Annotated in this window: 57 protein-coding genes (1 of these 57 cut by a window edge); 30 read left to right on the top strand and 27 right to left on the bottom strand. The window is 70.9% G+C overall.

The window, feature by feature from the left end; all coding sequences use genetic code 11:
- Positions 1-786 precede the first annotated feature (786 nt).
- Complete coding sequence (locus tag ORI60_RS03305; protein WP_266033945.1) at positions 787-1,782, top strand: chitinase; 996 nt, start codon at positions 787-789, stop codon at positions 1,780-1,782.
- Here the strand turns inward: ORI60_RS03305 and ORI60_RS03300 are convergent.
- The 6 genes from ORI60_RS03300 to adh all read right to left on the bottom strand — a co-directional run bounded on the left by ORI60_RS03300 (position 1,779) and on the right by adh (position 7,165).
- Positions 1,779-2,165, bottom strand: a complete 387-nt coding sequence (locus tag ORI60_RS03300) for an SgcJ/EcaC family oxidoreductase (RefSeq protein WP_266033886.1) — start codon at positions 2,163-2,165, stop codon at positions 1,779-1,781. The genes ORI60_RS03305 and ORI60_RS03300 overlap by 4 nt on opposite strands.
- A 39-nt stretch (positions 2,166-2,204) precedes the next feature.
- Entirely contained in the window at positions 2,205-3,476 is a 1,272-nt protein-coding gene (locus ORI60_RS03295) for a hypothetical protein (protein ID WP_266033884.1), read from the bottom strand.
- A 69-nt stretch (positions 3,477-3,545) separates the two neighbouring features.
- Entirely contained in the window at positions 3,546-4,388 is an 843-nt protein-coding gene (locus ORI60_RS03290; RefSeq protein ID WP_266033882.1) for a DUF2199 domain-containing protein, read from the bottom strand.
- Positions 4,385-5,239, bottom strand: coding sequence for a hypothetical protein (locus ORI60_RS03285; protein WP_266033880.1), 855 nt, complete (start codon positions 5,237-5,239; stop codon positions 4,385-4,387). Before ORI60_RS03285 ends, ORI60_RS03290 begins: the two co-directional genes overlap by 4 nt.
- Before the next feature lie 37 nt (positions 5,240-5,276).
- Positions 5,277-5,642, bottom strand: a complete 366-nt coding sequence (locus ORI60_RS03280; RefSeq protein WP_266033877.1) for a DUF779 domain-containing protein — start codon at positions 5,640-5,642, stop codon at positions 5,277-5,279.
- On the bottom strand, positions 5,642-7,165 hold the full coding sequence (gene adh, locus ORI60_RS03275) for an aldehyde dehydrogenase (protein ID WP_266033874.1): 1,524 nt from the start codon (positions 7,163-7,165) through the stop codon (positions 5,642-5,644). Before adh ends, ORI60_RS03280 begins: the two co-directional genes overlap by 1 nt.
- A 128-nt stretch (positions 7,166-7,293) precedes the next feature.
- Here adh and ORI60_RS03270 point away from each other — a divergent pair, with 128 nt between their 5' ends.
- The 5 genes from ORI60_RS03270 to ORI60_RS03250 are packed head-to-tail and all read left to right on the top strand — an operon-like array spanning position 7,294 to position 11,376.
- Complete coding sequence (locus tag ORI60_RS03270; RefSeq protein WP_266033871.1) at positions 7,294-8,418, top strand: GAF domain-containing protein; 1,125 nt, start codon at positions 7,294-7,296, stop codon at positions 8,416-8,418.
- 45 nt (positions 8,419-8,463) lie between these two features.
- On the top strand, positions 8,464-9,192 hold the full coding sequence (locus ORI60_RS03265; RefSeq protein ID WP_266033869.1) for a hypothetical protein: 729 nt from the start codon (positions 8,464-8,466) through the stop codon (positions 9,190-9,192).
- A 19-nt stretch (positions 9,193-9,211) separates the two neighbouring features.
- Complete coding sequence (locus tag ORI60_RS03260; RefSeq protein WP_266033867.1) at positions 9,212-10,069, top strand: PfkB family carbohydrate kinase; 858 nt, start codon at positions 9,212-9,214, stop codon at positions 10,067-10,069.
- Positions 10,070-10,114: 45 nt separating this feature from the next.
- Positions 10,115-10,852: a DUF4397 domain-containing protein gene (locus tag ORI60_RS03255; RefSeq protein ID WP_266033865.1), complete on the top strand. Its 738-nt coding sequence runs from the start codon at positions 10,115-10,117 to the stop codon at positions 10,850-10,852.
- A complete protein-coding gene (locus ORI60_RS03250) occupies positions 10,852-11,376 on the top strand; it encodes a class F sortase (RefSeq protein WP_266033862.1) in 525 nt (174 codons plus the stop codon). Before ORI60_RS03255 ends, ORI60_RS03250 begins: the two co-directional genes overlap by 1 nt.
- Here the strand turns inward: ORI60_RS03250 and ORI60_RS03245 are convergent.
- From ORI60_RS03245 to ORI60_RS03225, 5 genes are read right to left on the bottom strand one after another with little or no spacing between them, the layout of a single operon-like run.
- Entirely contained in the window at positions 11,348-11,980 is a 633-nt protein-coding gene (locus tag ORI60_RS03245) for an ABC transporter ATP-binding protein (protein ID WP_266033858.1), read from the bottom strand. The genes ORI60_RS03250 and ORI60_RS03245 overlap by 29 nt on opposite strands.
- Complete coding sequence (locus ORI60_RS03240) at positions 11,962-12,864, bottom strand: ABC transporter ATP-binding protein (protein WP_266033856.1); 903 nt, start codon at positions 12,862-12,864, stop codon at positions 11,962-11,964. The genes ORI60_RS03245 and ORI60_RS03240 overlap by 19 nt, the downstream gene beginning before the upstream one ends.
- On the bottom strand, positions 12,858-13,742 hold the full coding sequence (locus tag ORI60_RS03235) for an ABC transporter permease (RefSeq protein ID WP_266033853.1): 885 nt from the start codon (positions 13,740-13,742) through the stop codon (positions 12,858-12,860). The genes ORI60_RS03240 and ORI60_RS03235 overlap by 7 nt, the downstream gene beginning before the upstream one ends.
- Complete coding sequence (locus tag ORI60_RS03230; RefSeq protein ID WP_266033850.1) at positions 13,735-14,745, bottom strand: ABC transporter permease; 1,011 nt, start codon at positions 14,743-14,745, stop codon at positions 13,735-13,737. The genes ORI60_RS03235 and ORI60_RS03230 overlap by 8 nt, the downstream gene beginning before the upstream one ends.
- A complete protein-coding gene (locus tag ORI60_RS03225; protein WP_266033848.1) occupies positions 14,712-16,277 on the bottom strand; it encodes an ABC transporter substrate-binding protein in 1,566 nt (521 codons plus the stop codon). The genes ORI60_RS03230 and ORI60_RS03225 overlap by 34 nt, the downstream gene beginning before the upstream one ends.
- A gap of 111 nt (positions 16,278-16,388) precedes the next feature.
- Here ORI60_RS03225 and ORI60_RS03220 point away from each other — a divergent pair, with 111 nt between their 5' ends.
- Positions 16,389-16,571, top strand: a complete 183-nt coding sequence (locus ORI60_RS03220; RefSeq protein ID WP_266033843.1) for a zinc transporter Slc39a7 — start codon at positions 16,389-16,391, stop codon at positions 16,569-16,571.
- On the opposite strand, the gene ORI60_RS03215 is transcribed toward ORI60_RS03220, so the two are convergent.
- Both ORI60_RS03215 and ORI60_RS03210 read right to left on the bottom strand, forming a co-directional pair.
- On the bottom strand, positions 16,568-18,271 hold the full coding sequence (locus ORI60_RS03215) for a dihydroxy-acid dehydratase (protein WP_266033840.1): 1,704 nt from the start codon (positions 18,269-18,271) through the stop codon (positions 16,568-16,570). The two genes, ORI60_RS03220 and ORI60_RS03215, sit on opposite strands and share 4 nt — an antisense overlap.
- Positions 18,272-18,305: 34 nt before the next feature.
- Positions 18,306-18,701 (bottom strand): MerR family transcriptional regulator, encoded by a 396-nt coding sequence (locus ORI60_RS03210; RefSeq protein ID WP_266033836.1) that lies wholly within the window; start codon positions 18,699-18,701, stop codon positions 18,306-18,308.
- 108 nt (positions 18,702-18,809) lie between these two features.
- Here ORI60_RS03210 and ORI60_RS03205 point away from each other — a divergent pair, with 108 nt between their 5' ends.
- From ORI60_RS03205 to ORI60_RS03190, 4 genes are all read left to right on the top strand, one after another.
- A complete protein-coding gene (locus ORI60_RS03205; RefSeq protein WP_266033833.1) occupies positions 18,810-20,051 on the top strand; it encodes a hemolysin family protein in 1,242 nt (413 codons plus the stop codon).
- Positions 20,048-21,598 (top strand): hemolysin family protein, encoded by a 1,551-nt coding sequence (locus ORI60_RS03200; protein WP_266033831.1) that lies wholly within the window; start codon positions 20,048-20,050, stop codon positions 21,596-21,598. Before ORI60_RS03205 ends, ORI60_RS03200 begins: the two co-directional genes overlap by 4 nt.
- Positions 21,599-21,625: 27 nt before the next feature.
- Positions 21,626-22,570, top strand: a complete 945-nt coding sequence (locus ORI60_RS03195; protein ID WP_266033828.1) for a sporulation protein — start codon at positions 21,626-21,628, stop codon at positions 22,568-22,570.
- A gap of 95 nt (positions 22,571-22,665) precedes the next feature.
- Positions 22,666-23,001 carry a DUF6292 family protein gene (locus ORI60_RS03190; protein ID WP_266033826.1) on the top strand — a complete coding sequence of 112 codons (336 nt, stop codon included), beginning with the start codon at positions 22,666-22,668 and terminating at the stop codon, positions 22,999-23,001.
- A 61-nt stretch (positions 23,002-23,062) separates the two neighbouring features.
- On the opposite strand, the gene ORI60_RS03185 is transcribed toward ORI60_RS03190, so the two are convergent.
- Together ORI60_RS03185 and ORI60_RS03180 are read right to left on the bottom strand one after the other, a co-directional pair.
- A complete protein-coding gene (locus tag ORI60_RS03185; protein ID WP_266033824.1) occupies positions 23,063-25,219 on the bottom strand; it encodes an MMPL family transporter in 2,157 nt (718 codons plus the stop codon).
- Between the two features lie 5 nt (positions 25,220-25,224).
- The gene (locus ORI60_RS03180; RefSeq protein WP_266033821.1) at positions 25,225-25,776 is read right to left on the bottom strand and encodes a TetR/AcrR family transcriptional regulator; all 552 of its coding nucleotides are present in this window, start codon (positions 25,774-25,776) and stop codon (positions 25,225-25,227) included.
- An 85-nt stretch (positions 25,777-25,861) separates the two neighbouring features.
- Between ORI60_RS03180 and ORI60_RS03175 the strand changes: the two genes are divergently transcribed.
- On the top strand, positions 25,862-26,401 hold the full coding sequence (locus ORI60_RS03175) for a hypothetical protein (protein WP_416234349.1): 540 nt from the start codon (positions 25,862-25,864) through the stop codon (positions 26,399-26,401).
- 10 nt (positions 26,402-26,411) lie between these two features.
- Complete coding sequence (locus ORI60_RS03170; RefSeq protein ID WP_266033818.1) at positions 26,412-26,702, top strand: DUF1905 domain-containing protein; 291 nt, start codon at positions 26,412-26,414, stop codon at positions 26,700-26,702.
- Here the strand turns inward: ORI60_RS03170 and ORI60_RS03165 are convergent.
- Together ORI60_RS03165 and ORI60_RS03160 are read right to left on the bottom strand one after the other, a co-directional pair.
- Complete coding sequence (locus ORI60_RS03165) at positions 26,699-27,832, bottom strand: endonuclease/exonuclease/phosphatase family protein (RefSeq protein WP_266033817.1); 1,134 nt, start codon at positions 27,830-27,832, stop codon at positions 26,699-26,701. The genes ORI60_RS03170 and ORI60_RS03165 overlap by 4 nt on opposite strands.
- 138 nt (positions 27,833-27,970) lie before the next feature.
- A complete protein-coding gene (locus ORI60_RS03160; protein WP_266033816.1) occupies positions 27,971-28,342 on the bottom strand; it encodes a hypothetical protein in 372 nt (123 codons plus the stop codon).
- Positions 28,343-28,472: 130 nt separating this feature from the next.
- Here ORI60_RS03160 and ORI60_RS03155 point away from each other — a divergent pair, with 130 nt between their 5' ends.
- Positions 28,473-31,097 carry a BTAD domain-containing putative transcriptional regulator gene (locus tag ORI60_RS03155; RefSeq protein ID WP_416234348.1) on the top strand — a complete coding sequence of 875 codons (2,625 nt, stop codon included), beginning with the start codon at positions 28,473-28,475 and terminating at the stop codon, positions 31,095-31,097.
- A 101-nt stretch (positions 31,098-31,198) separates the two neighbouring features.
- On the opposite strand, the gene ORI60_RS03150 is transcribed toward ORI60_RS03155, so the two are convergent.
- Entirely contained in the window at positions 31,199-33,163 is a 1,965-nt protein-coding gene (locus ORI60_RS03150; protein WP_266033937.1) for an MDR family MFS transporter, read from the bottom strand.
- A gap of 95 nt (positions 33,164-33,258) precedes the next feature.
- On the opposite strand from ORI60_RS03150, the gene ORI60_RS03145 reads away from it, so the two are divergent.
- The 3 genes from ORI60_RS03145 to ORI60_RS03135 are packed head-to-tail and all read left to right on the top strand — an operon-like array spanning position 33,259 to position 35,562.
- Positions 33,259-33,591 carry a putative quinol monooxygenase gene (locus ORI60_RS03145; protein ID WP_266033814.1) on the top strand — a complete coding sequence of 111 codons (333 nt, stop codon included), beginning with the start codon at positions 33,259-33,261 and terminating at the stop codon, positions 33,589-33,591.
- A gap of 52 nt (positions 33,592-33,643) precedes the next feature.
- Complete coding sequence (locus tag ORI60_RS03140) at positions 33,644-33,922, top strand: hypothetical protein (RefSeq protein WP_266033812.1); 279 nt, start codon at positions 33,644-33,646, stop codon at positions 33,920-33,922.
- The gene (locus ORI60_RS03135) at positions 33,919-35,562 is read left to right on the top strand and encodes a GMC family oxidoreductase (protein WP_266033810.1); all 1,644 of its coding nucleotides are present in this window, start codon (positions 33,919-33,921) and stop codon (positions 35,560-35,562) included. The genes ORI60_RS03140 and ORI60_RS03135 overlap by 4 nt, the downstream gene beginning before the upstream one ends.
- A gap of 77 nt (positions 35,563-35,639) precedes the next feature.
- Here ORI60_RS03135 and ORI60_RS03130 read toward each other — a convergent pair whose 3' ends face one another.
- Positions 35,640-35,939: a hypothetical protein gene (locus ORI60_RS03130; protein WP_266033808.1), complete on the bottom strand. Its 300-nt coding sequence runs from the start codon at positions 35,937-35,939 to the stop codon at positions 35,640-35,642.
- Positions 35,940-36,031: 92 nt separating this feature from the next.
- Here ORI60_RS03130 and ORI60_RS03125 point away from each other — a divergent pair, with 92 nt between their 5' ends.
- Positions 36,032-36,406, top strand: coding sequence for a YciI family protein (locus tag ORI60_RS03125; protein ID WP_266033805.1), 375 nt, complete (start codon positions 36,032-36,034; stop codon positions 36,404-36,406).
- Here ORI60_RS03125 and ORI60_RS03120 read toward each other — a convergent pair.
- Positions 36,391-36,921: a hypothetical protein gene (locus ORI60_RS03120; RefSeq protein ID WP_266033802.1), complete on the bottom strand. Its 531-nt coding sequence runs from the start codon at positions 36,919-36,921 to the stop codon at positions 36,391-36,393. The two genes, ORI60_RS03125 and ORI60_RS03120, sit on opposite strands and share 16 nt — an antisense overlap.
- Complete coding sequence (locus ORI60_RS03115) at positions 36,911-38,434, bottom strand: FAD-dependent monooxygenase (RefSeq protein ID WP_266033800.1); 1,524 nt, start codon at positions 38,432-38,434, stop codon at positions 36,911-36,913. Before ORI60_RS03115 ends, ORI60_RS03120 begins: the two co-directional genes overlap by 11 nt.
- 54 nt (positions 38,435-38,488) lie before the next feature.
- Between ORI60_RS03115 and ORI60_RS03110 the strand changes: the two genes are divergently transcribed.
- From ORI60_RS03110 to ORI60_RS03100, 3 genes are read left to right on the top strand one after another with little or no spacing between them, the layout of a single operon-like run.
- On the top strand, positions 38,489-39,472 hold the full coding sequence (locus ORI60_RS03110) for an ABC transporter substrate-binding protein (RefSeq protein WP_266033798.1): 984 nt from the start codon (positions 38,489-38,491) through the stop codon (positions 39,470-39,472).
- Positions 39,469-40,191, top strand: a complete 723-nt coding sequence (locus ORI60_RS03105; protein ID WP_266033796.1) for an ABC transporter ATP-binding protein — start codon at positions 39,469-39,471, stop codon at positions 40,189-40,191. Before ORI60_RS03110 ends, ORI60_RS03105 begins: the two co-directional genes overlap by 4 nt.
- Positions 40,188-40,937 (top strand): ABC transporter permease, encoded by a 750-nt coding sequence (locus ORI60_RS03100; protein ID WP_266033795.1) that lies wholly within the window; start codon positions 40,188-40,190, stop codon positions 40,935-40,937. Before ORI60_RS03105 ends, ORI60_RS03100 begins: the two co-directional genes overlap by 4 nt.
- On the opposite strand, the gene ORI60_RS03095 is transcribed toward ORI60_RS03100, so the two are convergent.
- Entirely contained in the window at positions 40,934-41,203 is a 270-nt protein-coding gene (locus ORI60_RS03095) for a hypothetical protein (RefSeq protein WP_266033793.1), read from the bottom strand. The genes ORI60_RS03100 and ORI60_RS03095 overlap by 4 nt on opposite strands.
- 164 nt (positions 41,204-41,367) lie before the next feature.
- On the opposite strand from ORI60_RS03095, the gene ORI60_RS03090 reads away from it, so the two are divergent.
- A complete protein-coding gene (locus ORI60_RS03090) occupies positions 41,368-41,730 on the top strand; it encodes an SDR family NAD(P)-dependent oxidoreductase (RefSeq protein ID WP_266033791.1) in 363 nt (120 codons plus the stop codon).
- On the opposite strand, the gene ORI60_RS03085 is transcribed toward ORI60_RS03090, so the two are convergent.
- From ORI60_RS03085 to ORI60_RS03075, 3 genes are read right to left on the bottom strand one after another with little or no spacing between them, the layout of a single operon-like run.
- The gene (locus ORI60_RS03085; RefSeq protein ID WP_266033788.1) at positions 41,727-42,395 is read right to left on the bottom strand and encodes a CE1759 family FMN reductase; all 669 of its coding nucleotides are present in this window, start codon (positions 42,393-42,395) and stop codon (positions 41,727-41,729) included. The two genes, ORI60_RS03090 and ORI60_RS03085, sit on opposite strands and share 4 nt — an antisense overlap.
- Entirely contained in the window at positions 42,395-42,817 is a 423-nt protein-coding gene (locus ORI60_RS03080) for a MarR family winged helix-turn-helix transcriptional regulator (RefSeq protein WP_266033785.1), read from the bottom strand. Before ORI60_RS03080 ends, ORI60_RS03085 begins: the two co-directional genes overlap by 1 nt.
- Complete coding sequence (locus ORI60_RS03075; RefSeq protein WP_266033782.1) at positions 42,814-43,971, bottom strand: LLM class flavin-dependent oxidoreductase; 1,158 nt, start codon at positions 43,969-43,971, stop codon at positions 42,814-42,816. The genes ORI60_RS03080 and ORI60_RS03075 overlap by 4 nt, the downstream gene beginning before the upstream one ends.
- A gap of 89 nt (positions 43,972-44,060) precedes the next feature.
- Here ORI60_RS03075 and ORI60_RS03070 point away from each other — a divergent pair, with 89 nt between their 5' ends.
- Positions 44,061-44,666 (top strand): ABC transporter ATP-binding protein, encoded by a 606-nt coding sequence (locus tag ORI60_RS03070; protein ID WP_266033780.1) that lies wholly within the window; start codon positions 44,061-44,063, stop codon positions 44,664-44,666.
- Entirely contained in the window at positions 44,663-46,003 is a 1,341-nt protein-coding gene (locus tag ORI60_RS03065; protein WP_266033777.1) for a DUF6297 family protein, read from the top strand. Before ORI60_RS03070 ends, ORI60_RS03065 begins: the two co-directional genes overlap by 4 nt.
- Positions 46,004-46,047: 44 nt before the next feature.
- Here ORI60_RS03065 and ORI60_RS03060 read toward each other — a convergent pair whose 3' ends face one another.
- Positions 46,048-46,707 carry a type 1 glutamine amidotransferase domain-containing protein gene (locus ORI60_RS03060; protein ID WP_266033774.1) on the bottom strand — a complete coding sequence of 220 codons (660 nt, stop codon included), beginning with the start codon at positions 46,705-46,707 and terminating at the stop codon, positions 46,048-46,050.
- A 56-nt stretch (positions 46,708-46,763) separates the two neighbouring features.
- Here ORI60_RS03060 and ORI60_RS03055 point away from each other — a divergent pair, with 56 nt between their 5' ends.
- Positions 46,764-47,657: a LysR family transcriptional regulator gene (locus ORI60_RS03055; protein ID WP_266033772.1), complete on the top strand. Its 894-nt coding sequence runs from the start codon at positions 46,764-46,766 to the stop codon at positions 47,655-47,657.
- A gap of 25 nt (positions 47,658-47,682) precedes the next feature.
- Here ORI60_RS03055 and lexA read toward each other — a convergent pair whose 3' ends face one another.
- Positions 47,683-48,342 (bottom strand): transcriptional repressor LexA, encoded by a 660-nt coding sequence (gene lexA, locus ORI60_RS03050; RefSeq protein WP_266033769.1) that lies wholly within the window; start codon positions 48,340-48,342, stop codon positions 47,683-47,685.
- A 57-nt stretch (positions 48,343-48,399) separates the two neighbouring features.
- Here lexA and ORI60_RS03045 point away from each other — a divergent pair, with 57 nt between their 5' ends.
- The 5 genes from ORI60_RS03045 to ORI60_RS03025 all read left to right on the top strand — a co-directional run.
- Entirely contained in the window at positions 48,400-48,966 is a 567-nt protein-coding gene (locus ORI60_RS03045; RefSeq protein WP_266033767.1) for a GNAT family N-acetyltransferase, read from the top strand.
- A gap of 70 nt (positions 48,967-49,036) precedes the next feature.
- Positions 49,037-49,627 carry an RNA polymerase sigma factor gene (locus tag ORI60_RS03040; RefSeq protein WP_266033765.1) on the top strand — a complete coding sequence of 197 codons (591 nt, stop codon included), beginning with the start codon at positions 49,037-49,039 and terminating at the stop codon, positions 49,625-49,627.
- Positions 49,620-50,693: a CU044_5270 family protein gene (locus ORI60_RS03035; RefSeq protein WP_266033762.1), complete on the top strand. Its 1,074-nt coding sequence runs from the start codon at positions 49,620-49,622 to the stop codon at positions 50,691-50,693. The genes ORI60_RS03040 and ORI60_RS03035 overlap by 8 nt, the downstream gene beginning before the upstream one ends.
- A 110-nt stretch (positions 50,694-50,803) precedes the next feature.
- Positions 50,804-51,232: an SRPBCC domain-containing protein gene (locus ORI60_RS03030; protein WP_266033759.1), complete on the top strand. Its 429-nt coding sequence runs from the start codon at positions 50,804-50,806 to the stop codon at positions 51,230-51,232.
- Between the two features lie 9 nt (positions 51,233-51,241).
- Positions 51,242-51,274, top strand: the start of a protein-coding gene (locus ORI60_RS03025) for a TetR/AcrR family transcriptional regulator (RefSeq protein WP_266033756.1). The gene runs 525 nt beyond the window's last position; the window shows 33 of its 558 coding nt (coding positions 1-33); the start codon lies at positions 51,242-51,244; its stop codon lies off the right edge, out of view.

Below are 51,274 nucleotides of genomic sequence, written 5' to 3'. Positions count from 1 at the left end.
CGCGGGCGAGTGTTTCCGCCACCCTCAACGAGACGTAGTCGCGCTGTCCGGCGCCGCCTCGCCCTGGGCCGCCTTGCGCTGCGCTGCCCTGCCTGGCGCCGCCTCGCCCCTGTTCGGCCTCGCGGTCCCCAAGTTTCTGCTCGCCTAAGCCGCCTTCCCGCAGGATCCGGGCGCCGTGACCACTCGCGCCCCGACTCGCCTCGCCCCAGCTCGCGGGGTCCGAGACGCTGCAGCGCCATCCCCGCACCAACTCACGCTGCGCCGCACAGCCCGCGAGCTTCCGCTCACCTGGGCTCGCTTCGCCGCATGCTTCCGGGCGCCACGCACCCGCCCCAGCTCGCCCCAGTTCGCGGTCCGCAAGACGCAGCTGCGCCGCCCCGCGTCGTCTCGCCACCCGCCTGCTTCCGCTCACCTGGGCCCGTCTCCTCGCATGATCCAGGGCGACACGCCCGCTTGCGCCGTCACCGCTCGCGCCCCAGCTCGCCTCGCTTCGGCCGCAGCGCGTCACTTCTCGCCGCTTTCATCTCTCGCAGGCCGGGCTTCACCTCCCGCCCAGGCCTCCGTCCCCGCGCTCGTCCAGCGCGGCCACCGCACCACCACCCCTCACCGCCACCCGCTCAGACCCCGCCACCCGCTCAGACCCCGCCACCCGCCCAGACCCCGCCACCCATCCAGTAGAGGTCTGGACCATTTCGTGCTTCAATGACAGTGGGTCGCCGCCTGTAAGCGAAAGGTGAGCGAATGTCCCGCTTGTTGCCCAAAGCGCTGACAGCCCTGCTTCTGCTCATGAGCACCGTGCTCGTCCCGGTCACCGCCCAGGCGGCCGACACGTGTGCGCTCAAACCCCGCCCGGCGGGCAAGGTCCTGCACGGGTACTGGGAGAACTGGGACGGCGCGTCCAACGGGGTGCACCCGCCGTTCGGCTGGACCCCGATCACCGACAGCCGCATCAAGCAGCACGGCTACAACGTGATCAACGCGGCGTTCCCCGTGATCCGGTCCGACGGCACCGTGCTGTGGGAGGACGGCATGGACGCCGGGGTGAAGGTTGCGACTCCTGCCGAGATGTGCGCGGCGAAGGCGGCCGGGGCCACGATCCTGCTGTCGATCGGTGGCGCGACGGCGGGCATCGACCTGAGTTCGGCCGCTGTGGCCGACCGGTTCGTCGCTACCGTCGTGCCGATCCTGAAGAGGTACAACTTCGACGGGATCGACATCGACATCGAGACGGGTCTGGTCGGCAGCGGCAACATCAACCAGCTGTCGGCGTCGCAGGCGAACCTCGTGCGCATCATCGACGGGGTGCTGGCGGCCATGCCGGCCGGGTTCGGGCTCACCATGGCGCCGGAGACCGCGTACGTGACGGGCGGCAGCGTCGTGTACGGCTCGATCTGGGGTGCCTATCTGCCGATCATCAAGAAGTACGCGGACAACGGTCGTCTGTGGTGGCTGAACATGCAGTACTACAACGGTTCCATGTACGGCTGCTCCGGCGACAGCTACTCGGCCGGGACCGTGCAGGGGTTCGTGGCGCAGACGCAGTGCCTGAACAAGGGGCTGGTCGTGCAGGGCACCACGATCAAGGTGCCCTACGACAAGCAGGTTCCCGGGCTGCCCGCGCAGCCTGGTGCCGGTGGCGGCTACATGAGCCCTGCGCTGGTCGGGCAGGCGTGGAACAGCTTCGGTGGCCAGCTCAAGGGGCTCATGACCTGGTCGATCAACTGGGACGGCTCGAAGAACTGGACCTTCGGCGACAAGGTGAAGTCGTTGCAGGGGCGTTAGAGCACGATGGTGTTCTGCCCGGCGGCGATCCGCCACACTCCGTCCTCTTTGGACAGGATGTAGAGCGGTGAACCCTCGTTCTGGTCCGGGATCGGGGTGCCGTCGGGCCGGACCGGGCGCTGGCGGATCTTGACGGCCGCCACGTCGGGCCGGATGAACAGCACGTGCGCCACCTCGTACGTGGCGGTCGCCTCCTTCGCCGCGCCGGGCAGGACCTGGCGGGTGAAGGAGGCGATCTCGTCACGGCCGGTGAGCCGCTTGCCGTGCGCGGTCGTCCAGATCGCGTCGGAGCGGAAGAGGCCGATGAACTCCTCGGGGAGCTCGTTCTGCTGCGAGTGCTGGACGGTGGCGACGAGCTTCTCGATCTCTGCGATGTCGGTCATGGTCAAGATCGTCGTACCTCGACCATGCTGGAGGTCAAGTCACTCGCGAGGCGCTACCCGCGACTCGTAGGACTTCGGCTGGTACCAGGGGTTGTAGAAGCAGCCAGTGCCGTACTTCTGGTCGTGGCCGGGGCAGGCGTACGAGATCAGGAACGGGTTGGAGCGCACGCCGAACTTCTCCCAGGCCGACAGGGACTGCATGGCCGCGGCGTACTCGGAGTCGCTGAACGCGCTGTGCGTCGTCTCGGTCGTGAAGGTCTGCACGAGGTTGTACCAGCGCCCCGCCTTGGAAACGACGTCGCGGTAAGCCGACTCGTGCTCCACGAACGCGGTCGGGTCGCCGATCGCGTGCACCGACAGGACCGGGATGTCGATCTTGCCGGTGAGGTCGCTGTCGTGGGCCAGGTCGGCGCGGGCCGACGGGTCCGCGGCGAAGCGTTCGACGCCCGCGTTCAGCGCCGCGTCGTCGTGCGAGCCCTTGTACACCACACCCTTGTTGCTCCAGGGGTTCCGGTCGCCCAGGCGGTTGTGCACGATGTCGCGGAACGTGAACGTCGCGAAGTTCAGGTGCGAGTTCAGCGTCTCCTCGGGGATCTTCGTGACGGTGAGGATGTCCGTGAGCTTCTGCTGCTGCTCCGGCGTGCGGCTGCCTGCCACGCCGAGGCATTCCTCGATCCTGCCGCGCAGGCCGGCGGTCGTCATCGTCGAGCCGGGACGCAGGCCCTGCCACAGCGGATACTGCTCCTCGGACGGCCGCGGGTGGTTGCCGCAGTAGTACTGGTAGACCACGCGCAGGTCGACGCGGTAGTCGTACCCGCGCGAACCGCCGGCCAGGACGCCGCTCGTGAGCAGCGCCGCGTCATAACCCTTGTACAGCTCGATGGTCTTCGCCGCGACGTTGCCGCCCCACGACTGCCCGTGGAGGTACACCTTGTGCGGCTTGAGCATCCTGACGACCATCCTGCGCAGGTTGTCGGTGTCCTCGGCCGCCATCCGCGTGCCGTACCCACCGCGCCGGTACGAGGTCCCGGCCCACGCGTAGCCCTCCTCGACCATGACCGACCAGCGGTTCAGGTCGTCACGGGTGCGCTCCGGCGTGGGGTCGCCGAGGTCGGGGCCGCCGTGCGAGTGCACGACGAGCGTCTTGTTCCACTTCTTCGGCACGGCGATCGTGTAGTACGCGCCGTTCGGGTCCCGGCCCTCGTAACAGGTGGTGCCGGCGGGGACGTTCTCCGGGCACGGTGCTGTCGGGGGCAGGTGCACCGGCGACGTGAGACTCGCGGTGAGTGCGAATGCCAGCAGGACGTTCATGGCGGGAATCGTGAGTCGGGCTCGGCAAGTGGTCCAGTTCACTCGCGCAAACTTGGGATTTCCCTGACGTTACGATCGCGCTCCGCGGCGGAAGCGGACGCTGTTCAGCACGTGACGTGCCCAGGCGTGGTCGGCTGGGTCGTCGTGCACGCACGTCACGACGACCATCTCGCCGAACCGCGCGACGTGGCCGTGGAACTCGTGCCGGCCGGAGGCGCCGGTGAGCCACAGCGCGTGTCGCAGCTCGACGCCGTCGCGCTCCACGAACCTCTGCTCCTCCGGCACGTCCGGGGCGCCTTCCAGAGCCAGCTCCAGGAAGCGCTCGGCCGACGTGCCCTGGGCCCGGCGGACGTCGACGAACACCGCGCGGCCCGGTCCGGCGAACCGCAGGCCCTCCTCCAGCACGTGCGGGGTGAGGCCCGCGCTGCGCTCGACGCTCCACCTGCCGGGCAGCCTCTGCTGGATCGGCACCGGCAGTTCGACGAGGTAGCCGCTGAGCACCTCGTCGCGGTCCCAGGTGGTGCCGAGCAGCGGGTGCTGGACGTATTCGGGCAGGTCGCCGGGCTCGCGGACCTCGGCGGCCACCTCCGCGCCGCGCAGGCCGTCCCACGGCTTGATGTCGTGCGCGAACGTGCCGGTGAACTTCAGCGAGTCGTAGCCGGGGCCGTCCCACGAGTCGGCCGCGTGCCGCGCGTCCTGCTCGTCGACCCGCATCCAGGCGCCGAACCACAGTTCCAGGTCGCCGGTCAGGTCGACGAGCAGGACGCACCGCACGTACGCGGCGTCGCCGGTCAGGAGAACGTTGCCGCCGGCCAGGAGCGAGTGGGCGCGCACGCCCGGCGGCAGACCCAGGTCCAGGTCGATGGCGCCCGACTCGTCGAGCTCGGCGCCGCAGCAGTCGCAGGCCGTCACCCGATGTACCGGACGCTGTTGAGCACGTGCTGCGCCCACGCCTTGTCCGCGGGATAGCGGTACACGCAGCGCACGGAGATCATCGTGCCGGGACGGACGACGTGCGCGTGGAACACCTGTTCCTCGTGGCCGTCGATCACCTCGCTGAGCCAGAACGCGTGACGCAGTTCCGGGCCGTCGTGCTGCACGGAGTGCTCGGCGCTCGCGGGGTAGCCGTCGAGGACGGCACCGAGGAAGTCGCTCACGCTGCCGCCGGTGAGGTCGGCGTAGACGTCGAGCGCCACCCGGCGGTCCGGGCTCGTGAACCTGACCGTGCGGCCGTCGACGACGCAGCGCATGCCCTCGGTCCGTTCGATGGTCCAGACCTCGCCGAGCGTCTCGCGGACCGGCACGGGCAGCGGGTGCCGGATGCGGCACAGCACCTCGTCGCGGTCCCATTCGCGCTCCAGCAACGGGTGCGCGGTGAAGTACGGCAGCTCGTCGGTGTTGAGCACCGCGGCCTCGACCGGCACTCCGAGCACGTCCCAGGGCTTGATGACGTTCGCGAACCTGCCGGCGATCCGCAGGTTCGCGTACTGCTCGTCGTTGTCCCACACGGCGTGGGCGTACATCGCGTCGACCTTGCTGATCTGCGTCCACGCGCCGAACACGATCTCGGTTCCGCCGGTCAGCCGAACCGGGAGCAGGCAACGGATGTAGGAGTCGCCGTCCGGACCGACGAGCAGCCCGCCCGTGGGAGCACCGAGTTGCTCACCGGGCACGCCGAGCAGTTGCTCCGGACGGTTCAGCCGGTAGTCGATGCGGTCCGTAGAGGTGATCTCGGCTCCGCAGCATCCGCATTGGACGGTCATGCGCGCATGGTAGTGGGGCGAGTGCGATCGGCACCGGTCAGCGGTCGCCGCGCTGCAGCTCGTCGTCGGCCAGCAGGCGGGAACGCACCAGGAAGCGCACTCCAAGTGGTGCCTCCAGCGAGAAACCGCTCCCACGGCCGGGCACCACGTCGATCGTCAGGTGCGTGTGGCTCCAGTACTCGAACTGCGCCGCGGACATCCACACAGGAACGACGAACTCGTCCACCGCGAGGTCCCCGAGGTGGACGTCGGACGATCCGGTGCGGAACTCCCCGAGGGGGTAGCACATCGGGGCCGAGCCGTCGCAGCAGCCGCCGGACTGGTGGAACATCAGGTCGCCGTGGTCGGCCCTGAGGCCGCGGAGGACGTCCGCGGCCTCAGGGGTCAGTGCGACGCGGGGCATCAGAAGAAGCCCAGGGCGTTCGGGGAGTAGCTGACGAGCAGGTTCTTGGTCTGCTGGTAGTGGTCGAGCATCATGCGGTGGTTCTCGCGGCCGATGCCGGACTGCTTGTAGCCGCCGAACGCCGCGTGCGCCGGGTAGGCGTGGTAGTTGTTCACCCACACACGACCCGCCTGGATGTCGCGGCCGGCGCGGTAGGCGACGGACCCGTCGCGCGACCACACGCCGGCGCCCAGGCCGTACAGGGTGTCGTTGGCGGTCTTCATGGCGTCGTCGTAGTCGGCGAACCGGGTGACCGAGACGACCGGGCCGAAGATCTCCTCCTGGAAGATCCGCATCTTGTTGTCGCCCTCGAAGATCGTCGGCGTCACGTAGTAGCCGCCGGACAGCTCGCCGCCGAGGTCGGCGCGCTCGCCGCCGGTGAGCACGCGGGCGCCTTCCTGCTTGCCGATGTCGATGTAGGACAGGATCTTCTCGAGCTGGTCGTTGGACGCCTGCGCGCCCATCATCGTCTCGGTGTCGAGAGGGTGGCCCTGCTTGATCGCGCGAGTCCGCTCCACGGCATCGCCCATGAAACCGTCGTAGATGTCGCTCTGGATGAGCGCCCGCGACGGGCACGTGCAGACCTCGCCCTGGTTCAGGGCGAACATCGTGAAGCCTTCCAGTGCCTTGTCGTAGAAGGCGTCCCGCTGCGCGGCCACGTCGGAGAAGAACACGTTGGGCGACTTGCCGCCGAGCTCCAGCGTGACGGGGATGATGTTCTCGCTGGCGTACTGCATGATCAACCGGCCGGTCGTCGTCTCGCCGGTGAACGCCACCTTCGCGACGCGCCGCGAGGACGCGAGCGGCTTGCCCGCCTCGACGCCGAAGCCGTTGACGACGTTCAGCACGCCCGGCGGGATGAGGTCGGCGATCAGCTCCATCAGGACGTGGATCGACGCCGGCGTCTGCTCGGCCGGCTTGAGCACGACCGCGTTGCCCGCGGCCAGTGCGGGCGCGAGCTTCCAGACCGCCATCAGGATCGGGAAGTTCCACGGGATGATCTGCGCGACGACGCCGAGCGGTTCGTGGAGGTGGTAGGCGACCAGGTCCTCGTCGATCTGCGAGATGCCGCCCTCCTGGGCGCGCAGCGCGCCCGCGAAGTAGCGGAAGTGGTCCACCGCGAGCGGCAGGTCGGCGGCCAGCGTCTCGCGGACGGCCTTGCCGTTGTCCCACGTCTCCGAGACCGCGAGCATCTCCAGGTTGGCCTCGATGCGGTCGGCGATCTTGTTGAGCACGTTGGCGCGGTCCGCGACCGACGTCCTGCCCCACGCGCGGGCGGCGCCGTGGGCCGCATCCAGTGCGCGCTCGACGTCCTCGGCGGTGCCCCGCGCGATCTCGGTGAAGTCCTCCCCGGTGACCGGGGTGGGGTTGGCGAAGTACTGGCCCTTGGCGGGCGGCACGTACTCGCCTCCGATGAAGTGGTCGTACCGGTCGCGATACGTGACCACGCTGTCCGGTTGTCCTGGAGCCGCGTACTTCGCCATGGGGTCTGCCTCCCGCGTCGTTGCGAACAGGCGGCGAAGGTAAGACCGGCAACGTTTCACGCACGTTGCATCCGATCGGACCAACGACGGGCTTGCCGGTGTGGTGCCGCGGACTGCATCCTGGACCGATGGACCCAGTCGAGCTGGGTGCCGCGCGTCCGGTGATCTTCGAGTCGTGGCGGCGCTCCCTTGCCGCGCGCGTGGACCCGGACAGGCACGAGGCGCCGGTCGTCTACGAGCTCGACGAGGTCGCGGACATGAGGGGCGCGCACCCGCTCGCCGCGACCGTCCCGCTGCTCACGCACACGCTGTCGATGGACGACACGATCATGATCGTCACCGACACCCGCGGCCACGTCCTGTGGTGCGAGGGCGACAACCAGGTCCGGCACAGGGCCGAACGCGTCCACCTCACCGAGGGGGCGCGGTGGAGCGAGGACGTCATCGGCACGAACGCGATGGGCACCGCGCTGGCGACGGGCAGGCCCGTCACCGTCCACTCCAGAGAGCACCTCGTGCGCACCTACCACGGCTGGACCTGTGCGGCGAGCCCCGTCCACGACCCCCACACGGGGGTCCTGCTGGGCGTCGTCGACGTCAGCGGGCCGTTGAAGACGATGCACCCGGCGGTCGCGCAGCTCGTGTCCGCGGCCGCCCGGCTGGCCGAGCACCACCTGCAGCGGTTCGCGCCGCGGCAGCACGTGCTGACGCTGAACTTCCTCGGCGGGCTGCACGCCGACCTCGACGGGCGGTCGCTGGCGCTGACGTTGCGCAACGCGGAGGTCCTGACGGCGCTGGCGCTGCACCCCAAGGGCCTCACGGCGGAACAACTCGCGTTGCTGCTCTATGGTGAACGCGGGAACCCGACCACGGTCCGCGCGGAGCTGCACAGGCTGCGTGCGCAGCTCGGTGGTGTCCTGTTGACGAGGCCGTACCGGCTCGATGCCGTGGTGCGCGGCGACTTCCTGGACGTGCGGACCGCACTCAGGTCCGGTGACGCGGGCAGGGCGACCCGGCACTACGGCGGTGATCTGCTACCCCGTTCGGACGCGCCGGCGATCCGCGAGGAGCGGGCCGACCTCGCCGCCGCGGTGCGCAAGGGCGTGCTGGAGCGCGGAGATCTCGGCGCGCTGCTGTCGTTCGCGGACAACGGCGAGGACGCCGAGGTGCTCGAACGGCTGCACTCGCTGCTCCCGGTCACCGATCCTCGTCACGCTCTCGTCTCCTCGCGCCTGCGAAGGGCGCTGGAATAGGCTTTCCCGCCAGGGGAGGGCAATGTGAAGCAGTGCATCAACTGTATGACCCGGTTGCCGCGCAAGGAGGTCACCGAGGTCGCGTGGTGTGCCTTGTGCGCGCCGTGCCTGCAGGTCGTGTCCGACCAGATGAAGGTGCTGCACGACAGGCCCGGTGGCGCGCCCGTGCAGATCCAGCAGTGCGGCTGGTGCGGTGTCGCGCGCTCGTGCGGTGTCGGGTGGCGCACGAGGTGCCTGGTGTGCCTGGACGACAGGTCCGTGCCGGACCCGGCGGTGCAGAAGATCGCGCACCGGCTGGAGCTCGACGGCACCTGGCGGGAGAACTCCGAGTTCCTCGCCGCGACGACCGTGAAGGTCCGGCTCGCCAAGTACTTCCGGCCCGGCTGGACCGTGCTCGCGACGGACGTGCACGGGCTGCCGTGGACCGGGTACCGGTGGCTGACCAAGTCGCACGGCACGTGGGGCCGCGACGAGGAGACCGGCGAGGTGCGGCGGCTCAAGCGCGTGCGCGGCGAGGAGAACCTGCTCTACCTCGTGCGGTACGGGACGGTGCTCAAGTTCGGGCGCGGGACCGAGGACCGGGTGAGCGCGCACGTCGCCCAGGGCGCGGTGCCGGTCATCGTGCTCTCCGCCCCGAGCGAGCAGGTCGTCGTGGCGAGGGACCGGCTCAAGCGGCTGCACCGCGGCGAGATGGTGTCGCAGCGGACGCCGGTCGACCTGTTCGCGGTGCTGCCGGACGGGCTCGACGTCACCGACCGGTTCTCGCGGAGTTGATCCTGGGTAGTCCTCCACCATGGACGACGTCGTCGTGGTCGGGCAGGTGGGGCGGGACCTGGTCCTCGTCGTGGACGAGGTGCCGGAGGCCGGGGGCACGACACCCGTGCGGGAACGCCGGGAGATGCTGGGCGGCAAGGGCGCGAACATCGCGGTCGGGCTCGCGCAGCTGGGTGCGCCGGTCGCGCTCGTCGGTGTGGTCGGGGACGACGACGTGGGCGCCCGGCTGATCGCGCGGGCAGGTGCGGACGGGATCGCCACCGAGGGCGTGGTGCGACGGCCTGGGTGCGAGACCGCGCTGTTCGTGGACGTGGTCGCCGACGGGTGGCGGTACCTGGAGGACGTCCCGGACGGCGTGCTGCTGCGCGAGGAGGACCTGCCTGTCGACACCATCGCGGCCGCGGCCACCGTGGTCGTGCAGCTGCAGCAACCGCCCGAGGTGGCCCTCAAGGCGGCACGGGCGGCGACCGGGCGGGTGGTGCTCGACGGCGCACCCGAACGGCTGCGAGACGAACTGCTGGCGTGCGCCGACGTGGTGCGCGCGGACCACCGCGAGGCGGAGCAGCTGACCGGTCGCAGGATCGCGAGCGCGGAGGACGCGCTGGGCGCGGCCCGCGAGCTGATGCCGAAGGAACTCGTGGCGTTCGCCGTGGACGGTGTGGGCAACGTGTTCACGTGGGACGGGGGAGAGCTGGTGGTGCCGCTCGGCGACGTGCGGGTGGTGGACACGACCGGGGGCGGGGACGCGTTCGTGGCGGCCCTGGCGTTCGCTCTCACGCGTGGGGACGGCCCCGAGGAGGCCGCGAGGCTCGCCGTCGAGGCCTCGGGGGCCACGGTGACGCATCCCGGGGGCCGGCCGAACCTCACTGCAAGCTGATCAGGCGCGTTATCGTTGAGGCGTCCAATGAGGGGAGGGGTCCGCGTGCGAGTACTCGCCGTAGTGCTGTTGCTGCTGCTCTCCGCCATGCCCGCACACGCCGCGACAGGGACGTACGTGCGTCTCGGGCACTTCTCGATGGACCAGGCGCGTGTCGACGGCACGCTCGACGGGGTCAGGCTCGGCACGCTCGACTACGCCCAGCTCTACGACTACCGCCGCATCGAGCCCGGTGAGCACGTCGTCGAGTTCCGCATGGCCGAGCCGGGCAGCCCGCTGCTGCGGTCGGTGACGATGCGGGCGGAGAGCGGGAAGACCTACACCGTCATCGACATCGCCTCCTCGATCAGGGTGCTGGAGGACGACATCAGCCTGCCTCCGGACGGGCAGGCGCGGCTGCGCGTGATCAACGCTGGTGACGCGGCGATGGACCTGGTGCGCGGCGGCACGGCCGTGCACCGCGGAGTGCAGGCGAACTCCACGACCGGCTACGTCCTGCTGGCGCCCGGCTCGGACGCGCTGCAGGTGGTGCCGCGCGGCAAGGACTCCACGACACTGGAGGCCGCGATCGAACCCGGCGGGGTCTACACGTTGCTGGTCAACGCGCGGCGGATCGAGCTGCGGACCGACGCCAAGGGCGCCGAGGTCGTGCCCGGAGGCGGGCAGGAGACCGGGTTCGGCGGCATGGCGGGCGGCTGGGACTGGCTCACCGCCCTGGTGATCACGCTCATCGTGGGCGTGGCGATGTACTCGGTGCGCGGCCGGCTGTTCCGGTTCGGCTGATGGCCAGGGGCAAGTTCCTGATGGGCGCCGCGGTGCTGGTCACGCTCATCTACGTCGTCAAAGGGCCGGGTTCGGACGAGGTGCCGGAACCGGTGACGGTGCTGATCCCGTCGATCGGCGTCGAGACCACGCTCGAAGCGCTGGAGGTCGACTCGGCCGGGGTGCTGGAGCCGCCGACGCGCTCGGACAAGGCCGGGTGGTACGCCAAGGGGATCGCGCCGGGCGACGCCGGCCCGGCGGTGATCGCCGGGCACGTCGACTCGAAGACCGGGCCCGGTGTGTTCTACCGGCTGCCCGAGCTGCGACCCGGTGCCGAGGTGCTGGTGGAGCGCGAGGACGGCAGCAAGCTGACGTTCGTCGTGAACGGCACCCGGACGACGGAGAAGTCCGCGTTCCCGACCGCCCTGGTGTACGGGCCGACGCCGCTGTCGGAGCTGCGGCTCGTGACGTGCGGGGGCGACTTCGACCGGGTCGCGGGCAGCTACCGGAACAACGTCATCGTGGAAGCGGTGCTGAAAGTCTGACGGTCTCGTCCGCCCACCTCGTGAGCAGCGTGGTGTCGTGCGAGATCGCGAGCACGCCCGCACCGGACTCGCGCTGGTAGGCCTGGATCACGCCGACCAGCGCCGCCGTCGTGGAGGCGTCGAGCATCGTCGTCATCTCGTCGCAGATCAGGTACCGCGGCTTCAGCGCGAGCGCACGGGCGAGGCAGGCGCGCTGCAACTGCCCGTCGCTGACCTCGTGCGGACGGCGGCCCAGCAGGTCGTCGGTGAGCATCACCAGGTCGGCCAGCTCGCCGACGCGGTCCCCGCCCGGTTCCGCGATCGCCTGGCGCAGGGTGAACCGCGGGTCGACGGACAACCTCGGCTGCTGGAACAGCACGCCGATCCTGGTGCGTTGCCGGGCCTGGAACCGGAACCCGGTGACGGTCTCGCCGTCGATCTCCACCGTGCCCGCGAACGGCTTGTGCAGCAACGCGAGCACTCGCGCCAAAGTGGACTTGCCCGATCCGCTCGGCCCGGCGAGCCCCACGGTCTGTCCTGGCCGGACGGTGAGGCTGACATCGGTGATCACCGGGGCGTCGTAGCCCGCGGTGATGCCCAGCCCGGTCAGCACGGGCGGTGGCACGCGACGGCGTGCGGGTCGTCGGTGAGCACGGGGCGGTCCTCGCAGATAGCGGTGGCCTGGGCGCAGCGCGGGGCGAACGCGCACCCCGCCGGCAGGTCGGTGAGCAGGGGAGGCTGGCCGGGGACCGGGAGGAAGTCCCGTTCCGGCAGGGCGTTCGCGAGCCCCCGGCTGTAGGGGTGCTTCGCGCCGTCGAGCACCTCGTGCGCGGGGCCCACCTCGACGATCCGGCCCGCGTACATCACCGCGATCCGGTCGGCGACCTTGTGCGCCGCGGCGAGGTCGTGGGTGATCAGCAGGACGGAGTGGCCGTCGTCGACCAGCCTGCGGAACTCGCCGAGCAGCCCGTCCACGAGGTCGCGGTCGAGACCGGTGGTCGGTTCGTCGGCGATCAGCAGCGGCGGGTTGCCCACCAGCGCGAGCGCGTTCGCGACGCGCTGCGCCATGCCGCCGGACAGCTCGTGCGGGTAGCGGTCGAGGTGCTCGGGCAGCAGACCGGCCCGTTCGGCGGCCTGCCGGGCGTCGCCGCCGAGGACGCGCGCCGCCTCTTCGAGCTGGGACCGCGCGGTGCGGACCGGCGTCAGGTGACTCGCCGGGCTCTGCGGGACGAGACCGATCCGGCGTCCGCGCACCGTGGTGGCGAGCTCGTGGTCGGTCGCCGCGAGCAGGTCGACGTCGCCGAGCCGCGCGCTGCCGGAGGTCTCCGCGTTGCCCGGGAGGAACCCGAGCAGGGCCGAGGCCAGCACCGTCTTGCCGCAGCCGCTCTCGCCGACCAGCGCCACGCACTCACCGGGCCTGACCAGCAACGACACGTCGTTCACGGCCTCGACGGTCGCGCCCTTGAGCGCGAACCGCACCGACACCCGGTCGATCTCCAGGTTCACCACGTCAGCTCCGTGCGCCGTTTCGGGTTCAGCCGGTCCCGCCACACGCCGCTCAGCCCGGACACCGCCAGCGTCGTGATGATCAGCAGCAGACCGGGTGCGAGCGACATCCACCAGCCGCCCACCAGCAACGAGCGCTGGGCGTCGTTGATCATGTTGCCGACGCTGGCCGCGTGCGGCGGCAGACCGAGGCCGAGGAACGACAACGCCGTCTCGTGCCACACCGCGTGCGGCACCATCAGGGTGGTCGCGAGCAGGACCTGCGGGGCGACGTTCGGCAGCAGGTGCCGGGTGAGCACCTGCGTCCGGCTCGCGCCGCCGACGATCGCCGCGTCGATGAACGGCCTCGTGCGCAGCGACAGCACCTCCGACCGCACGATCCGGGCGGCCGTGAGCCAGTGCGTCAGGGCGATCGAGATGATCACGGCGGAGAGGCTGGGCCGCAGGACCGCCACGATCACGATGCCCAGCAGCAGGTGCGGCACCGAGGCGATCGCGTCGACCACGCGCATGAGGATCCGGTCGAACCAGCCGCCGATCGACCCCGCGAGCGCGCCGACCGCGGTGCCGGCGACCGCGGAGATCACGGCGGCGACCACGCCGACGGTCAAGGACACGCGCAGGGCGTAAACGCAGCGCAGCAACACGTCGCGGCCCAGTTCGTCGGTGCCGAACAGGTGCGCGGCGGACGGCGGCTGGTTGGCGATCGCGAGGTCGACGTACTGCTCGTTGAGCTCCACGAACAGGGGCACGACCAGGACGGCCAGCACGACGACTCCCAAAACGACCGCGGACGGCAGGAGCCGCCAGCGCGGTGACCGCGGCGGGCTCGCGGCGGTGAGGCGGCTGCGCGGGGCGGGACGCCAGGTCAGGTCAGCCATCGAGCGCCACCCTCGGGTCGGCCAGCGCGTACAGGACGTCGGCCAGCAGGTTGCCCACCAGCACCACGCCCGTCGCCATCACGGTCAGCGCGCCCAGCAGGGCGAAGTCGACGTTCAGAGCCGCCTCCACCGTCGCCCGCGCGATGCCGGGCCACGAGAACACCGTCTCCACCAGCAACGCCCCGGTGATCAGCTCGGGCAGCCGTGCGCCGAGCAGGGTCAGGAACGGCAGCAGCGAGGTGCGCAGCGCGTGCCCCGACACCACCAGGTGGTCCGGCAGCCCGCGGGCCCTGGCGCCGATCACGTGGTCCTGGGTGAACGACTCGAGGAGGTTCTGCCGCACGAACAGCACGAACCAGGGCGCCTGCGAGATCGCCAGCACGGCCACCGGCAGCACCATGTGCACCGCGACCCCGCCGGCGGACACCGGTTCGGACCCGGTCGTCACGCCGCCCCCGGGAAGCCAGCGCAACTGCAGGGCGAACACGTACAGCACCGCGAGTCCCACCCAGAAGACCGGCGCGGCCTCCAGCGCGTAACAGCCGCCCGTGATCGACCGGTCCAGCCACGACCCCTGCCGCCACGCCGCGAGCGTGCCGAGCAGCAGTCCGAGCACCAGCGCCAGGGTGAAGCCGACCGACACCAGCAGCACCGTCCACCCGAGACGGTCGCCGATGACGGCCGACACGGGCTGCTGCAACGACAACGAGTCGCCGAGGTCGCCGGTGACCGCGTGCCGCAGCCAGGCCCAGTACTGGGCCACGACCGGTTCGTCGACACCCCAGTTCGCCCGCAGCTGGGCCACGCGTTCCGGTGAGGCACCCATGATCCGGACGCCGAAGTAGCGCTCGACGGGGTCGAACGGTGAGGCCTTGGCCAGCACGAACAACGCGAAGCTCACCACGAGCAGCACCGGGACCGCGAACGCGAGCCGGCGCAGCGCCAGCGTGCCGATCGCCCGCCGCCGCGTCACGGCTTCGGCGTCCAGCGCTCGAGGTTCCACCACACCGCGTGCACGAGGCCGTGGTCGTGCGGCTCGACCTGGGTCTCCTGGCCGTTCCACCTGTCCCGCACGACGTAGGTGTGGTCGAGGAACACCAGGAACGCCCAGCCGGGATCGGCGGCGTACGCCTCCTGGAAGTCCTGGTAGGCCTTCTTGCGCGCGGCCGGGTCGAGGCTGCGGCGGCCCGTGTCGAGCGCGGTGTCCACAGTGGAGTTGCGGTACAGCGTCATGTTCACGTAGCCGTCCTGGCCCGCGTACCTGCTGTGCAGCAACGTGTACGCGGCCGTGTCCGGGTCGTACGGGTCACCGCCGCCCCAGACCGCCGCCGCCTCCTTCCGGCGCTGCAGCATGACGTCGAACGTGGTCGCCTCGACCGGGGCGTCGATGCCGAGCTTCGCGATGTCCGAGGCCGTGGCGAGCGCGAGCTCCTTGCGCAGCACGTCGGGAGCGGGGTAGAGCACGGGCAGCTTCGCGGCCTGGCCGTCCTTGGCGCGCTTGCCGTCCGCGCCCCTGCGCCAGCCCGCCTCGTCGAGCAGCCTCTCCGCCTCGGCCACGTCGAAGGTGAACGCGGACTTCTCGTCGTACCAGTCCTCCAGGTACGGCGAGACGGGCGTCGACGCGGGCTTGCCGGAGCCGGCCAGCACGGCGTCGATCATCGCCTGGCGGTTGATGCCGAGGTTGATCGCGCGCCGGACCTGCGGGGACGAGGTGAACGGCAGTTCGGACGGGATGCCGAGACCGCGGTAGTCGGCCGACGGGTTCTGCACGACCTTGTACCCGGACCTGTCGCGGTAGGTCCGGGCGAGCTTGGGCGGCAGCACCGTGCCGTCGAACTCACCAGCGGCCATGCGGGTCGCGCGGGCGTTGTCGTCCGGCACGAAGACCACGGTCACGGACTTGATCGCGGGCGCGCCGCCCCAGTAGTTCTCGTTGGCCTTCAACACCATCCGGTCGCCCTTGCGCCACTCGGAGACCGTGTACGGGCCGGTGCCGACCGGGGCGGTGTTGAACGGGGCGCTGTTGATGTCGACGCCGGTGAGCTTCGCCGCGGGCACGATGCCGAGTGCGAGCTGCTGCGCGAACGGCGCGTAGGCGTAGGAGAGCGTGAACCGCACGGTGCCCGGGTCGAGGGCCACCACGTCGGCCAGCGCGTCGAACCGGGAAGCGATCGTGGAGTTCACCTTCTTGTCCACCACGGACTTGTAGGTGAACACGACGTCGTCCGCGGTCAGCGGTGTGCCGTCGGAGAACGTGACGTCCTTGCGCAGCTTGGCCGTCCACGTCAGACCGTCGGCTGACGCCGTGGGCAGCTCCGCGGCCAGGGCCGGTTTCAGCGCGAGCGAGGCGTCGCGCGAGACGAGTCCGTCGAAGATCTTCGCGGCGCCGTCGGGTGCGTAACCGAGCACCGGGTTGAGGTTCTCCGGCTCGCCACCTGCGCCGATCACGATGGACGTCGCCGATCCGGTCGTCGAGCCGTCGGGTGACGAGCACCCCGCCAGCAGGACGACGGCCAGCAGAAGCGCGCGCCGCATCCAGTTCCTCCCCAGTGTCCGTGTTGCCAGGTGCAGCTAACAGCAAGCAAGTTGCAATAGGCAAGACGTTGCAGCTGCGCGCTCGAGGAGGAGTCGTGCCAGCATCAAGGCATGACCAATGGAGTGCATACCCACGAGCACAGCCACGGAGACACGACTCACACGCATCCGCACGGCGAACACGCACACGATCACGTCGAGCACGAGCACACCCACACGCACGGCGGCTCGACGCACTCACACACGCACGTGCACGACGCGGGGCACATCGAGGAGCACGAGCACTCGCACTAGTGCGATTCGCGCGCGACCTCGCTGCCGCTGGAGCCGATCAGGAAGTCCAGGTCGGCTCCGGTGTCGGCGCCCAGGACGTGGTCGACGTAGAGCCGTTCCCAGCCCCGCCTCGGTGAGGCGAACGCCGACGTCATGGCCTCGTTCGGCGTGCGGGACAGGAAGTCCGGCGCCTCGACGTCGATCCGGCGGTTCTCCACGTCCAGCACGATGACGTCGCCGGTGCGCACCAGCCCGAGCGGCCCGCCCGCGGCCGCCTCGGGTGCCACGTGCAGGACGACGGTGCCGTAGGCCGTGCCGCTCATGCGCCCGTCGCAGATCCGCACCATGTCGCGCACGCCCTGTTCCAGCAGCTTCTTCGGCAACGGCATGTTCGACACCTCCGGCATGCCCGGATAGCCGCGCGGGCCGCAGCCCCGCAGCACCAGCACGGAGTCCGCGTCCACGTCGAGATCGGGGTCGTCGACGCGGGCGTGGAAGTCCTCGATGCTGTCGAACACCACGGCCCTTCCGCGGTGCTGCAACAGGTGCGCCGACGCGGCCGCCGGTTTGACCAACGCCCCCGACGGCGCCAGGTTGCCGCGCAGCACCGCGATCCCGCCCTCGGCGATGATCGGTGCGGACCTGCTCCTGATCACCTCGGGGTCCCAGATCGGCGCGTCGCCGAGGTGGTCGACGAGCGGGCGGCCGGTGACCGTGAGCCCGGCAGGGTCGAGCAGGTCGCGGACTTCCCGCAGCACGGCCAGAAGCCCGCCCGCGCGGTGGAAGTCCTCCATCAGGAACCGGCCGGCCGGTTGCAGGTCGACCAGCAGCGGCACGCCCGAGCCGATGCGGTCGAAGTCGTCCAGCGTCAGGTCGACGCCGAGCCGACCCGCGATCGCGAGCAGGTGCACCACGGCGTTGGTCGAGCCGCCGACCGCCGCGAGCGCCACGATCGCGTTGTGGAAGGAGGCCTTGGTCAGGAACGTGCTCGGCCGCCGGTCCTGCTCGATCAGCTCCACGACCAGCCTGCCGGTGCCGTGCGAGGCCTCCAGCAGCCTGCTGTCCGGCGCCGGGGTGCCCGCCACGCCGGGGACGACGGTGCCCAGCGCCTCGGCGACCAGCGCCATCGTCGACGCGGTGCCCATGGTGTTGCAGTGGCCGCGGCTGCGGATCATCGCCGACTCGGAGCGGGCGAACGCCTCCTGCGACAACGTGCCCGCGCGCACCTCCTCGGACAGCCGCCAGACGTCCGTGCCGCAGCCCAGGGGAGTGCCGCGGAACGTGCCGGTCAGCATCGGCCCGCCCGGCAGCACCACCGCCGGGATGTCGACGGACGCGGCGGCCATCAGCAGCGCGGGGATCGTCTTGTCGCACCCGCCCAGCAGCACCACTCCGTCGACGGGGTTGGCGCGCAGCATCTCCTCGGCGGCCATCGCGGCCATGTTGCGCCACAGCATCGCGGTGGGGCGGACGTTGGTCTCGCCCAGCGACACCACTGGCAGGTTCAGCGGGATGCCGCCCGCCTCGTACACGCCGTTCGAGACGGACTTCGCGACCTCGTTCAGATGCGCGTTGCACGGGGTGAGGTCGGAGGCGGTGTTGGCGATGGCTATCTGCGGGCGGGCGAAGGCGTCGTCCGGGACGCCGCGGCGCATCCAGGCGCGGTGGATGTAGGCGTTGCGGTCCTGGCCTGCGTACCAATGCTCGCTGCGTAGCCCCACTGCGCGCCTCCCCGAGGTCCTCGCCCGACCTTAGCTACATCGGCAGGTCGGGCGGCAGCTGCAGCGCGATGGTGATCAGCGAGTGGACCCGGTTCGCGATGACCGCCAGCAGGCCGTGCATCTCCGGGGACGCGGCGTCGGCGGCTTCCTGGAGCGTGCGCAGGTCGGTGTCGATCTGCCCGAGCACCGCCGCGGTGTCGGCGGGACCGGCCGTGAACGCGCGGGCGATGTCCTCCAGGGGAAGACCGTGGACCTCCAGGCGTTGTACCAGGTGGATGCGCTCCACGTCGTCGCCGCGGTAGAGGCGGTAGTTGCTCGCGGTGCGCTGGGCGGGGCTGATCAGGCCCAGCGTCGTGTAGTAGTCGACGGTGCGGATGCTCACGCCGGCGCGGGCGGCGAGCTCGCCGATCTTCAGCAGTGCCTCGGACATGGCGGTGACCTCCCGTCACCGCAAACCATACAGTGCTACGTGCTACTGTTGGTACATGCCTGAAGAAGCCGATGTAGACGGCTGTAGTACGTGGCCGGGTGCGTCTTGTTGATCGCATCCGGCTTGCTCGCCATCGTGGCCCTCACCGCGGCCACCGGCTATTTCGTCGCGCAGGAGTTCGTGTACATGGCGGTCGACCGCGGCCGCCTGCAGCAGTTGGCCGAGGGCGGCTCGAAGGCCGCCGACCGTGCCTACCGCGTGACCCAGAAGCTCTCGTTCATGCTGTCCGGTGCCCAGTTCGGCATCACGGTGACGGCGCTGCTCGTGGGTTACGTGGCCGAGCCGCTGCTCGGCACCGGCCTCGGTGTGCCGGGCTCGATGGTGATCGCGCTGGTTTTCGCGACCTTCGTGCAGATGGTGCTCGGTGAGCTCCTGCCGAAGAACCTCGCGATCGCGCGGCCCGAGAAGCTCGCGCTGGCCCTGAGCTCCTCGACCCTCCTCTACCTGAAGATCGCCGGACCGGTGATCCGGCTGTTCGACGCGGCCGCGAACCGGCTGCTGCGCGCGATCGGCATCGAGCCCGTCGAGGAGCTGCCCCAGGGCGCGACGCCCGAGGACTTCCGGCAGATCGTCGAGGAGGCGGGGGAGCGGGGACACCTGGACCCCGAGCTCACCCGGCTGCTGGAGCACGGCATCGGGTTCCGCGAGCTCGTCGCGGAACAGGCGATGACGCCCCGCGTGAACGTCCACGCCGTGCGGTTCGACGAACCCGCCGCGCGCGTCGTCTCGTTGCTGGAGACCGGCAACTCGCGTTTCCCGGTGGTCGGCGAGGACCTCGACGACCTGCGCGGTGTCGTCGGGCTGGCCGAGGTGCTGACGCTGCCGCCGGAGCAGCGGGCGTCGGTGGCCATCGGGAAGATCGCCTCGCCCGCGCTCGTCGTGCCGGCGACGCTGCCGTTGCCCGCGGTGCTGGAGAGGCTGCGCACCGAGCGCCGTCAGCTCGCCTGCGTGGTCGACGAGTTCGGCGGGTTCGCCGGCGTGATCTCGCTGGAGGACCTGGCCGAGGAGCTCGTCGGTGAGATCCACGACGAGGACGACCGGGTGGCCGAGATGATCGAGAAGGTCGGCGACGACTGGCGCGTTCCCGGCCGCATGAGGCTGGACGAGGTCGAGGACGCCACCGGCCTGGAGCTCCCGGCCGACGACGCCTACGACACGGTGTCGGGTCTGGTGCTGCACCAGCTGGGCAGGGTGGCCGAGGCCGGAGACGAGATCGAGATGAACGGCGTGCGGCTGGTGGTCACGACGGTGGCGCGCAACGTGCCAGATTCGGTGGTGCTGTCCCGATGAGCATCGTCATCTCCGTCGTGCTGCTCGCGTTGAACGGCTTCTTCGTGGCCGCGGAGTTCGCGTTGATCGCGGCGAAGCGGCACCGGCTGGAGCAGGCCGCCGAGACGTCCCGGGCGGCGCGGGCCGCCGTGGCGGGCGTTCGCGAGCTGTCGCTGATGCTCGCGGGTGCCCAGCTCGGCATCACGCTGTGCACCCTGGGCCTGGGCGCGCTGGCCAAGCCGGCCGTCGCGGACCTGCTGGAACCGGCGCTCCGCCTGACCGGCCTGCCGGACGCGTTCGCCTACGGCATCGCGTTCGCGATCAGCCTGGTGCTGGTGGTGTTCCTGCACATGGTCGTCGGCGAGATGGCCCCGAAGTCGTGGGCCATCGCGAACCCCGAGCGGTCCGCGCTGATCCTGGCGCTGCCGTTCCGCGCGTTCGCCCGCTCGGTCCGCTGGCTCCTCAGTGGACTGAACGGCGTCACGAACTCGCTGCTGCGCCTGATGAAGGTCGAGCCGCAGGACGAGCTGGCGCAGGCGCACCGGCCGGACGACCTGCGGATGCTGCTGCGCCAGTCCGCCGAGCACGGCCTCATCCCCGAGGCGCAGCAACGGTTGCTGACGAGGATGCTGCAGGTGCAGCGCACGACCGTGAGCGAGGTGATGGTGCCGATCGCGGAGACGTCGACGGTCACCGAGCACACCACCGCGCGGGAGGTCGAGCGCCGCAGCCTCCAGTGCGGACGGTCGCGCTTCCCGGTCACCGACGAGGACGGCCGGTACGTCGGGCTCGTGCACATCCGCGAGGCCATGCGCGCCACGGCCCGCGGCGAGGACCCGCCGGCTCGTGAGCTGATGGGCCCGGTGCTGACGCTGCCCGCGTCGATGCCGGTGGCCCAGGCCGTGACGGCGATGCGCGAAGCACGAGCGCAACTGGCCCTGGTAGCCGACGACGAGTCTGTGGCGGCGATGGGCGGCGCGTCTGGTCAGCCCGCTCGGCTCGCTGATGGCGGGGCTGCGGCGGCGATGGGCGGCGCGTCTGGCCAGTCCGCTCGGCTCGCTGATGGCGGGGCTGCGGCGGCGATGGGCGGCGCGTCTGGCCAGTCCGCTCGGCTCGCTGATGGCGGGGCTGCGGCGGCGATGGGCGGCGCGTCTGGCCAGCTCGCTCGGCTCGCTGATGGCGGGGCTGCGGCGGCGATGGGCGGCGCGTCTGGCCAGCTCGCTCGGCTCGCTGATGGCGGGGCTGCGGCGGCGACGCACGACGCGCCTGACCAGCTCGCTCGGCTCGCCGATGGAGGGGCCACAGCGGCGGGCAACGGGTCTGGTCAGCTCGCCCAGGTTGCCGATGACGCGAGTTCCCGTCGGTCGTCCGGTCGCCTCTTCGGGTCAACCGCCGAAGGCGATTCGGGCCGAAGCGGCGGCCGGACGGCCGACTTCCCGGCGAACGAGCCGCCGTCTCCGAAGGAGCGGCCAAAGACAACTGGTATTGCCGCACTCGAAGACCTCCTCGAAGAGCTGATCGGCGACTTCGAGGACGAAACCGACACCCGTCCGGTCGGCGTCCGCTGACCGGGGTTTCCCAGGGAGGAAACACACATGTTCAAACGGATGCTCAGCGCCTTCGGCGTCGGCGGCCCGTCGGTCGACACGGTGCTGGACTCGCCGCACGCCACGCCCGGTCAGGTCGTCACCGGGCAGGTGCGCATCCAGGGTGGCAGCGCGGACGCCGAGATCGGCCAGGTCGTGCTGTCGCTCGTCACCCGCGTCGAGGTCGAGCACGGTGACCACGAGTACGGCGGCGTGTCGGAGTTCCAGCGCCTTGTCGTGCAGCAGGGCGTGCGGGTCGCGGCCGGTCAGCTGGTCGCGATCCCGTTCCAGCTGCCCATCCCGTGGGAGACCCCGATCACCGCTGTTGGCGGCGGCCAGCTGCCCGGCATGACCGTGGGCGTGCGGACCGAGCTCGTGATCGCGGGCGCGCCGGACAAGGGCGACCTCGACCCCGTGCTGGTCCACCCGCTGCCGTCGCAGGACGCGGTGCTGAACGCGTTCGGGCAGCTCGGTTTCTCGTTCCGCAGCGCGGACGTCGAGGCCGGCCGCCTGCACGGCGTGCCGCAGGAGCTCGGCTTCTACCAGGAGATCGAGTTCTTCCCGCCGGCCCAGTTCGCCGGTGCCGTCCAGCAGGTCGAGCTGACGTTCGTGGCGTCGCCGCACGAGCTGTTCGTCATCCTGGAGGCCGACAAGCGCGGCGGGATGTTCTCGTCGGGCGGTGACGCGTTCGGGCACTTCCGGCTCTCGCACCAGGAGGCGCAGGTCGCCGACTGGGCCTCGTCCATCAACGGCTGGCTGTCCCAGGTGGCGCAGCGCGGCGGCGGCATGCACGGCTACGGCCAGCACGGTCACCACGGGGGTCACCACGGCCGGGGCGGCATGGGCATGGGCACGGTCGTCGCGGCCGGTGCCGCCGGTGTCGTCGGCGGCATGGTGGTCGGCGAGATGATGGACGACGCGTTCGAGGACTTCGGCGACTTCGGCGGAGAGTGACCGCGTAACGCGTTTGCGTTCCTCCTCCCGGGGTAACCGCGTCCTGCGTCAAGCAGTCGGCGTTGTTACCCCGGTGGATGGAGGGCGGTGACGACGTGATCGCGCTTGACTACGCGTTGAGGGTCACGCGGGAACTGGGCTTGAGCGGTGAGTCCTCGTGCGTGGACCAGCTCAAACCGTTGCGCGTGTACATAGCCGTGGACGGCCGGTTGCCCGGACATCCCGACCGCGATGTGGCGCTGCTGTGGACGGAGGGTCACGGCTGGGCGATCGCCGTCGAGGACGGTGCCGAGCTGACCGTGGTGGCACATCTACGGGGAGCCGTGGAGCCGCCGCCTCGCACCGTCGCCCGGTGGGTGCGGCGCCAGTTCGCCGGGAGCGGCTCAGCGGAGACCGTGAGCCCGGCGGTGCGCGCCGGCCAGGTGGCCTGACCGAACGCAGAAGGCCCGTCGTGCCCCGAGATCACGGGGCACGACGGGCCTTTGAGCGGAATCAGCCGACGCTGACAGGCTCCTGCCTGTCCTTCTTCTCGATGTCGTCGAGCGCGGTGCCCTCGACGTCGAGCTCCGGCAGCCAGCGCAGGAACTTCGGCAGCCACCAGGCGCGCTCACCGAGCAGGGCGAGCGCGGCCGGCACGAGCACCATGCGGACCACGAACGCGTCCACGAAGATGCCGACGGCCAGGGCGAAGGCGATCGACTTCACGGTCGCCTCGCCGGCGGGGACGAAGCCCGCGAACACCGAGAACATGATCAGTGCGGCGGCCACGACGACCGGGGCGGCCTGGCGGAAGCCCGTGGTGATGGCCTCGATCGGCTTGGCGCCGCGGTGGTGCGCCTCGTGCATCCGGGACACCAGGAAGATCTGGTAGTCCATGGCGAGGCCGAACAGGATGCCGATCACCAGGATCGGCGTGAGGCTGATCAGCGGGCCGGTGCTGTCGAGGTTCACCGCGCCGGCGAGCCAGCCCCACTGGAACACCGCGACCGTGGCGCCGAGCGACGCGCCGATGGTGAGCAGGAAGCCGAGCACGCCGACCAGCGGCACGAGCAGCGAGCGGAAGACCAGGACCAGCAGCACGAGCGCCAGGCCGACGACGACCGCGAGGTAGATCGGCAGGGCCTTGTCCAGGGACGTGGCCACGTCGACGCTCACCGCGGTGGCGCCGGTGACGTAGGCCTTGCCGCCCTCCACGCCGGACAGTTCGGCGCGCAGGTCCGCGACGAGCTTCTCGGTCTCCACGGTGTCCGGGCCGGACTTCGGGATCACGGTGACCAGCGCGGACTTGCCGTCCTGGCTCGGCTGGGCGGGCGTCACCATCGCGACGTCGGACAGCTGCGCGATCGGCTTGGACGCCTCGGTGGCGGTCGCGGCGGCGCCGTCGCCCTCGAACAGGACGATGATCGGGCCGTTGAAGCCCTCGCCGAAGCCCTTCGCGAGGATCTGGTCGGCGCGTTCCTGCGTGGAGCCGGTCGGCGGCTTCTGGATCAGCGTGGTGTCCATGGACGCCACCGGGATCGAGACGATGCCGAGCGCGACGACTGAGAGCAGCAGCGCGACGACGCGGTTGCGGGTGACCGCGCCGCCCCAGCCGCGGATGACACCGCGGTCCTTGGGCTCCGAGGCCTCGGCCGCACGTTCCTTGCGGGTCAGCACGCGGCGGCCGAGCAGGCTCAGCACCGCGGGCACCAGCGTGATGGCGATCAGGACCGAGACGACGATCGTGGCGGCGGCGGAGACGCCCATCTGCGTCAGGAACGGGATACCGGCGATCGCGAGGCCCACCAGCGCGATCACCACGGTGAGCCCGGCGGTGACGACGGCGGACCCGGCGGTGCCGACCGCGGTCGCGACGGCGTGGCCCACCTCGGAGCCCCGGCGCAGCTCCTGGCGGTAGCGGTTGATGATGAACAACGCGTAGTCGATGCCGACCGCGAGCCCCAGCATCGAGGCGAGGATCGGCGTGGTCGACTGCAGGTCCATGAACCCGGTGGCGATCGTGATGCCGAGCGTGCCGATGCCGACGCCGATGCCGGCGCTGAGCAGGTTCATGCCCGCGGTCACGAGCGAGCCGTAGGTCAGGGCGAGCACGACCAGCGCCAGTACGACACCGATGGCCTCGGTGGGCCCGCCGACGTGCGGCGTCTCCTGCATCGCGGTGCCGGTGACCTCGACGGTCAGGCCGGCCGCGCGCGCCTTGTCGACGGCCTTGGTCAGCTCGGCGCGCTGCTCGGCGGTGACCTCGCCCGGCTTCACGTCGTAGGTGACGGTGCTGTAGCCGACGTCGAGGTCGCGGTTGACGCTGGGCGCCGCCGGGTCGAGCGGGTTCGTCGCCGACCGCACGCCCTTCAGCGCGGACTCGTCGGCCACCAGGTCGGTGATCGTCTTGACGTGCTGCGGCAGCTTCTGGCCGGCGGGAGCCTGCACGACGACCTTGGCCGACGCGGTCTCACCGGAGCCGAACTTCTCCTGGATGCGCTCCAGGGCGGTGGTCGACTCCTGGCCGGGGATGGACATCGAGTTGGACGTCTCACCGCCGAGCGTGAACGCGCCGACGCCGGAGCCGATCAGCACGAGCAGCCAGATCAGGACGACGGGAACACGGCGCCGGTAGGTGCCCATTCCCAGTCTGTAGAGCAGTTTCGCCATGGTGGTCAGGCCTCCTGGTGCCCGAGTGCGTCGAAGCAGGTAGCGAGGATCAAGGGACGCCAGGTCGTCTTGTCACCCTCCTGGTTGGCCAGAAGGGTGAGCACGGCCATGGCGCTCAGCGCGCCGACGATGCGGATCGCGCGGGGCAGTTCTTCGCCGGGATCGATGACGAACATCTCGTTGAGGAGCAGCTCGTCCTGCGCCTGCTGCGGGTCCTCGCCCGGCGCCGTCATCGTCCGGAACAGCAGTGAGACCAGTCCTGGCCGGTCGAGTGCGTGGTCGGTCAGCAGCTCCAGCGCCCGCCGGTCCCGCTCAGGCCCGGCGGGCAGCGGCGAGACCTGGTCGAGCACGTGCATCGTGATCACACGGCTCTGCTCCCACGCCGCTTCGAAGAGAGCGTCCTTGCTCGGGAAGTGGTGCAGAAGACCGGCCTTGGACAAGCCGACAGCGTCCGCGAGCGACTTCAGCGAGGTCTGCTCGAAGCCGTGCCTCGCGAAGAGGGCGGCGGCGGCGTCGAGGATCCTCTCGTCGACGCCGATCTTGGGCTGTCGTGGCACGCAGTCGACTTTACGGCGTTCACCGACCGATTCGGTAGGTTTACCGACCGAAATGGTCGGTGGCGTTCGTCACCACAACGGGTGAGTGATCACGATGCAGGCGGTGGTGGAGGTGACCGGCGGTGACGTCGTCGCGCTGTCCGGGCGGATGAGCCGCGAGGAGTTCGACCGGGTGCTCACCGCCATCGCCGAGTACGGCTCGGACGACGACGCCGAGTGCGGACCGGCGCGACTCCGCGCGCTGGTGGACGCGGAGATGATCGTCATGGCCGGTGGGCTGGAGGTGAGGGACACCGGGACCGGCGTGCGCGTCGGACCCGGCTGCTGCGCCGGGCTGGAGAGCTGGCGCGACTGGGCGAGGCTGCTCGACAGCGAGGTGCCGTGGCTCGGGCGTTCGCCGACGCCCGGGGTGGAGCTCGCCGCCGGTGCGGTGAGGGTGCGGCCGGACGAGGAGCGCCCCGACGACCCCGCGTGCGAGATCGCGGACCTCGCCGGACATCTGGAGCGCGTGCGCCAGGACCTGATCGGGTTTCTGGAACTCGTGCGGCGGTGGACGCCGCACGACCTGGGCGGCGCACTGGCCGCGCGGTTCGACGAGGACTTCGTCATCAGCGCGCCTCTGTGAGAATGGGCCGATGTTCGTCTTCGACGCGGAACTCTGGATCTGGGACGCCCGCCGCACGGATACCTGGACCTTCGTGACGCTGCCCGAGGACGTCTCGGACCAGATCCGCGACATCGCCACGCCCGGTGCCGGCTTCGGCGCGGTCAAGGTGCGTGCCGGGGTCGGTGCGAGCAGCTGGTCCACGTCGGTGTTCCCGGACAAGCAGTCCGGGTGCTACGTGCTGCCGGTCAAAGCGGCGGTGCGCAAGAAGAACGGCGTCGGGCCCGGCGACGTCGTCGAGGTGACCGTCGAGGTGCTCTAGCGCGTCCAGTCGATGTCGGCGTAGATCGCGGCGTGGTCGCTGGCCGCGTGCACCTCGTTGGTCATGGTTTCGTAGACGTCCCAACGGTTTTTCGTGCGCGGCCCGCGCCACACGCCCTTGCGGAAGATGCCGCCGCCGGTGGCCTTCGCGAACAGTTCGGGGGTGAGCAGGACGTAGTCGATCTTGCCCTTCTCGTTCACACCGCGGTACGTGCCCCTGCGGTGGTCCCAGTCGAAGTTCTCGTGCTCGCTGATGTCCCGCAGGCCCGTGCGCTGGAACAGGGGGCGCAGGGCTTCGCTGTCCGCGGTGTCGTTGAGGTCGCCGACGACGGCGATGTGCTCGTGGCCCTCGTCGCGCAGCCGGTTCACGATGCGGGCGATGCGGACCGACTGGCGGAACCGGCGGCGGGCGCCGATCGGGTCGCCGGGAGCGCCGTAGCCCTTGGACTTCAGGTGGTTCACGAGCAGGACGACCTCGGGGCCCGCGGGGGTGCGGACGTGGTACTCGGCGCAGTCGCGGGAGAAGATGACGCCCGAGCTGTCCTTCGCGTACACGTGCGTGCGGATCGTGATGACCTGGTGTTCGTCCCGCGTCAGCAGTCCGACGTTGATGCCGCGCTCGTCGTTGCCGTCGATGAGGTGGACTTCCTCGTACGGGGTCCAGCCGACGTTCTTGAGCATGCTGGCGGAGAACATGTGCAGCAGTTCGCGCGACTCGGCCTCGACCACGCCGAGGACGTGGGCGCCGACGTCGCGCATCACCTGTGCGGTGTGGCGCGTGGCGAGTTCGCTGATGGGTTCGGTGGTGAGCTCCACCCAGCCGACCCAGGACTCGCGACCGCTTGCCACGACTGAGGTTTCGCCGGTGCGGTGGCGCGCGAGGAACCGGCCGCGGATGCGCCGCAGGATCGCGTACTTGCTCCGGTCACTCCTGAGCAACTCCAGTGTCGCCAGGTGTTCCTTGAGCTCTTCCTTGACTTCCGGCGGATAGGTCTCGGCGGCGATGAGTTCGTTGAAACGGGCGTGGGCGGCCAGGATCGGAGCCGCGTGCTTGGTGGCGTTGCGGCCCATGACTTTCGGGCGTTCGAACATGTTCTCCACGTTGAACGAACCGATTCGCGTGGTGCTCACGCACTCCAGGGTCGCATGTGGAGGAACGTGTTCGCCCTGGTCCGCTCGGGTGATCTTTCGCTGCGCCGATGGTGGAGGGCCCCGTGGCTGGGCTGCCGGAAGGTGGTGGGGCCCTCCAGGTCGTCGGCCGCTACTCGATCACGGGCAGCTGGCGCGGTTCAGGATCGACACCTTGTTCGGGTTGCTGTGGTCGATCTCCTTGCTGGACTTCTTCTTCGCTGGAGCCACGAAGCACTTGTTGAAGCGCTCACCGTTCTCACGCACGAACTCCAGCTCGATCGCGCGAGCCTGGTTGCAGTGGTTGTTGTAGTAGACCGTCGTGGTGACGTTGCCGTCGCCCCAGGAGATGTTGATCTTCTGGTCGGCCGGCGAGACGCACTTCGCAGACTTGCGGTGCACCGCCTGGACGGACACGTCACCGGAGGTCGTCGCGCCGGCCGTCACGGGAGCGATCCCCGTCAGTGCGAGCCCCAGACCCGCGGCGGCCAGTACGAGATTGCGAGACTTCACGAAATAACCCCTCGATCTTCCTATTTCGGGAGATGTCCCTGCGAGCCGTCCGGCCCGCGACGACGACGTTGCCCTTTTGATCAAGGACGAACCTAGGATGAACCTTGAATCCACTGGCTGAGGGGTGATCTTGGAGTTCGGGCTGCTCGGTGCCGTCGAGGTGCGCGACCGGGGCGAGGTGGTCGAGATCGGCCACGTCCGGCAACGGTCTGTGCTGGTCGCGCTGCTGCTGGAGGAGGGACGGCCGGTCCCGGTCGACCGGCTGCTCGACCGCGTCTGGGGTGAACGGGCGCCGCTGCGGGCGCGCGAGACGCTCTACGGCTACGTGTCGAAGCTCCGCAAGCTGCTCGACCTCGACATCGAGCGCTCACCGGCGGGATATCGGCTCGCAGTGGATCCATCGCGAGTGGATCTGTTCCGCTTCAGGGCGTTCGTGCGTGACCGCGACTTCGACGCCGCGCTCGGGCTGTGGCGCGGGCAGGCGCTCGACGGGCTCGAGTCGCCGTGGTTCGACGCGCTGCGCGAAAGCTTGCACGCCGAACGCCTCGCCGCCGAGCTGGATCGCAACGACGTGGCGCTCGCGGACGGCCGGCACGCCGCGCTGCTGCCGTCGCTGCGGCAGCTCGCCGACGCGCACCCGCACGACGAACGCCTTGCCGCACAACTGATGCTGGCGCTGCACCGGTCGGGCAACGACGCGGAGGCGTTGCGGCACTACGAGATCATGCGCCGCCGCCTCGCCGACGAGCTCGGCGCCGACCCGAGCAGGCCGTTGCAGGACGTGCACCAGCGGATCCTCTGCGGCAGCGTCGAGGAACGCCCCGCCGGTCCGCGCCAGCTGCCCGCACCGCACCCGTGGTTCACCGGTCGCACAGGTGAGCTCGCCGCGCTGGACTCGCCCGGCACGGTCGTGATCACCGCGATCGGCGGGACGGGCGGCATCGGCAAGACCGCGCTGGCACTGCACTGGGCGCATCGGCACCTCGACGAGTTCCCGGACGGCCAGCTCTACGTGAACCTGCGCGGCTTCGACCCGTCCGCCGACCCGACGCCGCCCGAGACCGTGCTGCGCGAGTTCCTGGAGGCGCTGGGGGAGGAGAGCATCCCGGCGGGCCTGGACGCACGGGCCGCGCGCTACCGCAGCGTGGTCGCGGGACGGCGCCTGCTGGTGGTGCTCGACAACGCCCGCTCGACCGAGCAGGTCGTGCCGCTGCTGCCGGGATCCGACGCGACGGTGCTGGTCACGAGCCGCCTCAAGCTCGCGGGACTGGTGGCCGCGCACGGAGCGCGGTCGGTGTCGCTGGACGTGCTGCACCCGGCCGACGCCCGCGACTTCCTCGTGGCGAGGCTCGGCGCCGGGCGCGTGGCGGCCGAACCCGCCGTGGTCGCCGACCTGGTGAACTGGTGCGGCGGACTGCCGCTGGCGCTGTCGATCGTCGCCGCCCGCGCCGCGATGGAACCGGACTTCCCCCTGGCCGCGTTCGCGGCCGAACTGCGCGAGCAACCCCTGGACGCGCTGGACGCGGGCGAGATCGGCACGAACCTGCGGGCCGTGTTCTCCTGGTCCGTGGCGGCGCTCTCGGACCAGGCGGCGCGCGCGTTCGGCCTGCTCGGCACCGCCGGCACGGCGGACGTCGGTCTCGCGGCCGCGGCGGCGTTGCTCGACCTCCCCGTCACGCGGGCGCGAATGGTGTTGCGGGAGCTGGAGAACGCGCACCTGGTGCAGCAGCACGTGCCCGGCCGGTACCGGATGCACGACCTGGTCGGGCTGTACGCGGCGGACCTGCCCGCCGATCCGGGCTCACGGCTCGCCGACTTCTACGCCGCCACCGCACGGGCCGCCGCGCTCACGCTGGAGCCGCACAAGCCGTTGCCGGAACACGAAAGCGGCCACGCGCTCGGCTTCGAGAGCAACGCGGCGGCGATGGCGTGGTTCGACGCCGAGCACGTCTGCCTGATGGCCGAACAGCGGCAGGCCCTGGGACGCAAGGACTTCGACGCGGCGTGGCTGATCGGCCGCGCGCTGAACAACTACCACCTCCGGCGCGGCCGCACCTCCGACGACATCGACGCCTGGCTGACGGCGTTGCGCGCCGCGGAGGAGCTGGGGGACCCGATCAAGCAGTCCACCGCGCACAGGTGCCTCGGCGCCGACTACATCGAGATGGGCCAGACCTCGTTGGGGCACAGCCACTTCGAACGCGGTCTGGAACTGGCCGCGGGCACCGGCGACCACGAGGCGCACGGTGGCGCGCACCGGGCCATCGCGTGGGCGGCGGAGTTCGTGGGCGACCTGGACAAGGCCCTGGAGCACTCGCTCGCCGCGCTGGAGGAGTTCCGCGTGGCCGGGACGGAGATCCGCGTGGCCGAGTCGCTGAACGAGGTCGGCTGGCGCTACGCCTGCCTGGGCCGCTACGCCGAGGCCCGCACGTTCTGCGAGGAGGCCATGCTGCTCAACGACGAGCTCGGTCACGCGGAGGGGTGCGCGGCCACCCTCGACAGCCTCGCGCACATCGCCCACCACGACGGCCGCCACGCCGACGCCGTCGCGCACTACGGCGAGGCGCTGGCGCTGTACCGGGAGCTGGACAACTCCGCCGAGCAGGCCGTCGTCCTGGAACACCTGGGTGACGTGCACGCGGCGGCGGGGGAGACCGCGCAGGCGCGCGAGCAGTGGGGCCGGGCGCTGGAGCTGTACCGGGAACAGGGCCGCGACACGCAGGCCGCGGCCCTCGAAGCACGTCTAGGCGCCTGACCAGATGTCCCGCCCGAAACGGCGGAACTCTCTGACGTGGGCGCGTTTCATGTTCGGTGACCGCACGCGGGGAGCTTTTGTGCGCGTGTCTGGCCGGGTGCTCAGACGCGGCTCATCTGGCGGCCGCTCTCGATCAGCTCGTCGGTGAACGAGTCGAGCGCCTGCCCGAAGTCGCGCTGGTCGGGCTCGTGCCAGTCCTCCAGCTGGTCGAGCAGCCAGCGCCGCCACGCCCGCACGAGCTGGGCGAACACGTCCGCGCCCCGGTCGGTGAAGCGGTAGCCGTCGTCGCCGGACGCCAGGTGCCCGGACCGCACGAGGGCCTGCGCGGTCGGTTCGAAGATGCCGCCGGGCACCTTCGTCATCTCCGCGATCTCGTCGAGCGTGGCCACGCCGTCGTCCGTCGAGGCCCGGTACACCCGGCCGAGCAGCCACGCCTGTTCCAGCGGCAGGTCGACGCCGGAGCGCCGCAGCACGGCCAGGCCGGGATCCTCACCGGACCTCGCCACCACGGTGGAGACGAGTGTGCGCAGCTCGTCGTAGGAGTTCGACGGCGGTGCGGCGAAGCTCTCGCCCACGCCGCTGTTGCCGGCCGCGGCGGCGCGGGACGTGTCGCGCAGCGGCACCTGCGGCAGGAAGAACGCGACGGCCAGGGCCACGAGCCCGATCGGCGCGGCGATCAGGAACATCATCTGCACCGTCTCGGCGTACCCGGCGACGACCGGTGCCCTCAGGGCGTCCGGCAGCGCGTGGACGGCGGCGGGGCTCGCGATGGCGCGCGGGTCGACGCCCTGCGGCACCACCAGGTGCTTCGGCAGCTGGTTCGCGTAGATCGTGCCGAAGATCGCGACACCGAACGAGCTGCCCATCGTGCGCAGGAAGCTGATGCCGGACGTGGCGACGCCGAGGTCGGTGTAGTTGGTGGTGCTCTGCACGACGATCACCGGCACCTGCATCACCAGGCCGATGCCCGCGCCCAGCACCACCATGAACGCGCCCATCTCCCAGTAGCTGGTCGACGCGTCGAGGAGGGACAGCAGGAACAGGCCGACGGTGAGCCCGACCGAGCCGAGCAACGGGAAGATCCGGTACCTGCCGGTGCGGCTGATCGTGTTGCCGGTGATCAGCGCCGTGGCCATGAGCCCGGCGATCAGCGGCAGCATCCACAGCCCCGACGCCGTGGCCGACTCGCCGCGCACGTACTGCAGGTAGATCGGCAGGTACGTGATGCCGCCGAGCATCGCGAACCCGACGACGAAGCTCAGGATGCCCGACACCGTGAACACCCTGCTGCGGAACAACCTCATCGGCAGCATCGGCTCGGCCGCGCGCTGCTCCACCAGCACGAACGCGACCAGCAGCACGATCGAGCCGGCTGCCATCCACAGGATCGTCGGCGACGTCCACGCGTACTCGGTGCCGCCCCAGCTCGTGACCAGCGTCAGCCCGGTCGCCGCCAGCGCGATCAGCGCGATGCCGGCGTAGTCGATCTTCGGACGGCCCTCCGCCCTGATCGTGGGCAGCGCGGCGATCGCCACCAGCACCACCGCGATGCCCAGCGGGATGTTCACGTAGAACGCCCAGCGCCAGCTCAGGTGGTCGACGAACAGCCCGCCCAGCAACGGCCCGGCGACCGTCGCGATGCCGAACACCGCGCCCGCGAACCCCTGGAACTTGCCGCGTTCCTTCAACGGCACGACGTCCGCGATGATCGCCGTCGAGGTGACCATCAACCCGCCGGCGCCCAGCCCCTGCACCGCGCGGAACGCGATGAGCATGCCCATCGACTCCGACCAGCCCGCGAAGAACGACCCGACCAGGAACAGCGCGACGCTGACGACGAACGTCTTCTTGCGCCCGTAGAGGTCGCCGAACTTGCCGATCAGCACCGTCATGATCGTCTCGGCGAGCAGGTAGGACGTCACCACCCACGACAGGTGCGCGCCGCCACCCAGGTCGGCCACCATCGTGGGCAGCGCGGTGGACACGATGGTCTGGTCGAGAGCGGCCAGCAGCATGGCGAGCAGAACGGCCGCGACGACCAGGTTCCGCCTGCGGGTGTCGATCATCTCGGGCACGCGGCGATGGTCGCGCAGGTCGGGCGATCTCGCAGGGCGGGACAGCACGTCCTAGGCTCGGGGGCGATCACCCGAAGGAGGCCGTCTTGATCTTCATCACCGCCAAGTTCCGCGTCCTGCCCGAGCACGCGCAGGCCTGGCCCGAGATCAGCGGGAGCTTCACCGAGGCCACCCGCGCCGAACCCGGCTGCCTGTGGTTCGACTGGTCGCGCAGCCTCGACGACCCGAACGAGTACGTGCTCGTCGAAGCCTTCCGCGACGGCGACGCCGGCGGCGCGCACGTGCAGTCGGAGCACTTCCGCGCAGCCCAGCGGGAACTGCCCCAGTACCTCGCCGAGACGCCGCGGATCGTCAGCCAGACGGTGGACCAGGACGACTGGTCGCGGCTCGGCGAGATGGAGGTTCCGCCACGCGGGTGAGCCTCGCCCGGATCGTTTGGCGCACGCGGTTCCTCCCGCCGAGGATGGCCGGATGGACGTCTTCGTGGAGTTGTCCGCCGAGCTGACCGGGTTCTCGGCGGAGGAGCTGAGGTCGACCGGACTGGTCGAGCAGTACCGCGCGCTGGCGGGCGGCGCGTCGGAGGCCGAGATCATCCAGCTCTGGTACACGGGCGTCTGGCGCGGGGTGATCCCGACCGAGCGCGCCTACGCCGAGGGCCTGGCCTGGAAGGCGGCCGGAGTCGCTCCACCCGGCACGGCGGCTCCCGGTTTCGGCAGCTGGGAACGCAGACCCGGAAGCAGTGCCCGGTGAGGGTCGTGGTCGTCGGCGCGGGGTTCGCCGGCTCGCTCATCGCCAAAGCGCTGGGGGACAACGGGTTCCGCGTGCTCGTGCTGGAGGCGGGCGCGGAACCGAACTCCGACGCGGTCAGCAGGTTCCGCACGGCTCTGGTCAAGTCACCACTCGTGCCCTACCGCACGACCGCCGCCGCGCCGTCGAGCGACTACCTGGTCAACACCGGCCCGCACTCCCTCGCGAGCCCGTACCTGCGCATGAACGGCGGCACTGGCACCGCCTGGACCGGCATCACGCCCCGGATGCGACCCGACGACTTCCACACCGGCGACCTCGGCCGCGGCCGCAACTGGCCGCTGTCCTACGACGACCTGGAGCCCTACTACCGCAAGGCGGAGTGGGAGATCGGGATCGCGGCCGACGCGGACGAGCAGCGTCAGCACGTGCCCGTCGCCGAGGGCTACCGCTACCCCATGCACGCCCTGCCCCGCACGTTCCTCGACGACGCCATCGCGTCCGTCGTGGACGGTCGTCGCATCGACGGCCGCGAGCTCCTGGTCGTCGGCACACCCCAGGCGCGCAACGGTGTCCCGGTCGACGGTTACCGGCCGGACGGGCGGCTCTGCGCGGGTTTCGCGAGCTGCGTGCCGGTCTGCCCGGAGAACGCCAAGTACACGCCACACCGGACGCAGAAGCGGTGGCCGCCCAACGTCGAGCTGCGCACGCGGTGCGTGGTGAACCGGCTGCGCGCCGACGGGTCCGGCCGCGTCACCAAGGTCGGTTACCAGCGCTACGAGGACGACACCACCGGCACGCACACCCGTCACGAGGAAGAGGCGGACATCGTCGTCCTCGCCGCGCACGCCGTCGAGAACGCCAAGCTGCTGCTCCTGTCCGGCCTCGCGAACAGCAGCGACCAGGTCGGCCGCAACCTCATGGGCCACCCGGTGCTGCTGACGTGGGGGCTCATGCCGCAGCCGATCGGCCCGTTCCGCGGCCCCGGCTCCACGACGGGCATCGAGACGTTCCGGTCGGGCCCCGAGCGCCGGGTGCGGGCACCGTTCCGCATCGAGATCGGCAACTGGGGGTGGGGCTGGTCGGCGGGCAGCCCGGGTTCGGACACCGCGGAGTTCGTCGCGGCCGGCCTGCGCGGCACCGCGTTGAGGAAGGCGGTCGCGCAGCGGGTCAGCAGGCAGTTCACGCTGCAGATCGAGGTGGAGCAGGAGGCGGACCAGGCCAACCGCGTCACGCTCGCGCGTGAACGCGACGTGCTCGGCAACCCCCGGCCGTCCATCCACTACGCACTGTCGGACTACGCCAAGGACGGCCTGCTGGCGGCGAAACGGGTGTCGGAGCGGCTGTTCGAGATGCTCGGCGCCGAGGACCACACCGTGTACAAGCCGGACGACGGGCACTACTTCGAGCACGACGGCGAACCGCTGCGGTACTGGGGCGCCGGGCACAGCGGCGGTACGCACGTGATGGGCACCTCGCCGCGCGACTCGGTCGTCGACCAGTGGCAGCGCTGCTGGGACCACCCGAACCTGTACGCGGTGGGCTGCGGCAGCATGCCGTCGCTCGGCACGTCGAACCCGTCGATCACGATGGCGGCGCTGGCGCTGCGGACGGCGGAGCACCTCGCCGCCCACGCTGGATGAAGAGGATCGCGGCCGCCACCGCGATCACGACGACGCCGTTGCCGAACGCCCAGAGCACGGCGTTGTCGTGGACGACGTCACGGGAGACGGCAGGGTCGCGGAACACCGGGTTGACCTGCGTGATCAGCAGGACCTTCATCGCGACCGAGACCGCGAGGCAGCCCAGCGGGCTTGGGCACCCGCGTGACGACGGCCAGGACCACGGCCAGCGGCGCCCACGGCAGGTAGTAGTAGATCGGGCTGCCCGCGGCGAACACGCCCACGAGCGAGCCGGGCCGCGGGTCCGCCAGCAGCTGCGGGTTCCACACGACCTGCTCGTAGAGGTTGCCGAACAGCCACATGCAGAGCAGCGGAATGACCAGCCGCGAGAGTCTCACCGGGCCATCATGGCGAAGATGTCGAAAGCTCCGTGACGCCGATCGACGCAGGGGTGGCAGCGGACGCTGCCAGTCGACAACGAGGAGAGAACATGCGGTTCATGCTCACGCACCGGGTCCCGCAGGACGATCCGGCCTCATGGGAGCCGACCCCCGAGCTCGTGGAGCGGATGAACGCGTTCGTCGAGAAGCTGACGGCGGACGGCGTCATGCTCGGCGCCGAGGGCGTGCAGCAGCAGGGCGCTGTGGTGCGCAGGCGCGGTGCGGCGATCAGGTCGACCGACGGGCCGTTCGCCGAGGCCAAGGAGGTCGTCGGCGGGTTCCTGCTGATCAGCGCGAAGGACCTCGCGGAGGCCACCGCGGTCGCCGCGGAGTACATCACCTGCTTCGCGGGCGTCGAGGAGATGTCGGTCGAGGTGCGGCCGGTCGCGGAGTTCGAGGACATCGAGCCCTACCTGGCCAAGTAGGCCAGCTCGACGACGAACCACTCGCCGTCGAGCCTGCACGGTCCTCCCGGGTGGAGCCGCACGTCCTCACCGTCCAGCGCGACGAGGACGTGCGGCCCCTCCAGGTCCAGGCTCACGTCCGCGACCATGCGCACGCTGATGTCGTCGGAACGGACGTCCAGCGGCTCGGGCAGGTTCTCACCGAGGTCTTTCAGCTCGACCAGCCGGTTGCGGTAGAAGGTCGTGCCGATGTTGGTGAGCCGGTGCACGGGCGACACGGGCCGGTACACGAAACCGCCGCGGTGCTCGGAGATGAACCTCGGCTCGCTGCCGTCGAGCCAGTCCATGCGGCCTTCTGAGCCGTCGATGCCGAGCACGACGTACGGGTTGTGGTGCAGGTGCCACGGGTGGGTCTCGCCCGGTTCGAGCGTCACCTCCCACACGCGGACCACCGGGTCGTCGTGCAGCACGCGCCGGCCGACGTCCACGAGCACGATCTCCTCACCGGACGGCGAGATCACGACGTCACCCCGCAAGGTGCACCTCCTGCAGATAGCGGTCCTGGACCGATCGCCACGACGTGGTGGTCCACGGTTCGATGTGGGCTATGTGCGCGTCCGGCCTGACCAGGACCACGGTGTCGCTGAAGCGCTCCCGCACCGTGTCGCCGGGATCGAAGAAGGCGCGGGAACGCAGGTCCGGCGCGTCCCACCGGCTCACCACCACCTGCTTCAGGCCGGGAGGCCCGTCGGCGGGCAGGAACGGGCGGCGGCGCGCGTCGGTGAGGTGCAGCGCGACGAACGAGTCGCGGCACAGCTCGTGCAGGTGGACCGGGCCGCGCCGGTCGAACACCCGCAGGTCCGGGATCCTGTCGCCGGCCCGCGGCGGGCCCGAGCGCGTCATCGACCAGTCGGCGCCCAGCCGCACGCCGAGCAACGTCCGCGTCATCGCGTCCCGCCATCCGGCGACCGAGTCCGAACGCCGGTCCATCACGGCACGGGCGGCCTCCGCCATGGCGCCGGAACCGTGCACGGCCACCGGCTTCTGCTCGGCCTCGTAGCCCTCCAGCAGCTCCTCGCCCGCCCACCCGCGCAGCACCCACGCGAGGCGCCACGGCAGGTTGGAGGCGTCCAGCACGCCGGTGTTGAGGCCCAGCGCCCACATCGGGGTGATCAGGTGCGCCGCGTCGCCCAGCAGGAACACCCGGCGGTCGCGCCACCGCGACGCCACCCGGTGGTGAACGGTGTAGACGTTGCTGCCCAGCACCTCCACCGAGTCCACCTCGCCGATGAAGTGCGCCGCCTTGTCGCGCAGCTCCTCCGCCGCCGGCGCGTCCCGGCCGGGGGCCAGCGGGAACACGAACCGCCAGCAGTGCGGCTGCCGCACGAGGACCATCCACTCCTCGCGGTCGCCGAAGTAGGCGAGGTACGGGTAGTCGCGCGGATTGCGGACGTCGAGGTCGCACACCAGGTCGACCAGCGCGTACCGCTGCTCCAGCGTGTGCCCCTCGACCTCGACGCCGAGCCGTTCCCGCACGGTCGACCGCCCGCCGTCGCAGGCCAGCACGTGCGACGCCGCGAACGCGACGATTCCATCCGGAGTGGACAGTCGCAGCGCGACGCCGTCGTCGTGCTGCGAGAAGTCCACCAGCCGATGCCGCATCCGCAATGCGCCCGGCGCGCGTTCCTCCAGCAGTGACGCGAGCACCGGCTCCAGCTCGTGCTGCGGAACGTTGACGACGAACGGGAACCGCGTCTCGCCGGCCAGCGCGGAGGTCAGCACGCTCCCGGTCGACGTCCCGGTCGCCCGGTCCACCTCGCCGATCTCGTCGAGCCGCAGCGACGCCTCCAGCACCGGCCCCAGCGCCCCGTACCGGTCCAGCACCTCCAGCGTGCGCGTCAGGACCGTGCCCGCCTTGGTCTCGCTCGACAGGTCGTTCCCGGCCTCGAAGACGACGACCGGAACCCCGTGCGCGACCAGACCCAGCGCGGTGACCAGGCCGACCGGGCCCGCACCGATCACGGCCACCGGACCATCGGACGTGTTCATGGACCCTCCCCGCCCCCTATGTTCGAGCACGAGGGTGCCTTCGGGGGAGGGAACATGAGGAAAGCGTTTTCAGCCTTGCTCGTGGCGCTGGCCGTCACGGCCTGTTCGTCACCGGCGGAGCACGCGGCTCCGAGCAAGGTCAGCTATCTGACGTCGTTCGGCACGTTCGGGCGTGACGCGTACGTCTACGTGGCGAAGGAGAAGGGGTTCTTCGAGCAGGCCGGCCTCGACGTGACGATCACGCCGGGCACCGGCAGCGTCGACGTCCTGAAGCTGGTCGCGACAGGCCGGGCCGACTTCGGCGTCGCCGACTTCACCGCCACCGCGATCACGCTGGCCAAGGAGAAGCTGCCGGTCTCCGTGATGGCGGCGATCCAGCAGCGCTCGCTGGCCGCGATCGTGGCGCTGGAGGGCGGCGGGATCAGCAGGCCGGCCGACCTGGAGGGCAAGAAGATCGGTGACCAGCCCGGTTCGACGAACCAGGTGATGTTCCCGGTCTACGCCAGGGCCGCCGGCATCGATCCGGCGAAGGTCCAGTTCGTGCCGTCGGCGCCGCCCGCGCTGCCGCAGCTGCTCGCGGCGCGGCAGGTCGACGGGATCGGCCAGTTCGTCGTCGGCACGCCGTTGATCGAGGCGGCGGCCAAGGGCAGGAAGGCGGTCGTGCTGCCCTACGGCGACCTCGTTCCCGACCTCTACGGCAACGTGCTGATCGCCTCGAAGGATCGCGCGAACGACGCGAAGCAGGGTCAGGCCTTCATGTCGGCGTTGCTCAGGGGGCTGGAGTACTCGATCGAGCACCCGGACGAGGTCGGGCCGATCCTGAAGAAGTACCAGCCGACGCAGGACGCGGGGGTGGCCAGCGCCGAGGTCGGTCTGATGGCGCCGTACGTGAAACCGCCCGGCTACAGCGGTCGCGTCGGCGGGATCACCGAGGAGCGGGTCGGCAAGGTCCTCGGGACGCTCGCCGAGGCCGGGGCGATTCCGGCCGGATCGCTGGCGCCCGGTGACCTCGTGTCCTTCGGGGCCTCACCCAAGTGATCACGATCAGCGGCGTCTCGCACTCCTTCGGCGGCGTGCACGCGCTCGACGGCATCGACCTGGAGGTGGACGAGCACGAGTTCGTCGCGGTGATCGGGCGGTCGGGCTGCGGCAAGTCGACGTTGCTGCGGCTCGTCGCCGGACTGCTCACGCCGTCCGGGGGCCGGGTCCTGGTGGCCGGTTCGCCGGTCACCAGGCCGCGGCGGGACGTCTCGGTCATGTTCCAGCGGCCCGCGTTGCTGCCGTGGCGTTCCGTGCTGGCCAACGTCCTGCTGCCGGTCGAGATCCTCGGCCTGGGCGATCACCGCGACCGCGCCCGCGAGCTGCTGGAACTGACCGGGCTCGGCGGGTTCGAGGAACGGCTGCCGCACGAGCTGTCCGGCGGCATGCAGCAACGGGTCTCGCTGTGCCGGTCGTTGATCCAGAGCCCGCGGGTGATGCTGATGGACGAGCCGTTCTCCGCTCTGGACGCGATCACCCGCACCGAGCTGTCCGAAGAGCTGCAACGGGTGCAGCTCGCCCAGCCGCGCGCGGTGCTGTTCGTGACGCACTCCATCGACGAGGCCGTGCTGCTCGCCGACCGGATCGTCGTGCTCAGCCCGCGGCCCGGCCGGATCCACCGGGTCGTCGAGGTCGATCTGCCCCGTCCGCGCGCCCTCGGCCAGGTCGAGCTGGACGAGGTGGGTCGCGAGCTGCGCGGGCTCCTGGTGACGGCATGAGGGCCGTGCTGCCGGTGCTGGGACTGCTGGCGATCATCGGTGCCTGGTGGCTCGCGACGATCGTGTTCGCGATCCAACCGCTGCTCGTGCCGTCGCCGGCCGACGTCGTCGCGTCGTTCCTGGAACTGCCCGGCTACCTGCTCGAACAGACGATGGTCACGTTGTGGGAGGCCGTGTCCGGCTTCGCGCTGTCCGTCGTGATCGGTGTGCCGCTGGCGTTGCTCATCGTCGGGTCGAGCGTGCTGGAGCGGATGTTCTACCCGCTGCTGGTCGCGCTCAACGCCGTGCCGAAGGTCGCGATCGCGCCGATCGTGGTGGTGTGGTTCGGGTTCGGCATCGAGTCGAAGGTGCTGATGGTGGTGCTCGTGTGCATCTTCCCGATCGTCATCTCGACCGCGTCCGGCATGCGGTCGACGCCTCAGGAGCTGGTCGAGCTGTTCCGGTCGCTCGACGCGACGAGGACGCACGAGTTCTTCAAGCTGCGCCTGTGGCACGCGCTGCCGCAGATCTTCGTGGGCTTGAAGGTGTCGATCACGCTGGCCGTCATCGGGGCGGTCATCGGTGAGTTCGTGGGCGCCGACGCCGGACTGGGCTACGTGATCACCGTGTCCGGCGGCAGCGCCGACACCGCGCTGGCGTTCGCGGCGATGGCGTTGCTCGCGATCATCAGCGTGGCGCTCTTCTACCTGTTGACCTGGGCCGAGCGGAAGCTCGTGCCCTGGTCGGAGGAACACCGGGTGCTCTAGCGGGCCAGGCGGTCCAGCAGTTCACCGAGCAGCGCGCGCTCGCCCGGCGTGAGGGCGCCGGGATCGTCATCGACCAGCGCGCGCAGGGTGAGTGCGGCGTCCGCCCGGCCGGCTGGAGATTCGGTGGTGGTGCGCAGCACGCCGGCCAGCGCGGCCTCGCGGACGCGTTCGGACAGCGCGAAGTCCGGCTCGGGCTGGCTGATCAGGATCAGCGTCACACCGACGTTCGCGGCGAGCATCTGTTCGGCCGCGTCGTCCGCGGGCACCTTCAGCAGGCCCCGGGCGGCGGCCTCGGTGAACCGTTCGCGCAGTGCCGCGTGCGCGGGAGCGGTGACGGCACAGGGCTGTTCATCACCGGAGGGACGCCCGGAGGGTTCGGCCTGGCCTACGCCGAGGCCGCGCTGGAACAGGGCGATCAGGTGTCCTCACCGTGCGCCGGCCCGCTGAGCTGCGGGAATGGGCCGCTGCCCACGACGACCGCGTGCTGGTCCTCAAGCTCGGCGTCACCGATGCCGAGCAGGTGCGGGCGGCGGTGCGGGCGGCGGAGGAGCGGTTCGGCGGGATCGTGACCATGTCCTTGTTGGCCGGACTGGTCGGCGTGCAGGGGTTCGGCTACTACTCGGCGGCGAAGTTCGCGCTCGAGGGGCTGTCGGAGGCGCTGCGCCAGGAGGTCGAGCCGTTCGGCGTGCGCGTGCTCGGCGGCGCCGCGTACGACGCCGCCGTTGCCGTGCATGAGGACGCGCTCGTGGAGCTGCGCGCGCACGAGAAGCTCTCGCGCGGCGCGGATTTCTAACTTGCCGCGCCGCCTGCGGCCAGGCGCATCAGGTCGGAGTCGAGGTCGATCGTCAGCTCCGTGCCGCCCGCGCTGCCGTACTCGTGCTGGTAGCTGCCCCACGACTCGTCGCGCACGGTCTTCTCGAAGCCCGAGGTCATGAGCGCCACCAGTTCGAGGGCCGCGCGGTCGATGCGCTTGGTGAGGCCGTTGTCCTGCCAGTCCTCGGTCGAGGCGAACAGCGAGGTCGGCACCACGACGGTCCGCAGGTAGGCGAACAGTCCGCGCATCTGGTCGTCGACCACGAGCGCGTGCCTCGCCGTGCCGGCGGTCGCGGCGAGCACGACGGGCTTCGCGATCAGCAGGTCGTTGTCGAGGACCTGGAAGAACGACGTGAGCAGGCCGCTCGCGCCCGCCTTGTAGACGGGGGTGCTGGCGACGATGCCGTCCGCGTGCCGCAGGGTCGCGACGGCGTTCTGCAGCTTCGGCCCGACGTGGTTGGACACCAGGGCGTTCGCGATCTCGGTGGCGAGCTCGCGCAGTTCGATCACCGTCGTGCCGACGGTCTGTCCCCGCTTGCCGGCGAGCGCGGTGACGCGTCCGGCGACGCGGTCGGCGAGCAGCCGGGTGGACGACGGGTCGCTCGTCCCGGCGGACACCACCACCAGCTGGAAGTTCTGGCCCATTACTCCTCGCTCTGGCTGAGCTTGCCGGTGATGGCGGCGAGCTGGTCGAGTTCTTCGGGTGTCAGCACGCTCAGGGCGCGCGTGACGCTGCGTGCGTGCGGGCGGCCGATGGCCCGCTGGGTCTCCCGGCCCGCGGGGGTGAGCGACAGGCGCACACCCCTGCGGTCACCGGGATCGGGGCACCGGTCGAGGTAGCCCCGTTCGACCAGGCGGTCGACCATGCGGGACAGAGCGGGCTGGCTCAGCAGCACGTGGCGGTTCAGCTCACTCATCCTGAGTGGACTGTCGCACTTGGACAGCTGGTACAGCACGTCGTACTCCCGCATGGTCAGGTCGCCCCAGACGTCCTCCGCGTTGAACTGCTTCATCAACACGGCGTACGCCTTCATCAGGGACTCCCACGCCTCGTTGGCTCGGGTCACTTCGAGTCCTGGTACGGCGAGCCACCCGTGACGTTGTCACCCCGGTTGGCGTTCGGCCTGGGCTGGCGGACCGGACCGTCGCCGTACTTGTCCTTGACACGCCCGGCGTGCGTCGGAGGCTTGGCGGTCTCGGGGTCCTGGCGGGCCTCGATCTCCTTGCGCAGCACCGGAACGACCTCCTCGCCGAGCAGGTCGAGCTGGTTGAGCACGGTCTTGAGCGGCAGGCCGGCGTGGTCCATCAGGAACATCTGGCGCTGGTAGTCGCCGAAGTGCTCGCGGAAGGTCAGCGTCTTGTCGATGACCTCCTGCGGGCTGCCGACCGACAGCGGCGTCTGCTCCATGAAGTCCTCCATCCGCGGCCCGTGGCCGTAGACGGGTGCCTCGTTGAAGTACGGGCGGAACTCCTTGACCGCGTCCTGCGACCGCTTCGCGATGTACGCCTGGCCACCGAGGCCGACGATGGCCTGCTTCTCCGTGCCGTGGCCGTAGTGCGCGTAGCGCTGGCGGTAGAACTTGATCAGCCGGATGTAGTGCTCCTTCGGCCAGAAGATGTTGTTGGCGAAGAAGCCGTCACCGTAGAAGGCGGCCTGCTCGGCGATCTCGGGCGTGCGGATCGACCCGTGCCACACGAACGGCGGCAGGTCGTCCAGCGGACGCGGGGTGCTGGTGAAGCCCTGCAACGGCGTGCGGAACTTGCCCTCCCAGTCCACGACGTCCTCGCGCCACAACCGGTGCAGCAGGTTGTAGTTCTCGAGCGCCAGCGGCAGGCTCTGCCGGATGTCGGCACCGAACCACGGGTAGACCGGCGCGGTGTTGCCACGGCCCAGCATCAGGTCCATGCGGCCCTTCGCCAGGTGCTGCAGCATCGCGTACTCCTCGGCGATGCGCACCGGGTCGTTCGTGGTGATCAGCGTCGTGGCGGTGCTGACGATGAGCTTCCTGGTCTTCGCCGCGATGTGGCTGAGCAGCGTCGTCGGCGCCGACGAGAAGAACGGCGGGTTGTGGTGCTCGCCGATGGCGAACACGTCGAGCCCGACCTCCTCGGCCTTCTCCGCGATCTGCACGATCGCGTCGATGCGCTCGGCCTCGCTCGGGGTCTCGCCGCTCACCGGGTCCCTGGTGATGTCGCTCACCGAGAAGATTCCGAACTGCACGGCACCCGCCTCCTTCAAACTTAGTGACTTATGCGTTTGCATCTACTCTAACGCGTGGGTGCCCGGGCTATTCCCACTACCCTGGTCCCATGTCGCTGGGGGTGGGGGACGCCGGCTTCAGCTACGGCGGGGTCCCCGTTTTCGCAGGTCTGTCCTTCACCGTCGGCCCTGGTGAGGCCGTTGCCGTCGTGGGTGCGAACGGCTCGGGCAAGTCCACCCTGCTGCGCTGCCTGGTCGGGGCCGAGGCGCTGGACGCCGGCAGCGTGCTGCTCGACGGTGCCGAGGTGGACGAGTCGTCGGGTGCGGTGCGGGCCGCCGTAGCGTCGCTGCTCGACGACGCCGACTACTTCCCGGACGTGTCCGTCGTGGAGCGCCTGCGGCTGCTGGCCTGGCTGCACGGATCCTCGGCCGACGTCCCGGCGGTGCTCGGCGAGGTCGGGCTGACGCCGGTGGCGGACCAGCTGCCCCCGACCCTGTCCTCGGGCCAGCGGCACCGGCTCGGGCTGGCGTCGTGCTTCGTGCGGCCGCGCTCGGTGCTCGTGCTGGACGAACCCGAGCAGCGCCTCGACGCCGCGGGCCGCACCTGGCTGCGGTCCCGCCTGCTGGCGGAGAAGGCCGCCGGGGTGGCCGTCGTGTTCGCGTCGCACGACCACGAGCTGGTGGAGGCGGTGGCGTGCCGGACCGTCGCGCTGTGACCGCGGCGGCCGTCCGGCACCGGTTGCGGCCCCCGGTGCCGTGGCGCTTCCAGGTCGCGCGGCTGTACGCCCCGTTCGTCAACTTCTCGATCGCCGGCCTGGTCGGGTGCGGCTGGGCGTACGCGGGACTGACCAAGACCTCCCACCCAGGGGGCGAGTGGACCGCGCTCTGGTTGTCGGTGCTGGGCGCCGCCGTGCTGATGAAGGTGGCGCTCGCGGCCGGGCCGGTCTTCGCGGGCCCGGACCGGGTGTTCTGGGTGCTGAGCACGCCCGTGTCGCGCGGCGCCCTGCTGCGGCCCCGGTTCCTCTGGCTCCTCGCGGCCGGTGCGGCGGTGGGTGCCGGCTGGCCCGCTGTCGTGTCCGGGATCGTGGGGGCCGTGGTCCCGCCCGTGGCCGCGGCGGGTGCCGGGTCCGCCTGCGGGGTGGCCGTGGTGGCAGGTGCCGTGGTGCTGCAATGGGTTCGGGTGCGGCCGCAGGGATGGTTGAGCGGGCTGGCCGGGCTCGCGGTGGTGGCCCTGCTGGTGCCGCTCTGGGCGGGTTCTGGTGGCGGGCTTCTGGGAACGGCCGGCTTTCCCGTGCGGCCGGGCGGGTGGGCCGGGGTGATCGGTGCCGCCTGGGTGGTGGCGATCGGCTTGGCGGTGGTGGCGGCCGCGGCGCTGCGGTCACTGCGGCGGTCCGACCTCGCGGCGGGCGGTGCGCTCGCGGGTGTGGCGCGGGTGTCGGTGAGCTGGTTCGACCTCGCCCTCCTCGGCGCGGTGCTGGCCGAACGCCGTGCCCGCGCGCTCGGGCGCGTGAAGTCGGTGCGGTTGAGGGGCTCCCGGCTCGTCGTTCTCGCCTGGACCGACGCGCTCCGGCTGCGCCGCACCCCGAACGCCGCGCTCGTCTGGGCGGCGCTGCTCCCCGCCCCGGCGCTGGTGTCGGTGGGCTGGGAGGGCGCTGTCGTTCCCGCCGTCCACCTCGTCGCCGCGTTCCTGGCCACCGACCGGCTGGCCGCGGGGCTGAAGTTCGTCTGCCGCTCGCCCGCGATGCGTCGCGCCCTGGGGCTGCCGGATCGGCAGCTGAGGCTGGCGCACCTCGTGTTCCCCGCGTTCGGCGCGATCGTGTGGTGTGCCGTCACCGCGGCCTTCACCCCGCACGTGTCCGCGGTCAACGCGCTGGTCTCGGCGGTGGGCGCGGTGGCCGTCGTGCACCGGATCGCCACGCGGCCGCCGATCGACTACGGCGCCGCGGTCATCGACTTCGGCGTGTTCGGGCCGACGCCGCTCGGCCTCGTGGTGCAGTTCAGCCGCGGTCCGGCGTTGCTGGCGGTGCTCGGGCTGGTGCAGCTGGCGCTGTAAGAGGCGCGGCTCCTCCGGGGAGTCCGGGGAGCCGCGCCGTCCTGTCAGGCGAGCAGTTCGGCGACCCGCGTGGCGGTGGCCGTGGTGGACTGCGGGTTCTGACCCGTCACGAGCCGGCCGTCCACGACCACCGTGCTCGACCACGGCTCACCCGTCGCGAGGCGCGCGCCCAGGTCGGTCAGCCGGCCGGCGACCGAGTAGGGGACGTCCAGGCCTCCCTGGCGCTCCTCCTCGTCGCTGAACACGGCCATCTCCTTGCCCGCGAACACGAACGTGCCGTCCGCGCGGACCGCGCTGAGCAGACCGGCCGGTCCGTGGCACAGCGCCGCGACGACCTTGCCGCCGTCGTGGAAGTCCGCCAGCAACGCGCCCAGCGACGCGTCGGACGCCAGGTCCGCCATCGGACCGTGCCCGCCCGGCAGGTAGATCGCGTCGAACCCGCTCGCGTCCACATCGGACAGCACGGCAGGGGCGCGCAGGTCCTCCAGCGAGGCGACGGCTTCGTCGAACGTGCCGTCGAGGCTCGCCTTGTCCACGGTCGGCACCACCCCGCCGGGCGTCGCCAGCGTGACCTCGACGCCGGCCTCCCGCAGCACGCGCACGGACTCGACGACCTCCTCCGCCCAGAACCCCGTGGGGTGGGCCGAGCCGTCGGCCAGGGTGAGCGAGTCGGCGCCGGACACGACCATCAGCAGCTTCTTCATGTCGAACAGAACATCACAGATCCGCAGAACGCGACGGATGAGCTATAAGTTGACTTATGGCTGCCAACTTGACGGACCTGGACCTGCTGGCGACGTTCCTGGAGATCTACCGGGCCGGCTCGCTCACCGGCGCGGCCACCAGGCGGGGGCTCACCCAGCCCGCGGTCAGCGGCCAGCTCGCCAGGCTGGAGAAGGAGCTCGGCGAACCGCTGTTCGTGCGGGGCGGCCGCGGCGTCACGCCCACGCCCCGTGCCGACGACCTGGCCCGCCGCGTCGGCCAGCACGTCGACCAGCTCCGCACCGCGCTCGACTCCGGCGGAACCCTAGAAGGCACGGTCCGGATCGGGGGAGCGGCCGAGTTCATGACCGTGCGAGGCCTGCCCGCGCTCGCCCCGCTGACCGGCAGGGGACTTCGGCTGGAGGTGACGTTCGGCCTGGCCGGCGACCTGCTCGCCGCACTCCGGGCCGCGAAGCTGGACGTGGTCCTGTCCTCCGTGCGCCCCGGTGCGGGATTCACCGCCGCACCGGTCACCGACGAGGAGTTCCTGCTGGTCGGGCCACCCCTGCTGGCCAGGACCGTGGACCGGGACCTGCTGGCCGCGGACCCCGCGCGGGCCCTCGAACACCTGCCGCTCGTCGCCTACGACGGCGCCCTGCCGATCATCCGGCGCTACTGGCGCAGCGAGTTCGGCACGCGCCCGGCGAACGCCGTCGCCGTCACCGTGCCCGACCTGCGCGCCGTGCTGGCCGCGGTGATCGCCGGGGCGGGCGTGTCCGCCCTGCCGCGCTACCTCGCCGAACCGGCGCTGGCCGCCGGTTCCGTCGAGCAGCTGCACCACCCGGAGGTGCCCCCGCTCAACACCCTCTACGTCGTCACCCGCGGCACGACCACGCCCGCCACGGACGCCGTCGCGGAGCACCTGCGGTCACGCGACTGGGGCGTCCTCTGAGTGATCAGTCCTGAGTGGACAGACCTCAGACGCTCCGGAGCACCGACACGACGATGCCGAGGATGACGGCCTTGTCCCCGTCGATCACGGGGTAGTCGGCGTTGCGCGGCTCCAGGTACACGTGGCCGCCCTTGCGCTGGTACACCTTGACCGTCGCCTCCTCCTCGATCATGGCGGCGACGATCTGCCCGTTGTACGCCTCGTGCGTCTGCCGCACCACGACCGTGTCGCCGTCGCAGATCGCGGCGTCGACCATCGAGTCGCCGCGCACGCGCAGCGCGAACACGTTGCTGCCCCGGCCGACCAGACCACGCGGCAGGTGCAGCACCTCGTCCACGTGCTCGACGGCGGAGATCGGCGCACCGGCGGCGATGTCACCGACGACCGGCACCGAGATCGAGTCCTCGGAGGTCATCCCCGGCGCCATCGGCGCCCCGCTGAGGAAGACCCGCACGTCCATCGGCCGCGTCACCGAGCCGCCGCGCTTGAGGAAACCCTTGTCCTCCAACGCCGACAGGTGCCGGGAGACGCTGGAGGACGACTTCAGGCCGACGGCCTCGCCGATCTCGCGGGTGCTGGGGGAGTAGCCGTGCTCGACGACCCAGTCGCGAATGGCGACCAGGATCCTCTGCTGGCGCTCCGGCAGCACCGTCGTGTCGAGCTCGAGATCGTCGTAGGCGGTCATCGGTCGATAGTAGTAATCCGCTTGCCAGACACGATCGGGTGGTCGTTCGATCATGCGATGACCTCTGCCTGGGTAGGAGAAGTCGTCCGGCTGCGCGGCGTCGAACCGGAGGACTGGGACGCGTTTCAGAGGTTCGACGAGAACACGGGCGACATGCGGCGCGCGGATCGCGTTCATCCGCCGCGATCCGCCGCCGCCCAGCGGGAGTGGGCGCAGACGACCGCGCTGAGGAAGCCGGAGGACGACAGGATGGTGCTCGCCGTCGAGTCGCTCGCCGGTGGAGTACCGGTCGGCATGGTGACCACCAGTGAGATCGACCACCGCGCGGGCCGGTTCAGGTACGGCGTCGCGATCGGCGCCGAGCACAAAGGACGCGGCTACGCGACGGAAGCCGTGCGGCTGCTGCTCGGCTTCATGTTCGGCGAGCGGCGGTTCCACAAGTGCGGGGCCAGCGTGTGGGCCTTCAACGACGCCTCGATCGCGTTGCACCGCAAGCTCGGTTTCACCGAGGAGGGCAGGCTGCGCGACCACGAGTTCTTCGCCGGCCGCCACCACGACGTGGTGCTGTTCGGCATGACCGCGACCGAGTTCGCCGCCCGGCACCCGTTCCCGCGCGAGATCTGACCGGCTGCCGCACGATGTGGCGGTGAGCACACGCCGGGAACGCTTCTGGCCCCTGCGGCCAGGTAGGTCTGTGCGAACCGAAGCGGCGCCCGTGGCGCTGACACCAGGAGCGGCGCCGGCCTTGCTGGACGAGGCCGCGCTGCTGGAGGTCTACGAATCGACGGCCGGGCGGTTGCACCGCTACGTGGCCAGGCGGGTCGGTCCCGACACGGCGCAGGACGTGGTCTCGGAGGCGTTCCTGGTGCTCTGGGACCAGCGCGCCGGGCAGGCCTACGACGCGGACGCCGTGCGGGCCTGGCTCTACGGGGTGGCGACGAACCTGTTGCGGGGCCACGTGCGTGCCGAGGAACGCAAGCTGCGGGCGTGGAGCAAGGAGCACGCGGCCCGCACCGACGAGGCCGACATCGGTGACCGGGTGAGTGCCGCGGCGGACGCCGACGTGCTCGCCGGACCGCTCACCTCCTGGCTCGCCGAACTGCGCGTCGAGGAACGCGAGGTGCTGCTGCTGCACGCGTGGGCGGACTTCACGCCCGCCGAGATCGCCGTGGCGCTCGACGTCCCGGTGGCCACCGTGCGCACCCGCCTGCACCGCGGCCGGGCACGGCTGCGCACCCGCCTCGCCGCAACCGCCCACGACTTCACCGAGGACAGCCATGTCTGAGCCCACCAAGCCCGAGACCCTCGACCGAGTGCTCGACGCCGCCCTCTCGCGCGCCGGCGACGAGCCCGTCCAGTTCGACGTCGCCGCGGGCAGGAACGCCCTGGCCGCCGCTCTCCAGGCACGCGCCGAAGCGGCCGGGCCGATCGCCGCCGGCGTGCGGACCCGGCCGCGTCGCCGCACCCGCTGGCTCGCCGCCGCGGCCGCCGTGGCCGTGCTGACCGGCGGTGGCCTGGCCGCGTCGACCGTCGACCTCACCGGCGTCGGCAGCAACCCGGTGAGCGCCGCCGAGGAGCTGACCAAGGCCGCCGACCTGGCCTCCCGCGTGGTCGAGCGGCCTCTCGCGCCCGGCCAGTTCCGCTACGTGCGCACCCGTTCCGAGGGCATCACGGTGGAGCTCGGCTCCGGGCACGCCTCGACGACCGACCTGGTCCAGGAGGAGTGGATTCCCGCCGACCGCCGCGGCGAGTGGCTGTTCCGGAACAAGATCAACTCCGTGAGGTGGCTGGACGGACACGAGGGTGACGGCCGGCCGGACGCCGGTACGTCGTTCAAGGACGGCCAGGAGTTCCGCGCCAAGTGCGGCAACTACTCCTACTTCGCCGAGGGGCAGCCGGACCGGTGCACCACCGGCTCGCTCGGCAGCCCCACGCCGGAGTTCATCGCGTCGTTGCCGAAGGACCCGAAGGAGCTCTACGCCAGGCTCGAAGCCGAGAACGGGACCGGTGACCCGGGCGTGCTGTCGTCGGCTCGCACAGCTCTGCAGTCGGGCGTGTTCCCCGCCGACGTGCGGGCGAACATCTTCCGGGCGGTCGCGCTGGTGCCGGGGCTGGTCGTCACGGACAAGAAGGCCAACCTCGACGGCAAGGAAGGCGTCGCGCTCGGCATCAGGCAGGGCGACGACTTCAGCGAGATCATCGTCGACCCGGAGAACGGCGACTTCATCGGTGGCCGGTCGACCGTGGCCGAGGACCTGCCCGAGGACGAGGGCGGTCTGGAGAAGGGCACCGTCCGCGAGTCCTACGCGGTGACCTCCGCGGTGGTGGACGCGCTGGGCGGCCGCCCCTAGACCTTCTCCCGCGTTCGGGGCGCGGGAGAGACATGCAACCCTGGGGTTGCGCATCCTCGGGGGGATGTGCAACTCTGGGGTTGCACTTATTGGCGGACCTGGGAGTTGTCGTGAGCGTGGACCGGATCGAACGCGAGACCCTGATCGAAGCACCGTTGGCGCGGGTCTGGCAGCTGGTGACCGAGCCGGGGTTCTGGGTGGCCACACAGCCGTCCGGCACCGCGGTCGAGGGGGAGACGACCCTTTGCAAGAACGAGCAGTACGGCGACTTCCCGGTCAGGGTCGAGACCGTGACGCCGCAGACGTACGTGTCCTACCGCTGGGCGAGCGCGTTCGGCGGGCAGGAGCTGAGCGAGGACAACACGACGCTCGTCGAGTTCACGCTCACGCCCGAGGGTGCGGCGACTCGGCTCAAGGTCGTGGAGAGCGGGTTCTCGCGGCTCGCGGGCTCGGAGGAGCTGCGCGCGAAGGCCCTGCAGGACAACACGGGCGGCTGGTCCGAGGTGCTCGAGGCGTTCACGAAGAAGGCCGAAAGCTAAGTTGAACGCGTGCCCAAATCAGCCGACCGAGGTCGCCGCACC

It is taken from the genome of Lentzea sp. NEAU-D7, assembly GCF_026242055.1.
In the GTDB taxonomy this organism is placed as follows: Bacteria; Actinomycetota; Actinomycetes; order Mycobacteriales; family Pseudonocardiaceae; genus Lentzea.
This window is presented reverse-complemented; position numbering and strand designations above follow the sequence as displayed.

Bases quoted from the DNA above. Each gene is read 5' to 3' on its own strand.
- ORI60_RS03150 (WP_266033937.1), bottom strand. From the start codon at position 33,163: ATGATCGACACCCGCAGGCGGAACCTGGTCGTCGCGGCCGTTCTGCTC.
- ORI60_RS03295 (WP_266033884.1), bottom strand. From the start codon at position 3,476: ATGAACGTCCTGCTGGCATTCGCACTCACCGCGAGTCTCACGTCGCCG.
- ORI60_RS03085 (WP_266033788.1), bottom strand. From the start codon at position 42,395: ATGGGCCAGAACTTCCAGCTGGTGGTGGTGTCCGCCGGGACGAGCGAC.
- ORI60_RS03060 (WP_266033774.1), bottom strand. From the start codon at position 46,707: ATGAAGAAGCTGCTGATGGTCGTGTCCGGCGCCGACTCGCTCACCCTG.
- ORI60_RS03125 (WP_266033805.1), top strand. From the start codon at position 36,032: ATGCGGTTCATGCTCACGCACCGGGTCCCGCAGGACGATCCGGCCTCA.
- ORI60_RS03305 (WP_266033945.1), top strand. From the start codon at position 787: ATGAGCACCGTGCTCGTCCCGGTCACCGCCCAGGCGGCCGACACGTGT.
- ORI60_RS03210 (WP_266033836.1), bottom strand. From the start codon at position 18,701: ATGTCCGAGGCACTGCTGAAGATCGGCGAGCTCGCCGCCCGCGCCGGC.
- ORI60_RS03270 (WP_266033871.1), top strand. From the start codon at position 7,294: ATGGACCCAGTCGAGCTGGGTGCCGCGCGTCCGGTGATCTTCGAGTCG.
- lexA (WP_266033769.1), bottom strand. From the start codon at position 48,342: ATGACCGCCTACGACGATCTCGAGCTCGACACGACGGTGCTGCCGGAG.
- ORI60_RS03235 (WP_266033853.1), bottom strand. From the start codon at position 13,742: ATGGCTGACCTGACCTGGCGTCCCGCCCCGCGCAGCCGCCTCACCGCC.
- ORI60_RS03225 (WP_266033848.1), bottom strand. From the start codon at position 16,277: ATGCGGCGCGCGCTTCTGCTGGCCGTCGTCCTGCTGGCGGGGTGCTCG.
- ORI60_RS03045 (WP_266033767.1), top strand. From the start codon at position 48,400: ATGACCTCTGCCTGGGTAGGAGAAGTCGTCCGGCTGCGCGGCGTCGAA.
- ORI60_RS03100 (WP_266033795.1), top strand. From the start codon at position 40,188: ATGAGGGCCGTGCTGCCGGTGCTGGGACTGCTGGCGATCATCGGTGCC.
- ORI60_RS03265 (WP_266033869.1), top strand. From the start codon at position 8,464: ATGACCCGGTTGCCGCGCAAGGAGGTCACCGAGGTCGCGTGGTGTGCC.
- ORI60_RS03185 (WP_266033824.1), bottom strand. From the start codon at position 25,219: ATGGCGAAACTGCTCTACAGACTGGGAATGGGCACCTACCGGCGCCGT.
- ORI60_RS03170 (WP_266033818.1), top strand. From the start codon at position 26,412: ATGTTCGTCTTCGACGCGGAACTCTGGATCTGGGACGCCCGCCGCACG.
- ORI60_RS03110 (WP_266033798.1), top strand. From the start codon at position 38,489: ATGAGGAAAGCGTTTTCAGCCTTGCTCGTGGCGCTGGCCGTCACGGCC.
- ORI60_RS03055 (WP_266033772.1), top strand. From the start codon at position 46,764: ATGGCTGCCAACTTGACGGACCTGGACCTGCTGGCGACGTTCCTGGAG.
- ORI60_RS03200 (WP_266033831.1), top strand. From the start codon at position 20,048: ATGAGCATCGTCATCTCCGTCGTGCTGCTCGCGTTGAACGGCTTCTTC.
- ORI60_RS03115 (WP_266033800.1), bottom strand. From the start codon at position 38,434: ATGAACACGTCCGATGGTCCGGTGGCCGTGATCGGTGCGGGCCCGGTC.
- ORI60_RS03035 (WP_266033762.1), top strand. From the start codon at position 49,620: ATGTCTGAGCCCACCAAGCCCGAGACCCTCGACCGAGTGCTCGACGCC.
- ORI60_RS03070 (WP_266033780.1), top strand. From the start codon at position 44,061: ATGTCGCTGGGGGTGGGGGACGCCGGCTTCAGCTACGGCGGGGTCCCC.
- ORI60_RS03140 (WP_266033812.1), top strand. From the start codon at position 33,644: ATGGACGTCTTCGTGGAGTTGTCCGCCGAGCTGACCGGGTTCTCGGCG.
- ORI60_RS03260 (WP_266033867.1), top strand. From the start codon at position 9,212: ATGGACGACGTCGTCGTGGTCGGGCAGGTGGGGCGGGACCTGGTCCTC.
- ORI60_RS03280 (WP_266033877.1), bottom strand. From the start codon at position 5,642: ATGCCCCGCGTCGCACTGACCCCTGAGGCCGCGGACGTCCTCCGCGGC.
- ORI60_RS03250 (WP_266033862.1), top strand. From the start codon at position 10,852: ATGGCCAGGGGCAAGTTCCTGATGGGCGCCGCGGTGCTGGTCACGCTC.
- ORI60_RS03195 (WP_266033828.1), top strand. From the start codon at position 21,626: ATGTTCAAACGGATGCTCAGCGCCTTCGGCGTCGGCGGCCCGTCGGTC.
- ORI60_RS03300 (WP_266033886.1), bottom strand. From the start codon at position 2,165: ATGACCGACATCGCAGAGATCGAGAAGCTCGTCGCCACCGTCCAGCAC.
- ORI60_RS03285 (WP_266033880.1), bottom strand. From the start codon at position 5,239: ATGACCGTCCAATGCGGATGCTGCGGAGCCGAGATCACCTCTACGGAC.
- ORI60_RS03220 (WP_266033843.1), top strand. From the start codon at position 16,389: ATGACCAATGGAGTGCATACCCACGAGCACAGCCACGGAGACACGACT.
- adh (WP_266033874.1), bottom strand. From the start codon at position 7,165: ATGGCGAAGTACGCGGCTCCAGGACAACCGGACAGCGTGGTCACGTAT.